The following is a 56,034-nucleotide window of genomic DNA, read 5'->3' as shown; positions in this document are numbered from 1 at the left end:
GCAGGCAGTCCGCCTCGTCCTGCTCGGCGGGGAGGTAGCCGTAGCCCTTCTTGGTCACCGCGTGCACGATCACCGGCGCGTTGAAGCCCTTGGCGCGGCGCAGCGCCGACTCCATCGCCTGCTGGTCGTGGCCGTCCACCGGGCCGATGTATTTCAGGCCGAGGTCCTCGAACATCGGCTGCGGGCTGACCGCGTCCTTGATGCCCTTCTTGACCGCGTGCAGCACCTCGAAGACCGGCTTGCCCACCACCGGCGTCTGGCCCAGCGCGTCCTTGACCAGGTCGAGCACCTTCTCGTAGCCCGGGTTCAGCCGCAGCGTGGAGAGGTGGTCGGCCAGGCCGCCGATCGTCGGCGCGTACGACCGGCCGTTGTCGTTGACGACGATGACCAGCCGGTTCTTGGTGGCGGCGATGTTGTTCAGCGCCTCCCAGCACATGCCGCCGGTGAGCGCGCCGTCGCCGACCACGGCCACCACGTGCCGCTCCTCGCCGCGCAGCGCGAACGCCTTGGCCAGGCCGTCCGCGTAGGACAGGGCGGTGGAGGCGTGCGAGTTCTCGATCAGGTCGTGCTCGCTCTCGGCCTGGCTCGGGTAGCCGGTCAGGCCACCGCGCTGGCGCAGCAGGTCGAAGCCGTCCTGGCGACCGGTCACCATCTTGTGCACGTACGACTGGTGGCCGGTGTCGAAGAGAATCTTGTCACGTGGGGAATCGAAGACGCGGTGCATCGCGAGGGTCATCTCGACCACGCCGAGGTTCGGACCGAGGTGGCCGCCGGTCCGCGACACCTTGGCGACGAGGAAGTCACGAATCTCGGCCGCGAGCAGGGTCAGCTGCTCCGGGGTCAGTCGCTTGAGATCACCGGGCTCGGTGATGCTCGCCAGCAGGCCGGCCGGGGTCGAGGGGGAGTCGCTCATGAGGGAGCAGTCTATCGGTGCTCCGCCGTGGCGCACCTTACGCGAACGGCCGATGCCGATCCTCCACACAACCTCCACATCCTCGCAACCGGCCACCCCGGCTGGCCGGCCGTACCGATGGTCGGGCATCCTGGAGGTCACGCAGCGACTGGCGGCACGGGGATGGTTCAACCATCGGGGAGCTCGTTGCGGAGAGTCGACCGCCTGGGCTCCCGCGGGGGTCACGCGTATGTCCGCTCGTCTTCTTCCCGGCGCTCCGGTCGCCGAGTCCGTGCTCGCCGACGTCCGGCAGCGGGTCGCCAAGCTCAAGGAACGCGGCGTGCAGCCGAGCCTCGCCACCATCCTGGTCGGCGATGACGACGCCAGCGCCGGTTACATCCGGATCAAGCAGAAGCAGGCCGCCGAGCTGGGCTTCTCCTCCCCGCACGAGCACCTGAGCGGGAACGTCACGCAGGCCGACCTGCTCCGGGTGATCGCCGGGTTCAACGACGACAAGGACGTGCACGGCGTCCTCATCCAGTACCCGATCCCGGCCCATCTGGACTACGACGCGGCGCTGCAGACCCTCGACCCCGACAAGGACGTCGACGGCATGCACCCGCTCAACATGGGCCGGCTCGCGGTCGGGCTGCCCGGTCCGCTGCCGTGCACCCCGGCCGGCATCGAGGCGCTGCTCGCCTTCCACGGCGTCGAGATCTCCGGCCGCGAGGTCGTGATCCTCGGCCGTGGCGCCACGCTGGGCCGCCCGCTCGCCATGCTGCTCGCCCAGAAACGGCCGACCGCGAACGCGGCGGTCACTGTCGTCCACACCGGCGTGAAGGACTGGCCGCGCTACACCCAGCGCGCCGAGATCCTGATCGCCGCGGCCGGCGTGCCCGGCATCATCCAGCCCGAGCACGTGAAGCCGGGCGCCGTGGTGATCGGCGCAGGGGTCCGCTACGAGGGCCGCCGCCTGCTCCCGGACGTCGACGAGTCCTGCGCCGAGGTGGCCGGAGCGATCACCCCGCGCGTCGGCGGCGTCGGCCCGACCACTGTGGCGATGCTGTTCCGCAATGCCGTAACCGCCGCCGAACGCGCAAACTGACCTTTCGGCGTCCACGCCTTCCCGCCCTCACGTCTCCGCCTTCCCGCCCTCACGTGTCCGCGCCTTCCCGCCCCCCGCTTTCCCGCGATCTTGGCGAGTTCGCCAAAGACGTGGAGACAAAGACGTGGATGAGCAAATCGCCAAGATCCGCTGGGTGGGCGGAGGCGGGCGGGCGGGGGTTACGCCCTGTGCAGCAGGGCTACGCACTCCACGTGCTGGGTCATCGGGAAGCAGTCGAAGGCTCTGATCTCGGCCGGCGCCCAGCCCTCCGCCCGGAAGGTCTTCAGGTCCCGGGCCAGGGCCGCCGGGTCGCAGGCGACGTAGGCGATGGCTCGGGGGCCGGCCGCCGCGACCGCGCGGACGACCTTGGCCCCGGCGCCGGCTCGGGGCGGGTCGAGCACGACCAGGTCGACCGGGGCGGTGACCCGGCGGCGGGACAGCGCCACGTCCACCTTCGCCTCGACGACCTCGACCTCGGGCAGGCCGGCCAGGTTCTTGCGGGCCGCGGCCACGCCTGTCGGTGACGACTCGACCACGGTGGTCCGCGCTCCGGTGCGGACGGCCAGGGCGGCCGCGAACAGGCCGGCGCCGCCGTACAGGTCCCAGGAGACCTCGCCGCGAGCCGGGCGCAACATCGTCAGCACGGCCTCCACCAGCGTGTCCGCGGCGGCCGGGTGGATCTGCCAGAACCCTTCCGGGGGTACGGTCCACGCCCGCCCGCCGGCGATCTCGGTCACCTCGTCCGGACCGGAGAGACGGACCAGCGCGCCACCGGCCGGGGCGTCGCCGAGATCGTCCGTCGCCGGGCCGCCCGGTGCGCCCGCGGGGCCGCCCGGTGCGCCCGCCGGGCGGGCCAGCACCGCGACGTCGCCGCCGGTGGAGGCGACCGCCTGCAGCGCGTCCACCTCCGGCCAGGTCCGGGCCAGCAGGTCGAGCTCCTGGACGGCCGGGTGGGCGATCACACAGCGGTCGATCGGGACGACCTGGTGCGACCGGTGCTGGAGCAGACCGGGGCGGTCCAGGGCGTCGATCGCGTAACGGACCCGGCTGCGCCATCCGAGCAGCCGCGACGGTTCCGGCTCGGTCCGGTCACCGGGTTCTCCGGGACGGCCGGGTGCGGCCGGCAACGGCTCCACCCGTACGAAAATCTTGTCCTGATCTTCCGGGGTGATCCCGGCCAGGCGGGTGAGCTGGTCGCGGACGACGTCGGCCTTCCATCGCAGCTGCGCCTCGCCGGACACATGTTGCAGGTCACAGCCACCGCAGCCGCCCGGGTGAGCGAACGCACAGGGCGGGGTGACCCGGTCCGGCGACGGCTCGTGGATCTCCACGGCGTCGGCCCGCAGGTAACCCCGGTGCAGTTCGGTGATCTCCACGGTGACCCGCTCGCCGGGCAGCGCGTGCCGGACGAAGATCACTCGGCCGTGCGGGCCGCCGAGCCGGGCCACGCAGTGCCCGCCGTGCGCCGGAGCGCCCACGGTCACCTCGACCCGGTCACCCTCGACAAGATCGTCGGTCATCTCGCTGCTCTCGATGCTCTCGCTCATGAGGACTCGTCCGGTCCCGGCCGGTCGGCGGGCGGTTCGCTGCGATTGCGCGGGCCGCGCGCCGGCGCACGGGTCAGGCCGCGGTCCAGGCGGTCCAGGTCACGGTCCTGGCTGGACCGCAGCTGCCAGGGCACGCTGGTGACCATCACGCCGGGCTCGAAGAGCAGCCGGCCCTTGATCCGCAGAGCGCTCTGGTTGTGCAGCAGATTCTCCCACCAGCGGCCGACCACGTATTCCGGAACGAAGACCGTGACCACGTCCCGGGGCGAGGCCCGGCGCACGCTCTTCACGAAGTCGATGATCGGGCGGGTGATCTCCCGGTACGGCGAGTCGACCACGGTGAGCGGCACCGGGATCTGCCGGCGCTCCCACTCCTCCTGGATGTTGCGGGTGTCCTGGTCGTCGACGTTGACGGTGACCGCCGTGATCGAGTCCGGACGGGTGGCCTGCGCGTAGGCGACAGCGCGCAGCGTCGGCTGGTGCACCTTGCTGACCAGCACCACGGCGTGGTTGCGGGACGGCAGGATGGGCCGCTCGTCGGTCGGCTTGAGCTCCTCGGCGACCCGGGTGTAGTGCCGGTGGATGGCCACCATGACGCCGTAGATGACCACCATCGCCGCGATCGCGATCCACGCGCCGAGCAGGAACTTGGTGATCAGCACCACGATCAGGACCGCGCCGGTGAGCACCATGCCGAACGTGTTGATCGCCCGGGACCGGATCATCTGACGCCGGCGTTCCGGATCGCGCTGGGTCCGCAGCAGCCGGTTCCAGTGCCGGATCATGCCGGCCTGGGACAGCGTGAACGACACGAAGACGCCCACGATGTAGAGCTGGATCAGCTTCGTGACCTCGGCGTGGAACGCCACGATCAGCACCATCGCGGCGATCGCCAGGAACGCGATGCCGTTGCTGAAGGCCAGCCGGTCGCCGCGGGTGTGGAACTGGCGCGGCAGGTACCTGTCCTGGGCGAGGATCGAGCCGAGCACCGGGAAGCCGTTGAACGCGGTGTTCGCGGCCAGGAACAGGATCAGCGCGGTCACCGCGCCGACCAGGTAGAGCAGGATCGATCCGCTGCCGAAGACCGTCTCGGCGATCTGGGTGGTGACAGTCTTCTGCACGTAGTCGGTCGGGCCGGAGACGATCTGGAGGCCGGGGTCCTCGACGTACTGCAGGTGGGTGGCGCGGGCCAGCAGGATGATGCCGGAGAGCATCACGATCGCGAGACCGCCGAGCAGCAGCAGCGTGGTCGCGGCGTTCTTGCTCTTCGGCTGCTTGAACGCCGGCACACCGTTGGAGATCGCTTCGACACCGGTCAGCGCGGCGCAGCCCGACGAGAACGTCCGCAACAGCAGGAACGCGAATCCGAAGCTGGTCAGATGATGTTCCTCCGCGGTGATCACCAGGTCGGCGCTCGGCGCCCGCAGATCGTCCCCGAGCACGAAGACCCGGAACAGCCCGGTCAGGATCATGCCGACGATCACGACGATGAACAGGTACGTCGGCACCGCGAACGCGGTGCCGGACTCCCGCAGCCCGCGCAGGTTGAGCGCGCTCAGCACGAGCACCGCGGCGATCGCGATGCCGACCTTGTGCTCCGCGACCCAGGGCACCACCGAACCCAGGTTGGTCACCCCGGACGAGACCGAGACCGCCACCGTGAGGATGTAGTCGACCAGCAGCGCGCTGGCGACGCCGAGACCCGCTTTCGGGCCGAGGTTGACCGTGGCGACCTCGTAGTCGCCACCGCCGGACGGGTACGCGTGCACGTTCTGCCGGTAACTGGCGACCACCGTCACCATCACGACCGCGACCGCGAGCGTCACCCAGGGTGAATAGACGTAGGCGGCGGCGCCGGCGATGGAGAGCGTCAGGAGGATCTCGTCGGGGGCGTACGCCACGCTGGAGAGCGCGTCGCTGGCGAAGACCGGCAGGGCGATCCGCTTGGGCAACAGCGTGTGCTGGAGCTTGTCCGATCGGAACGGCCGGCCGAGGAGCAGCCGCTTGGCTAGAGAGGTGGTACTTGCCACGAGTGCCAAGGGTACGGCCGGACGCTGATCCGCGTACCCCGCCCCGGACACCGGCGGCGAGGGGCACATGGCAGGCTCACACCGAGCCTTTCTCACCGTGGCGAGGGCCGCGCATCCGGCGCCGGGCAACGGCCCCGCGGATCCGGGCCCGATGCCGGGGTGAGAATCGCTCGATGGCCGGCAGTCGATGGGAGGGCACGAACCGTGCACGTGGTGATCATGGGGTGCGGCCGGCTCGGTTCGACGCTGGCCCAGAAGCTCGACGCGCAGGGACACCACATCGCGGTGATCGACCAGAACGCGGACGCGTTCCGGCGTCTCGGCGACGGATTCGGCGGCGTCACGGTCACCGGCATCGGCTTCGACCGGGACGTGCTGCGGGCCGCCGGCATCGAGCGGGCGGACGCGTTCGCGGCCGTCTCCAGCGGCGACAATTCCAACATCATCTCGGCCCGGCTGGCCCGGGAGACGTTCGGGGTGTCCCGGGTGGTGGCCCGGATCTACGACTCCCGGCGGGCGCAGGTCTACGAACGGCTCGGCATCGCCACCATCGCGACGATCCGGTGGGCGGCCGACCGGATGTTCCGGTTCCTGGTGCCCGATGACCGCGTCGAGGTGTTCCGGGACCCGACGAGCGTGGTCAGCATCGTGGAGACCCCGCTGCACCGGGACTGGGTCGGCAAGCAGGTGCGGGCGCTGGAGGAGCGTACCGGCGCCCGGGTCGCCTATCTGATGCGCTTCGGGATGGGCACCCTGGCCCAGCCCTCCACCGTGCTACAGGACGGCGACCAGGTCTTCATGCTGGTCACCGACGAGACCGCGGGATCCGTGCTGGACATCGCGCAGGGCGCCGACAAGGAAGGGCAGTGACCATGCGGATCGCCATCGCCGGGGCCGGCAACGTCGGCCGGTCGATCGCTCAGGAATTGATCGGCAACGGGCACGAGGTGATGCTGATCGAGCGGCAGCCGCGGCAGCTCTGCCCGGAACGGGTCCCGCAGGCCCGCTGGGTGCTCGCCGACGCCTGCGAGATGAGCAGCCTCGAGGAGGCCGACCTCGCCTCCTGCGACGTCGTGGTGGCCGCCACCGGCGACGACAAGGCCAACCTGGTGGTGTCGCTGCTCGCCAAGACCGAGTTCGCGGTCGGCCGGGTGGTCGCCCGGGTGAACCGCGCCGAGAACGAGTGGCTCTTCACCGAGCAGTGGGGCGTGGACGTGGCGGTCAGCAAGCCGCGCCTGATGGCCGCGCTGGTCGAGGAGGCCGTGACGGTCGGCGACCTGGTCCGGCTCATGACGTTCCGGCAGGGCGAGGCGAACCTCGTGGAGATCACGCTGCCCCGCGACGCGCCGTACGAGGGTCACCCCATCCGGGACGTGCCGATGCCCCGGGACGCGGCCCTCGTCGCGATCCTGCGCGGCAAGCGGGTCATGGTGCCGACGCCGGACGACCCGCTGGAGGCCGGCGACGAGCTGATCTTCGTCTGCACCAGCGAGGTGGAGGAGCAGATCCGGGCCGTGGTGCTCGGCGCCGCCGCTTAGACGGCGGCCTCGGTCTCGCGCTTCTGCGCGCTCGTCACCCGGTGGATCGCCCACGCCGTGAAGGCGAAGGTGCCGGCGTAGATCGGCCAGCTCACCAGGATCCGGACGATGCCCAGCGCGTTCGCCTCGTTGATCGCGTAGAGGTAGTACTGGATGCCGGCGCGCACGCAGAGCGACACCACCCAGAGCAGGGTGAGCCACTGGAACGTGCGGAACAGCCGGCCGTTGCCGAACCAGTCCTGGTGGCCCTTGTTCGCCATGATGCCCCAGGCGTAACCGATCAGCGGCTTGCGGAACACCACCGAGAGCAGCAGCACCGCGGCCTGGCCGAACGTGAGCAGGATGCCCGGCAGGTAGAAGTTCTTCGCGTCGCCGGTGCGCCAGGCCAGCCAGGCGCCGATCGCGATGCCGAACAGGCCGTTGACGGCGTGCCGGACCGGCTGCTTGCGGGCCAGCCGGACCGCGCCGATCCCGACCGCCGTGGCGACCGAGCCGACGATCGCCCAGAGCAGCGCCTGGCGTTTCTCCAGGCCGGCCACCGAGTCGCCGAGCAGCACGTTGAGCATCACGAACGCCAGCACCGGCAGGCTCGACTCGATGAGGCCGCGGACACCGCCGAGCTGCTCGGCGATCTGCTCGCTCATCGACGGGAGGGGCTCCTCCTCGTCCTTGCGCTCGGCCTCCGAGGGCACCGGGTGGAGATCGAGCTCCTCGACGATCTCCTCAGCGATCCGCTCCTCGACCGACTCGTGCGCGGCGTGGCGCGGCTCGCTGCCATTCACCGGGGCGCCTCCAGCTCGTAGTACGGGTTGTAGATCACCTTACGGTCGTCCCGGATCGCGATCCGGCCGCGCGCGGTGAGCTGGCGACCCGGCTCGATGCCGGGGATGGACCGGCGACCCAGGAAGACCAGCGTGACCACGTCGCTGCCGTCCCAGAGGTCGGCCTCCAGCGTGGGAAGGTTGGTGCGAGGAGTGTACGCCACCGTCCGCAGCCGGCCGGACACCGAAACGACCTGCCCGCGCCGGCAGGCGCCGGCTGGGACCGCGCCGCACTTGGCGCTGTCCCGCTGCAACTTCTCAGCGTCCAGCTCGGAGTCACTGGCGGTGAGACGGTTGAGAAAACCGCGAAGACCGGTGGTCATGACTCCCACGGTACGTCAGGCGGGCGCGTCGGCTTGACCTTGCTGTGCCATCTCCTTGGGCAGCCGCATCGGCAGCGGCTCACGGACCGGGCGGGGCTCGTCGTCACGGACCACGACGAGGCCGGAGAGCACCTCGCCGAGCACGCCCTCGCGGCCCGGATCGGCGGCCGCGGCGCCCTGGTAGAGCGCGCGGATCATCCAGCGCGGGCCGTCCACACCGACGAAGCGCACGTCGGCCGGGCCCTCCGGGGTGGTGACCCGGGCGCGCAGCTCGGTGCCGTACTTGCCGGCGACCTCCTGCGGCGCGACGCCGTCCGAGGTCATCGCCGCGACGATCTCGGCGCGCACCTCGTCCCAGATGCCCTCGGTCTTGGGCGCGGCGAAGACGCCCAGCTGCAGGGCACTCTCGCCGTCGACGAGCACCACCTGCTCGACGCCACCCTCGGGGTTGGCCTGGACCCGCACCTCGACGCCCTCGATCGCGGGGATCTGCAGGCTGCCCAGGTCGAGCCGCTGCACACCCTCCGGCGCGTGCTTGGCGTCCCAGGGGCCGAACTCGGGCGCCGGTGCCTCCCCGCCCGCGGCCAGGCTGCTCGCCAGCGCCGCGGAGGGCGGCGCGTCGGCCGCACGGACGTGCTTCGCGGCATCGCGCTTACGGGAGAACATCACTGCCACCTTCCGTTTCAGTCCTGCTTCTGGTGCCCGGCCAGCTCCGCGTGGCCGCCGGTCGAGCCGTGCCCGCCGGCGCCCCGCGCGGTGTCGTCGAGGGTGTCCACACGGTGGAACACCGCCCGCTCCACCCGCTGGATCACGAGCTGGGCGATCCGGTCCCCGCGGGAGATCTTGACGGTGTTCGCCCGATCGTGGTTGATCAGGTTCACCTGAATCTCGCCCCGGTAACCGGCGTCGACCGTACCGGGCGCGTTGAGCACCGTCACCCCGAGGCGAGCGGCGAGACCGGAACGAGGGTGGACCAGGCCGACGAAACCGTCCGGCAGGGCGATTGCGAGGCCGGTCCGGACCTTCACCCGGGCGCCCGGGGCGATCTCGGCCTCCTCGGCGGCGACCAGGTCGGCGCCGGCGTCACCGGGATGCGCGTACGCCGGCAGGGGCAGATCGGGGTCGAGCAGGCGAACCTGGACGACGGGGTCAGTCACGTCGAGCCTTCCTGACGGGTCTACCGGGCGCACTTACCCTGCCATCCTGCCGCGCCGGGCATCGGAGGCGCGCCGTACCCTTCGAAGGGTGACACCCGAGTCCCCGGCCCGCACCCTCGCGGCCCATCGCGAACGGCTCAGCCTCCCGTGGTGGGCCTGGCCCGCCGCACTGCTCTCGGGCACCATCCTCGCCGCTGAGCTGACCTTCGGCCTCCCGGACATCCCCTGGTGGCTGCCGTTCGTGGTGCTGGTGCCGCTCAGCGTCCTGCTGCTGCTCCCGCTCAACCGGCTGCGGATCGCTGTCACCCCCACCGAGTTCCAGGTCGACGACGCCCGGCTGCCGGTCGCGGTGATCTCGGACGTGGTCGCGCTGGACGCCGCCGGCAAGCGGGAGGCGCTCGGCGTCGGCGCACATCCGTACGCGTTCGTGGTGCAGCGCCCGTGGATCCCCACGGCCGTGCAGGTCGTCCTCGACGACCCGGCGGACCCCACGCCGTACTGGGTGGTCAGCACCCGCAAGCCGGTCGAGCTCGCGACACTGCTGCTCGAGGTCAGCCGCCGGGAGCGGGCGGAGCGGTCTTCCTGAGGTCGGCACGGACCTTGTCGCCGACCGCGCGGGTGGCCCGCCGGTTCAGGTAACTGGCGACCGCCGCGCCGGTGAGCATCGGGCCCATCGTGGTCAGGTTCCGGCCGAACCGGGTCAGCAGGGTCTTCTGCAGCTCCTTGCGGGCGGCGGTGCCGAGCACCGCTGCCACGCCCACGCCGGGCAGCATCGGGTTCACCCCGCGCTGGCCGGACCAGGACTCGACGAGTTTCATGGCCCGCTCGGGCACCCCGCCGGCGATCGGCTGCCGGTACACGGTGTGCAGCTCCCCGATCAGCTTGATCTCGATCGCGACCACGGCGACCGTCTCCGCGGCCAGCAGCACCGGGGCGGAGAGCAGCGTCGGCGTCGCCACCCACTCGGCCGAGGCGACCCCGCCGCCCGCCGCGCCCACCCCGGCGGTGGCCCGGGCGGCGTTGCGGATCAGGCGCTCGGCGAGCTCCTCGTCGTCCAGGGCGGGGAAGTGCCGGCGCAGCGTCTCCAGGTCGCGCACCGGGATGCGCGGCGCCACGTCGACCACCGCGTCGGTCATCCAGCGCAGCGCGGTCCTGGGGCGGAACAGGCGGCCCACACCGCGGTCGCGCACCTCGCCCACGAGGCGGCCCAGCAGCTGCCGGCGGCCGGCCGGCTCCAGCTCGTCCGAGGTCAGGGCCGCGACGGTGCGGCCCAGCTCGACGTCTGAGCCAGGTTCTGCAAAATTTTCCGTTATTTCGGACTTGTCAGGCGATTCTCGGACAGCGTCGAACTCGGCTCCGGACCCAGCCGCGACTGCGGGCTCGGTCGCACGATCCGCGTGGTTCATCGTCGTCCTTCCCGTCGGGCGTTCCCGGTATGAGTTCCCGGTCACGCCCCAGGGTCAAACCCCGGATCAAACCCCCGTGGCGAACGCCTTGGGCCCGACCGCGTCATACCGCGATCGGGTGCCGGCGGACTTGCGGCGAGTGCGCTCAGGCGCACTCGCGGCAGATCAGCTCCCCGTTGCGCTCCGTCGCCAATTGGCTGCGGTGGTGCACCAGGAAGCAGCGAGAGCAGCGGAACTCGTCGGTCTGCATGGGCAGAACCTTGACGGTGAGCTCCTCGTCGGCCAGGTCGGCGCCGGGCAGCTCGAAGCTCTCCGCCACCTCGACCTCGTCGACGTCCACTGCGCCCGACTGGGAGTCGGCGCGACGGGCCTTGAGCTCCTCGAGGCTGTCCTCGCCGAGGTCGACCTCATCGCGACGCGGGGCGTCGTAGTCGGTGGCCATCGGTTTTCACTCTCCTGTATCGATGTGTCGCTTGTGCGTTTGTAACGCCAAGGACAGGGTTTCGGTTCCCGGTTCCGCTGGACGATTTCTGACACCCGGATCAGGTCCGGCGAGCGCGGAACCTTACCGCTGTTGCGGCAGGCTTGTACGCGCTACGGCGGCACATTGTTCCCGATGTGACTGAGGCGACATCAAAGTAGGGGCACCGGCCTCTGGATCATTGTCGGCGCGCCGGAAGCATTCCCTGTTTCCGCGCGCCTGGCGGACAGACGCTAACCTCTCGACAGGCCCGGCGACCTTACCCGGGCCCGTCGTCCGACCCTGGAGCCAGCCCCATGAGCTTTGCCCGCGTCCGAGCACTCGTCCTCGTCGGCGTGCTCGCCGTGGCAGCGGTGGTCTTCGTCGTTGTCGCGCTGGTGCGCGACAGCCAGGGCGACCTCGCCGACGGCAGCGACTGCCCGGCAGGCGCCCCGCTCGCCGACGTCCTGCTTCCGGACGACCCGGCCGAGGTGACCATCAAGGTCCTCAACGGGACCAGCCGGGCCGGCCTGGCGGAGAGCGTCACCAACGAGTTCAAGAACCGGCGCTTCACCGTCAAGGACCCGGCCAAGAGCAAGACGAAGTTCAAGGAAGTCGCCGAGATCAAGTACGGGCCGGAGACGGTCGGCCGGGCCCAGCTGCTCCGGGCGTACTTCCTGGCGCAGTCCAAGATGACGTACGACCCGAAGCGCAAGGGCGCCGTGATCGACGTCGTCATCGGTGACCAGTTCCAGCAGCTGGCCACGACCACCGAGGTCAACCAGTCGCTGGTCGAGATCGGTGAGCCGACGCTGCCGCCGGGCGCCTGCCTGAAGCCGGCCGCCGAGGCCGCCAAGGACGGGGACTGACCCCGGCCTAGGGACCGCCGGCCGCGTCCAGCTCCACCAGGACGTCGTGCAGCGCACCGAAGAGCGCCGGGGGCGCCGCGACCAGCATCTCGTTGCCGGCCGGCGCACCGGACAGGCCGCCCACGACGAGCCCCGCCTCCTCGGCGATCAGGCCGCCCGCCGCGTGGTCCCACAGGTTCAAGCCTTTCTCGAAGTAGGCGTCCAGACTGCCCTCCGCGGTGAGGCAGAGGTCGAGTGCCGCCGCACCCAGCCGCCGAATGTCACGCACACGGGTGATCAAACGGGCCAGAACGGCGCCCTGGTGCTCGCGCCGGCGGGCGTCGTACCCGAATCCGGTGGCGACCAGCGACTGGTCCAGCGTCGTCCGGGCGGAGCCGGCCAGGCGACGCCCGGCCCGCCACGCCCCGCCGCCGCGGGTGGCCGTCCACTCGTCACCGGTGGCCGCGTTGATCACCACTCCGGCGACCACCGCGCCGCCGACCTCGGCGGCCAGCGAGACGGCGTACTGGGGCAGGCCGTAGAGGTAGTTCACGGTGCCGTCGATCGGGTCCAGGATCCATCGCACCGCGCCGGGCGCGACAGTCGCCGAGTCCCCGTACTCCTCGCCGAGCACGCCGTCTCCGGGGCGCTCGGCCAGCAGCGCCTCGATCACCTGACGCTCGACCGCCTTGTCGGCCGCCGTGACCACGTCGGTGTCGGTGCTCTTGGTCTCCACGTCGCCGATCGCCTCGTCGCGCATCCGGCGGGCCGTGACGGCGCCCTGCCTGGCCACGCGGACCGCGATCGTCAACAACTCGTCCGTCGAAATCTCACTCACGAATGGGTCCTTTCCGCCGTTAGCATTCTCCTGCCGAGCTCTTCCGGGCGCGCAACCGGCGTCTTCGGCGAGGTCGTCGGGCGTCGGCGGCGTGCTGTGGGCGGAGGATCTCGGTCGGCGGCGCTACAATTCACCCCTGCCCACGCTTCACGGACACTCGCCTGCGGGACGGTCCGGGTCCCGGGGGCTCCCAAACCGACCCCAGCAACTCTCGCCCCCGCGTGCTGCGCTGGACCCTGGCCGTGCCCAACCTCATCGCCTCCGGAAGGTCATTCGTGACAGAAGCCCACCAGAACGGTGCCGACGTTCGCTCTCTCACCGAGGCCCTGATCACCCATGCTCAGGGTGCGGGCGGGCAACTCACCTCGGCCCAGGTCGCGCATACCCTCGAGTCAGCCGCGGTGAACCCGGCTCAGGCGAAGAAGATTCTGCGCGGCCTCGTCGACGCCGGCATCACCGTCGTCGTCGACGGCTCCGCCAGCACCCGCCGCAAGGTGTCCGCGGCCCGCTCGGCCACGCCGGCGTCGAAGGCGACCACCGCGAAGACGGCAGCCGTCAAGAAGGCGGCGCCCGCGCCGAAGCAGGCCGCACCGGCCGGTGACGGCGGCACGCCGGCTCCCGCCAAGAAGGCCGCGCCGGTCCGCAAGGCCACCGCGGCCGCCAAGGCCACGCCGGCCAAGAAGACCGCCACCAAGGCCGCTCCGGGTCAGCCCGGCGAGGGCCCCGGCGAAGAGATCGACCCCGAGGAGCTCGCCGCCGAGATCGAGGACGTCGTGGTCGAGGAGCCGGCCGCCATGGTCGCGGCTGCCGCCACCGACGCCGCCAGCTCGGCGACCGACGGCGACTTCGAGTGGGACGACGAGGAGTCCGAGGCGCTCAAACAGGCCCGCCGCGACGCGGAGCTCACCGCTTCCGCCGACTCGGTCCGGGCGTACCTCAAGCAGATCGGCAAGGTCCCGCTGCTCAACGCGGAGCAGGAGGTCGAGCTCGCCAAGCGGATCGAGGCCGGCCTCTACGCCGCCGAGCGGCTGCGCGCCGCCGACGAGGGCGAGGAGTCGCTCGAGCGCAACTTCGAGCGCGACCTCAAGTGGATCAACCGGGACGGCGAGCGGGCGAAGAACCACCTGCTCGAGGCGAACCTCCGGCTCGTGGTGTCGCTCGCCAAGCGCTACACCGGCCGCGGCATGGCCTTCCTCGACCTGATCCAGGAGGGCAACCTCGGCCTGATCCGCGCCGTCGAGAAGTTCGACTACACCAAGGGCTACAAGTTCTCGACGTACGCCACCTGGTGGATCCGGCAGGCCATCACCCGCGCCATGGCCGACCAGGCCCGCACCATCCGCATCCCGGTGCACATGGTCGAGGTCATCAACAAGCTCGGCCGCATCCAGCGCGAGCTGCTCCAGGACCTGGGCCGTGAGCCCACCCCGGAGGAGCTGGCGAAGGAGATGGACATCACGCCGGAGAAGGTGCTGGAGATCCAGCAGTACGCGCGTGAGCCGATCTCGCTGGACCAGACCATCGGCGACGAGGGCGACAGCCAGCTCGGTGACTTCATCGAGGACTCCGAGGCGGTCGTCGCTGTCGACGCGGTCTCGTTCTCGCTGCTGCAGGACCAGCTCCAGCAGGTGCTGCAGACGCTCTCCGAGCGTGAGGCGGGCGTGGTCCGGCTGCGCTTCGGCCTGACCGACGGCCAGCCGCGCACGCTGGACGAGATCGGCCAGGTCTACGGCGTGACCCGGGAGCGGATTCGTCAGATCGAGTCCAAGACGATGTCGAAGTTGCGACACCCGTCCCGGTCCCAGGTCCTCCGGGACTACCTGGACTAGGGCGTTCAGTCAACATTACGTGTCCAAATGGTCACCACCCGTACATCAACGGGTGGTGATCAGACCGTTGTGCAGAAGTGATCGTTGACGTGGCACCCTTGGATCACGGCACACTAGCCAGAACGAACGGTGTGACCTCGGTCCCCCCGGGGCACATCGGGAAGGCTGCAACGGTGCAGGGTGTTGCACGATGAGTGAGCAGTAGCCGAGGAACATGTTCATCGGTGACGAACAGAGGAGGAAGGCGATGACCCCGACCCTCACGCCGCCGGCGGGAAGCCTGGCCGGTCTAGCAGCCGATGAACGGTGCGACCGCTGCAATGCAGCCGGGAAGCTCCGTTTGACCCTGGCAGGCGGTGGCGATCTTGTGTTCTGCGGCCACCACGCCAACCGGTACGCCGAGGACCTGGTGAAGATCGCCGTGCACTATGCGGCCGATCCGGACTTCACCTGGCGCGGAGCCGGAATGATGTCGAACTCCACCAACTAGCAGCAGCGGTCCCCCACAGAGACGCGCAAGAAGGGCACCTCCAGCCAGGAGGTGCCCTTCTCTTGTGCCTAAAACCCGCTGAGCGGCCCGCTGCGGGCCGTAATCCCTCAGAGCGTCTGGATGGTGGCGATCCGCTCCTCGAGCTGCTCGATCGTGGCCTGAGCGCTCGGCGGGCCCCCACAGAGCCGGCGCAGCTCGGCGTGGATCTTGCCGTGCGGCAGGTTGGTCCGGTGGTGATGCGCCGCCACCAGGGTGTTCAGCTGGCGGCGCAGGCTGTTGCGCCGCTCCCCCGCGCTCATCGGGACCACCGGCTCGCGCTGCTCCGGCACCGGCGCCGCGGGCTGGGCCTGCTGCTGCCGTTTCTGCGCCGCGAGCTGCTCCGCCTGCCGCTTGTTCAGCAGGTCGGTCACCTGCTCCGGGGTGAGCAGGCCGGGCAGGCCCAGGTAGTCCAGCTCCTCGGCGGTGCCGCTGCGCGCGCCGGTGCCGAACGACGTCCCGTCGTAGATCACCTGGTCCAGCTCGGCCGTGGCGGAGAGCGCCTCGAACTGCTTGTCCAGATCGCCGAGGGCGTCCTCGGACTTCTGCGCCCGCTCGATCAGCTCGTCGTCGAGGCCGTCCTTCTCCTTCGGCGCCCCGAGGACGTGGTTGCGCTGCTCCTCCATCTCGCTGGCCAGCCCCAGCAGGTGCGGCACGCTCGGCAGGAAGACCGTGGCGGTCTCGCCCTCCACCCGGGAGCGGACGAACCGGCCGATCGCCTGGGCGAAGTAGAGCGGGGTGGAGGCGCTGGTGGCGTAGACGCCGACGGCCAGACGCGGGATGTCGACGCCCTCGGACACCATCCGGACCGCGACCATCCAGCGCTGCTCGGAGGCGGCGAAGGCGGCGATCCGGCCGGAGGCGCCCTCGTCGTCGGAGAGGACGATCGTGGCGGACTCCCCGGTCACGTCGTGCAGCAGCTTCGCGTACGCCCGGGCGGACTGCTGGTCGCTCGCGATCACCAGGCCACCGGCGTCCGGCATGCCGTGCTCGCGCAGCTTGGAGAGCCGGGCGTCGGCCGCCCGCAGCACCTGGGGCATCCAGTCGCCGCGGTGGTCCAGGGCGGTACGCCAGGCCTGCGCCACCAGATCCTTGGTCATCGGCTCACCGAGGCGGGCCGCCAGCTCGTCGCCGGCGTTGGTCCGCCAGCGGGTCTCCCCGGAGTACGCCATGAACAGCACCGGCCGCACGACCCGGTCCTTCAGCGCGTCGCCGTACCCGTAGACCGAGTCGGCCCGGGACCGCTGGATGCCGTCGGGACCCCGCTCGTACGTGACGAACGGGATCGGGTTCTCGTCGGATCGGAACGGGGTTCCGGTGAGCAGCAGGCGGCGCACCGCCGGCTCGAAGGCGTCCTTGACCCCGTCACCCCAGCTCCGCGAATCGCCGGCGTGGTGGATCTCGTCGAGGATCACGAACGTGCGCCGGGTGATGGTGCGCCGCTTGTGCACGGCCGGCGCCATGCCGACCTGCGCGTACGTCACCACGGCCCCGTGGAAGTCGCGGGACGAGTGCACGTCGGCGTTGCGGAACTTCGGGTCGAGCTGGATGCCGACCCGGGCCGCGGCGAGCGCCCACTGGGTCTTCAGGTGCTCGGTCGGGCAGACCACGGTGACCGCGTCGCAGGTGCCGTCGGCGAGCATCTCGGCGGCGATCCGCAGCGCGAACGTGGTCTTGCCGGCGCCGGGCGTCGCGACGGCCATGAAGTCCTCGGACTGCCGGCGCAGGTACGTCACCATCGCCCTGCGCTGCCAGGCACGCAGCGGCGGGAAGATCTCCAGGTTCGGCAGGGGCGGGCTCAAGCTGCGAGGATCCCTTCAGTCACGGAAAAACCCCCGCGATCTGGGGCGCGGAGGCTGCGGACCAGCATAGCCGCGGACGGTTGCCGGGAGGGTGTCGGACGACTGCGACCAAGGGCTCAAAACCGGGGCGCGGCGACCGGCGCGGACCACTTGCGGTAGAGCGCGAGGAGGCGTACCCCGGTCATCAGGCCGGCCGCGCCGACCAGCGGGAGCAAGCCGGTGAAGCCCATCCGGTGCAGGACCGTGACCAGGACCGCGCCGCCCAGCGCGACCACCGCGTAGATCTCGCGCCGGAGCACCACCGGGATCTCCCCGGTGAGCAGGTCACGGGCCACACCACCGCCGATCGCGGTGAGCATGCCGAGCAGGCAGGCGCCGACCGGTGGGACACCGGCGGCGATCGCCTTGAGAGTGCCGGTCGCGGTGAACAGGCCCAGCCCCGCGGCGTCCAGCAGCAGCACGGTGCGCCGGAGCCGGTTCAGCGTGGGGTGGAGCCAGAACGCGGCGAGCGAGGCCACCACCGCGGTCACCGCGTATCGCCAGTCGGCGAACGCCAGCGGCGGAACCGACCCGATGGCCAGGTCCCGCAGGATGCCGCCGCCCAGCGCGGCCACGAAGCCGACGAACGCGACCCCGAACAGATCGAGGCGCTTCGCGACGCCGGCCGTGGCGCCGGAGGCGGCGAACACCGCCACACCGATCAGGTCCGCGACGAGCAGGCCGTATCCGCCCGTCACGCCTCGATCAGACCTTCATGGATTCGTAGATCTCCTTGCACTGCGGGCAGACCGGCGAGCCCGGCTTGGGCGACTTGGTCACCGGAAAGGTCTCGCCGCAGAGCGCCACGACGAGGTTGCCCATGACGGCGCTCTCGGCGATCTTCTCCTTGCGGACGTAGTGGAACATCTCCGGACCGGTGTCGGCGTCCTTGGTCTCCGGACGCTCAAGGATCTGGGTGCTCACGGTTATCTGCCCTTCAGGAATGCGACGCGGGACCAATCCAACGCAGGACCACTTCAACGCCGGACCACTTCAACGTTAGGACCTCAGCCAGCAAGTCTGACACCTCACGCCGGGTCGGTCCAACGACAAGGCGATAACCAGGACCCGTACGGTGATCATGTGACTGACTTCGCGATTCGATACGGCGACCACGTGACCCGGGCTCGCCGCGACGGCCGGCCGGTGGTGGCCCTGGAGAGCACGATCATCTCGCACGGTCTGCCGCACCCCGACAACCTCCGGGTGGCCCGGGAGATCGAGCAGACCGTCCGGGACAACGGCGCCGAGCCGGCCACCATCGGCATGATCGGCGGCGAGATCGTCGTCGGCCTGGACGACGCGCAGGTGGAGCACCTGGCCCTCGCGCAGGACGTGGCGAAGCTCTCGGTTCGTGACCTCGCGATCGCCGCGGCCCGGCGCGCCGACGGCGCCACCACCGTCGCGGCCACCAGCGCGATCGCCGCGGCCGCCGGGATCGGCGTGTTCGCCACCGGCGGCCTGGGCGGCGTGCACCGGGAGGCCAGCGTCACGTTCGACGAGTCGGCCGACCTGACCGCGCTGGCCCGGACCCCGATCGTGGTGGTCTGCGCCGGCGTGAAGTCGATCCTCGACGTGGGCGCCACCCTGGAACGGCTGGAGACCCTCGGCGTCTCGGTGGCCGGTTACCGGACCACGCGGTTCCCCGGCTTCTTCATCACCGACGGCGGCTTCGACGTCGACTGGCAGCTGGACTCCCCCGAGCAGGTCGCGGACTTCATCCGGGCCCGCGACGAGCAGCGGGTCACCGAGGGCGCCCTGGTGCTGGCGAACCCGCTGCCCACCGGCGAGCAGCTCGACCCGGAGCTGCACGACCGGACCCTGGAGTCGGGCCTGCGCCTGCTGTCCGAGCAGAACATCACCGGCAAGGCGGTCACCCCGTTCCTGCTGTCGCACTTCCACTCCAGCACCGAGGGGAAGAGCCTGGCGACGAACATCCGGATCATCCTGCGCAACGCGGCGCTCGCCGCCCAGATCGCGGCCGCCTCGAACAGCGCGTCCGCCGGACCGGTCGGCTTCGCAGCGCCATGATCATCGTCGTCGGGGATCTCGTCACGGACGTCCTCGTCGAACACGACGGTCCGGTGCGGGCCGGTTCGGACACCGACGCGGCGATCCGCGTCGGCGGCGGCGGCCAGGCCGCGAACACCGCGGCCTGGCTGGCCCACGCCGGGCATCCGGTCACCCTTGTCTCCGCCGTCGGTGACGATGCCGCCGGACGGGACCGGGTCGCGGAACTCTCCGGCGCGGGCGTGCGCTGCGCGGTGCAGGTCTGCCCGGGCGCGGCCACCGGCAGCGTCGTCGTCCTGACCAGCGCCGGCGAGCGCACCATGATCACTGATCGGGGCGCGTCGCTGCTGCTCGGCCCGGCGCACGTCACATCGGTCATCGACGACGCCCCGGCCGGCACACACGTGCACCTCTCCGGCTATCCGCTGCTGCACGCCGGGTCCCGGGACGCCGGCCTGGCGGCCTTGGCGGCCGCCGCCCGGCGGGGACTTCCGGTGAGCGTCGACGCGGCCTCGGCGGCCCCGTTGCGGTCGGTGGGCGCCACCGCTTTCCTGGCGTGGGTACGGGGTGTCGCGCTGCTCCTGTGCAACGCGGACGAGGCAGACGTGCTGGCCGGTCCGAGCGTCGCCGATCCGGATCCTTCCGCGCTGCCGGGCGGCCCGGATCCTTCCGCGCTGCGAGGCGCCGGCGCGCAGGCACGGCGTCTGACGGCGCACGTGGCGAACGCGGTGGTGAAGCAGGGGGCGGCCGGGTCGGTGTGGGCCGGGCGGGACGGGTCGGTCTTCGCCGGGCGGGCCCGGGCCGTACCCATGAAGGATCCGACCGGCGCGGGTGACGCCTTCGCCGCCGGCCTGCTCGCGGCATGGTGTTCCGGTGCGGCGCCTGCGGCGGCGCTCGCCGCCGGCGCCGAACTCGGTGCCCGCGCGGTCTCCGTGCTGGGAGCGCGCCCCTAACCGGGCTTGCGATCCTCCACGATCTCGGCATCGATGACGGTCGGTTCCGGGGCCTGCCGCTGTTCGGCCTCGGCGGCCGCGATCAGCGCCCGGCGGTAGTCCTCCCGCGCCGCCGCATCCGCCGCCCGCTCGGCCTTCGATTTCGGCGGGCGATCGTTCGCGATCAGCACGGCGGCCCAGGGCAGGAAGACCATCCCGGCCGCACAGAGGACCAGCCAGAGCGCCAGCAACGGCACTCGCAGACTGATCAGGACGCCACCGAGGATCAGGCAGAGCGCCCGGATCCCCATCATCGTGACGTAGCGGATCTCCCGGCTTCGGAGCTGGTCGCCCTGGCTGCGAGCGGCATCGGTGATCAACACCGGTTGCTTTTTCACGCGCGGACTCCGATCGACTCCGCCATCCTCCCACCGCCCGGGCGATTCCGGCCAGCCGGCCTGCGATTCAGGAGCCCTTCGCCGCTTTCGCCTCGGCCTTGACCTGCTTCTTGTACGCCCGGACCTTCCCGAGCGACTCGTCGTCGACGATGTCCGCGACCGACCGGTACGCGTCCGCGTCGCCGTAGCCACCCGCCGCCTCCCGCCAGCCGTCCGGCTGCACGCCGCACTGCTTGCCGAGCAGAGCCACGAAGATCTGCGCCTTCTGCTTGCCGAACCCGGGCAGCGCGAAGATCCGCTGGTACAGCTCGGCGCCGGTCTCGGCACCGGCCCAGAGGTTCGCCGCCTCGCCGTCGTACCGGTCCACCAGCACCCGGCAGACCTCCTGCACCCGGGTGGCCATCGCCTTCGGGAACCGGTGCAGCGCGGGTGGCTCCGCGAAGACCGCCAGCAGCGCCTCCGGATCGAACTCGGCGAGCTCGGTCGCGGTCGGCACGTGCCCGAGCCGCTGGGCCAGCACGTGCGGCGAGGTGAACGCCTTCTCCATGGTGATCTGCTGGTCGAGGGTCAGACCGATCAGCACGGCGAGCGGGTCGCGGTCCAGAAGCGCGTTGGCCTCGGCGTCGATGGGCAGCGAGAATGACATGCGCTCATCTTCCTACCTCACCGATGCCTCGGGGCAGCGGTCCCCCGGGACGGGCTCACGCATCCGCCACCGGAGAGGGTGGAGCGCTGCCGGGCGTGCCCTATATCGAGCGAAGTACCGGGTTGCCCCGGAGGCCGATGTCGTACCCCGGCGATATGGTCGCCGCACTCCAGCGGACAGCACGAGGGCGGGTGGGTCGGACAGCATGGCGGGGGATGGGATGACGACGCCGGCTGATCGCTGGCTCTACCACTTCACACACATCGACAACCTTCCTTCGATGTCCGCGGTGGGCCATGTCAGCTGCGACGTCAGCGCACGCACCGGGCTGATGACAGTCGAGGTCGGTGCCACCGACATCAAGGAGCGGCGACGGCGCCGGGCCGTCCCGATCGCTCCCGGCGGCTGCGTGGGTGACTACGTGCCGTTCTACTTCGCGCCCCGCTCACCCATGCTCTACCGCATCGCGTGCGACCATCGTGACAGCGTTCCCGGCCGCTACCAGGGCGGCGACCGCCCGCTGGTGTACCTGGTCACGTCGATCGGCGCCGTGCTCGGCGCTCACCTCGACTGGGTGGCGACCGACGGCAACGCCGCCACCGCCACCACCGAGTTCACCTCGGACCTGGCCTCGCTGGAGGCCGCGGTGGACTGGCCGCTGATGGAATCGGAGCGGTGGAACAGCACCGAGGACGATCCGGACCGGCAACGCCGGCGGCTGGCCGAGTTCCTGGTGCACCGACGCGTACCGCTGTCGTTGATCCGCTGGGTGGCAACCTACGATGAAAGGCACAAAGAGCAGGTCAAAGAGATGATGTCCGGCAACCCGCTCACCGAGCGGATCATCGTCAGGCCGGGTTGGTACTACGGGTTCGAGCGGGGGTGATGAAGATGATCGAGGAAGGCCACGGCAACCTCCTCACCGCGGAGGTCGAGGCGCTCGTGAACACCGTGAACACGGTCGGTGTGATGGGGAAAGGCATCGCGCTGCAGTTCAAGAGGGCGTTCCCCGCCAACTTCCGCGCCTATCGGGCTGCCTGTGCGCGCGGAGAGGTCCGGCTGGGCCGGATCTGGACCTTCGACACCGGAGTGCTCGGGCCGAGGCGTTACATCCTCAACTTCCCCACCAAGGACCACTGGCGCAATGCCTCACGCGTCGCCGACATCGTCGCCGGGCTGGACGCGCTGGTCGACGAGGTCCAGGCGAACCGCATCACATCCCTGGCCATTCCGGCCCTGGGTTGCGGCAACGGCGGGCTCGACTGGAACGAGGTTCGCCCATTGATCGAGGCGGCAGGCGCGCGGATGCCGGGTGTGCGCGTGGTGGTCTTCGCTCCGGAAGGTGCTCCACGCCCGGAATCGATGCCGAATGCGACGCCTCGACCGGCTTTGACCACGAACCGAGCCCTGCTTCTGACCGCTATCGCGCGATACCTCGACCGCGCGGCCACTCATGAGATGCGCGAAGGCATCAGCGAACTGGAGATCCAGAAGCTGGCGTATTTCCTCCAGCTTCTCGGCCGGCCGCTCCGGCTCGACTTCGTCAGAGGCCGGTACGGCCCGTACTCCGTGGGTCTCAGCCGGGTTCTGGACACCCTCGAGGGTCATTACCTCAGCGGAATCGGCGACCGATCAGCAGCGGTTTCCGACCTGTCGCCGGTGAATCTGACGCCTGGCAGCGCGGCGGCGGCGGAAACCGTGCTCGATGATCACCCGCAGGACCGCGACGTTCTGGCGAAGCTGGCGTCGCTGGTCGACGGATTCGAGACCCCCTACAGCCTCGAACTGCTTGCGACGGTGCACTACGCCGCGAATCTCGGTACGGCGACGTCGGATGCGACGGTCCTGGCTGAGCGGGTGAACAGGTGGAGCATCCGCAAGGCGCGGATGTTCACCGATCGCCACCTCCGGCTCGCCGCCGAGCACCTCGAGCAGCACGCCCTTCTTCCCTCCTCACCGAGACGGGATGCCACCGTGTCCTGATCGCATCCCGTCACCTAATCGGCGAAGGAGGCGGCGTCGGCCTCCAGCCGGCGGGCCACCTCGGCGGCCAGTTCCTGGACGAGACGCACCTGCTCGTCGCCGAAGTCGCGGGGCCGCACGTCCAGGCCGCAGACTCCGCCGACCACCGCGCCACCGGCTGAGATCACCGGGGCGCCGATGTAGGACCGGAGGCCCTCGACCGTGACCAGCGGGTTGTTCCGGTACGCCGGGTCTGCGGTGAAGTCGTTGACGCAGTGTGCCGACTGGTTGCGCAGCATCGGGACGCAGAACGCCCACTCGATCGGGGTGCCACCGACCTCGGCGATCCACTCGGGCATCGGCCCGCGTCCGGCGAGGAAGACCTGCGCGTCGCTCAGCATGCAGGTGACCACGGCGAACGGCATGTCCAGCTCGACGGCGACCCGCTCCAGCAGCTCGGCCAGATAATCCCTGGGCATCTCCCGGTCCACCCCGAGCCGGGCCACCTCGCGCAGCCGGGCGGCGTCGTGCAGCTCGGGATAGTGCGTGGAGGTCACGACGGCACCGTGCGGGCCAGGGCCTCGTACGTGATGATTCGGACCTTGAGGGAGCGCCCCGCCACCCGGCTGAGCTCTCCCACCTCCATCACGTGCTCGGCGACCCGGCGCAGGTCGGCCGGAGAGGTGACCGGCCGGCGCATGCCGAGCGCCTGCACCGCCAGGCCCCACAGGCCCTCGGCCATCTGCGGGCCGATCAGGTCCGCCAGGGCCTTGACGGCGTCCTGCTCGGTCGGCATGTCGTGGCCGTAGTTCTCGATGCGAGCCATCGCCGGGCACCTCTCGCTGACAGTCTCGTGGTTCAGAAGAGTTCGATGAGCGGTTCGGCAGCGGACTGGACCTCCTGACCGGTCTGCTGGGCGTGCGTGGTCCGCTGACGCGACATCACGTGTTTGGCCCGCAAGCTCTCCACGCTGATGGCGCCGGCTCTCAACTCCTCCTCGGTGAGGTCGCCGCGCGCGTACGCGCTCACCTCGGCGGCCTGCCGGGAGACGTCGGAGACCGCCTCAGCCACATGTTCCAGCATCTGGCGGCTGATGTCCTGGAACTGGACGTGACCGACAGCGCCGGTGGTCTCCGAGATCAACGCGTCGGAGCTGCGCTGCACCTGGCTCGCCGCGCTGATGGTGTCCTTGAGGATGCCGGTCACCATCTCCGACATCTCGCGCTGCGCGTTGGCGATGCCACCGAGACGGCGGGTCATCGCCGTCTCCTCGGTGTGCGCCGGGATCTGCTCGTCGCGGTCGAAGTGGCTGTCGTCGGAGAGCACCGCGTCGAGCTTGGCGGTCAGGTCGGCGATGCTGCTGCCGATGCCGTGCGCGGCCTCGGACGATCGATGGGCCAGCTTGCGGACCTCGTCGGCGACGACCGAGAAGCCCTCGCCGGCCTCGCCGGCCCGGACCGCCTCGATCATGGCGTTGAGCGCGAGGATGTTCGTCGCCCGGCTCACCTCTTCGATCTGGGTGACGTGCTGGTTCAGCTCCCGCATCTGGTCCACCAGATTCCGGATCTGGAAGTCGCGGTGCAGGAAGTACGAGACGAGACGGCCGACCAGCTGGTCGTTGGAGGAGCTGACCTGGTTGAGCTCGGTCTCGGTGCGGGACAGCGTGCCGGCCAGCTGCGCGACGTCGCCGGACATCACCTCGGCCAGGGAGTCGACCTTCACCAGCTGTTCGACGATCGCCTGCGCCGCCTCCCCGGTCTGGTCGATGACGTCACGCACGTGAGCGTCGACCACCTCGCAGTACGCCGGGATCGGCTCCAGTGCCTCGGCCACGACGTCCCCGCGCACACCCTGCTGCACCGGCTCGGCCGGAGCGGAGGTGAGCTTGCGGAGAAGGCTTGGCATGCGGGATTACCTCCATTGCGAAAAGACCACCACAGCGAGAAGAACGGGACGATCAGGCGCCGGGCAGAACCTGCTTGATCACGCCGAGCAGCTGGTCCGGTCCGACCGGCTTCACCAGCCAGCCGGTGGCGCCGGCGTTCTTCGCCTCGGTCCGCTTCGACTGCTCGGACTCGGTGGTCAGCATGAGGATCGGGGTGAAACGCATGCCGGGGGCCTTGCGCGCCTCGCGGGCGAAGGTGATCCCGTCCATCTGCGGCATGTTGACGTCGCTGATGATCAGGTTCGGCTTGACGCCCTTGCCGAGCTTGTCGAGCGCCTCCTTGCCGTGTCCGGCGGTCTCCACGGTGTAGCCGGCCTTGGTCAGGATCGACTTGAGGCTCATCAGCATGGTCGCGGAGTCGTCGACGAGCATCACGGTGGTCATGGTGGTTCGCTCCCCTTGTTACTGGCTGTGCCGCTGCCCGCGTTGAGCAGTGGCAGCACCTGCGCCGCCAGGAAGGCGTCTTTCGGTGCTGCGGAAATCTTCGGTTTGAAAAGCAGCAGGGCCTGGAGCGCGCCGGTGTGCAGATGGTTGCATCGGCTCAGGCTGACCCGGGGCCGTTTGGCGGCGCGCAGCCAGCCGGCCAGTTGCTCCACCTCGTCGACGGTGACCACGCCGACGAGGGTCGCGCTGTCGTCATGCAACTCGAGCGGCAAGGCCGAGCACCTCCTTCATGTTGAGCACCAGCAGCACCAGGCCGTCGCCGAGCAGTGCGGTGCCGGAGAACTCGTCGGCGTACGCGAGCAGGCCCTCCATCGGTTTCAGGATCACGTCCACCTCCCGGTGGAACTGCTCGACGAGCAGGCCCACCCGCTGGCCGTTGACGCTGACCACGAGGATCGCCCGGTCGGCGTCCGGGTTCGCGGTCCACGGCATGTCCAGGGCCCGGGCCAGATCCAGCACCGGCACCACTTCGCCGCGCATCACGACCACGTCCTGGTGCAGCACCCGGCCCATCTCGGCGGCCGGCATGCGTACCGTCTCGACCACCAGGTCGACCGGGATGCCGAACCGCTGCCCGGCCACGCTGACCACCATCACCTGGGTCACGGCCATCGAGAGCGGCAGCCGCAGCCGGGTCGACGTGCCCTGACCGAGCTTCGACCGCATCGTCACGGTGCCGCCGAGCTTCTCCACGCTGGCGCGTACCGCGTCCATCCCGACTCCCCGCCCGGAGAGATCCGAAACCTGATCCGCGGTGGAGAATCCCGGGCGGAACACCAGGTCGACGGCCTCGGTGTCGCTCAGCGACTCCAGCTCCTCCTCGCTGATCAGACCCTTTTCGTACGCCTTGCGCTTGACGCGTGCCGGGTCGACGCCACGGCCGTCGTCGGAGACCTCGACGATCACCGCGTCGCCGTCGGCCACGGCCGCGAGGGTGAGCCGCGCGGCCGGGCTCTTGCCGGCCGCGGTCCGCTCGTCGGACGGCTCGATGCCGTGGTCCAGGCTGTTGCGGACCAGGTGCACCAGCGGGTCACCGAGAGCCTCGATGACGTCCTTGTCGGCCATCGTGTCCTCGCCCTCGGTGACCAGCTCGATGGTCTTGCCGAGCCGGCGGCTGAGGTCGCGGACCAGGCGCGGGAACCGGCCGAAGGCCACCGAGAGCGGCAGCATGCGGACGTCCATCACCGCGGACTGGAGCTCTTCGGCGATCCGGTGCAGGCCCGCGTACTGGTCCTTGATCCGCCGGCTGAGCACCCGGCTGCCGAACTCCTCCTCGGCCGAGTCGGCCAGGAAGGTGAGCCCGTTCTTGGCGACGTTCAGCTCCCCGACCAGCTCCATCAGCCGGTCCACCTTCTCCTGGTCGACCTTGAGCACCCGGGTGCCGACCTGGCCGCCGGGGTCGTCGGCCCGGCCCGCCGGCTCGGCGGCCGGTGCGGCGGCGGCCACCGGCGCGGGCGCGGCCCCGGCAGCCGGCAGGACGCCGACCGGCGCCGGCGCCGCTTCGGCGAGGAGACGTTCCACCGCTTCGCTCACGCTTGCGCGGTCGGCGTCGGTCAGATCTTCGGGTACGCCCAGAGCCCGCGCCGCCGCCGTGACCGCCCACGCCACGGACCGCAACTGGACGCCCTCGACCGGATTGATCTCCAAGGTCCGCAGGGCCGCCGCGAGCACCGCCCGGGCGTCCGCGGCCACCTCGGAGTCGATCACCCGGGTGACAGCGATGGTGACCTTCTCCTCGACCTTCAGCGGCGGCTCGCCGCTGAGGTGCCGGGTGATCGCGCCGCCGTCCAGCTCGACGATCTGCACCTGGTCCGGCACGTACCGGAACAGGTATTCCAGCTCGCCGATGCCGGCCCGGGTGGCGAGCACGAAGGAGAGCAGGCAGACGTACTCGTCGTACTCCTCCGGCGCGGGCCACTGCTCGGGCTGCACGATCCCGAGCTTGTCCAGGCCGGGCACCTGGCGTACCAGATGGATCGGGTCCTCGGCGCGGAAGAAGCAGTCCGTGTCCGGGGTGTAGCGGACGAACCGCATGGTCGAGGCGGTGGTCTCCAGCCAGGCCGCGGTCTCGGTGAGCCACTCGGCGTCGAACCACGCGAGCCACTCCGGCGCCGCGTCGATCACGGCGATGCCGGCGGCCGCTGTCGCGGCGGTGTGCGCGACCGGCTCACCGCCGAGCGGCGCGCGCAGCTTGGTGATCAGCCCGGCCGCGTCGGTGCCGGCGCTTGCGGGCAGCCGCTCGTGCGTCGTGACGTGCGCGAGCCAGCCGCGGATCAGGTCGAACGCGGCGAGCAGGTCGTCGGTCATGCCCGAGTCAAGGGCGAGACGGCCGCCGCGTACCGCGTCCAGCAGGTCCTCGGCCGCGTGGGTGAGCCGGGTCAGCTCGGGGAAGTCGAACAGGCCGGACGAGCCCTTGAAGGTGTGCGCCGCGCGGAACACCTCGTTGACCAGCTCGGCGTCGCCGGGATCACGCTCCAGGTGGAGCAGGCCTTCGTCGACCGAGGCGAGCAGGTCGTTCGCCTCGGCCAGGAACTGTGCGAGCAGCGGGTTCATGCCGGCGTGCCCCTCCCGGCCGTGAGCATGGTGGCGATCCGGATCAGCCGTTCCCCGGCGACCGGTTTGACCAGGTACAGGTTGGCGCCGGCCGCGTACGCCCGGTCGGCGTCGCCGGGCCGGTCCTCGGTGCTGATCATGAGCACCGGCGACGCGGTGCCGACCGTCTCCGAGCGCAGCGTCTCGACGCAGGTGTAGCCGTTCATCTTCGGCATGTTCACGTCGACCACGAACAGGTCGAACGCCGTACCCATGGCGGCCTCGACCGCCTCCAGGCCGTTCGCCGCCTCGTCCACGTGGAAGCCGGCTTCGAGAAGCAGGCTGCTGTGATAGAGCCGCACCGTGGCGGCATCGTCGACGACGAGCACCCGGGGCGGCGCCTCGGTATCGGTCATCACTTCGCTCCGGTCGGTCGCTGGTAGACGATGCCCTCCGCCAGGCGGGTGGGTGTGAAGATCGGCGAGATCCGGCTCATCGACTCGGAATGGCCGAGGAAGAGGTAGCCGCCGGGGCGCATCGCCCCATACAGGTTCTCGGCTGCCCGGCGGCTGGAGAGCTCGTCGAAGTAGATCAGCACGTTGCGGCAGAAGACCACGTCGAAATCCCGGAAGGCACGCATCGAGAAGGTGTCGCAGACGTTCACCCGGTGCAGCGTCACCGCGCTGCGGATGCCCTCGTCGACCTGGTAGCGCCCGCCGCCGACCGAGGTGAAGTACTTGTTCATCCAGGCCTTCGGCACCCGTTGCACCGAACGCTCGCCGTAACTCGCGTGCGCCGCCTTGGCGAGCACCTCGCTGTCGATGTCGGCGCCGTGGATCTCCACGTCGACGTGGTCGATCTGGTCCCACTCCTCCAGCAGGCGCAGCGCGATCGAGTACGGCTCCTCGCCGGTCGAGCAGGGCAACGAGAGGATCTTCACCGGCCCGACGATCCGGTTCACCCCGCCCCGGTCGCGCAGCACGTTCGGCAGCACCGTGCTGAGCATCGCGTCGAACTGGTAGTCCTCGCGCAGGAAGTACGTCTCGTTGACGGTCAGCTGGTTGATCAGGTCCTGGAGCATCCCGGAGTTCTCGTTCACCCGCAGCGCCGCGAACCAGCCGGTGAACGTGTCGTACGGCGACTCCCGTACGCAGGTCTCGATCCGCTTGTCCACGAAGTACCGCTTCGCCGGGGTGAAGTGGATCCCGGTGCGTTTGTAGAAGTACTCGGTGAACCGGGTGAAGTCGGCGTCGGAGAGGCCGGCTCCGGTGGCAGGCGCGCTCGCCATCACGCCGTCCCGGTCAGACGGGGCAGGGCCGCCTGAACGGTGAATCGCAGGAACGGGTCGTCCGGGAAGCGGTGCACGGCCTCCTCCAGCACGGCGGCGTGCTCGGCGCCGGCCACCGGCAGCAGCGCGTCGATCGCGGCGGTCACCACGTTCGGATGCGGGTCCTCGCTGATCATCTGAACCAGCCAGGCGGCCGTGTCCGGATGGTTGAGGTCGGCCAGCACCATGGCGGTCATCACCCGGACGTCGTGATCGGGCGCGGCGAGCAGGCTGGGCAGCAGCGCCGGCATCGACCGTGGCATGGCGGCCAGCGCCTCCGCCACCGCCGTGCGCAGTGCCGCGTCGTCGCTGGCCAGATGCACGGCGAGGTTACCGGCCACGGTCTCGGTGTCGTGCGCGGAGAGGGTGGTCAGGATCGCGTCGCGGACGTTGGTCTCGGTCTCCACCGCGACCCGGGCGAGCAGCGCGGGCACCGCTTCCTCGTCGCCCTCCAGACCCAGCGCGGCTTCCCGCCGGCAGTCCGGGTCCGGGTCGTCCAGCTGAGCTCGCAGCGCCTCCGCCGAGGGTCTCTCCGGCGCGACCTCCTCGACCGGTTCCGGGGCCTTCTTGCGGACGAGTCCCATCGTGATCACCCTTTCTCGGCGTTCAGCGGACCCAGTCGGCCAACTGGTCGGCGATCTCGTACGAGGGCAGCACGGCCGTGGCCCCGCCGCGCCGGGCGAGCTCGCCGGGCATTCCCCAGACCACCGCTGTCTCCTCGGACTCGGCGATGGTCCTGCCACCGCCCTCCTTGACCGCGGCCATCTCGGTGGCGCCGTCGTCGCCCATCCCGGTCAGCAGGGCGCACACCAGCCGCTCCGGGTCGATGTAGCGCCGGGCCGAGCCGACCAGCCGGTCCACGCTCGGATGCCAGCGGTACTCGGCGGCAGCCGGCACGCTCTTGACGATCAGGTTGTCGGTACGCCGGGCCACCACCACGTCGGCGTTGCCCCGGCCGATGTAGATGTTGCCGCGCTGCAGGTTCATGATCCGGTCCACCTCGTGCACCCGCAGGGCGCAGATCTCGTCCAGGCGCCGGGCCAGCGCCGCGGTGAACGACGCCGGGATGTGCTGCGCCACCACCACCGGGGCGCCGAGCGTGCCGGGCAGCTTCGGCAGCAGCTCGGAGAGGAGCGCCGGCCCACCGGTGGACGAGCCGATCAGCAGCAGGTCGACGGTGCCGACCTTGCCCAGCGCGCGGCGTTCCGGCGGTGCGCCGGACGCCTGCCGGGTCTGTGCGCGGATCCGCGCGGTCAGCCCGCCGGCCCGCTTGAGGCGGGCCTTCGCCGCTGCCCGGACCTTGGCCACCAGTTCGCCGCCGACGTCCTCGATGTTGAGCGAGACCGTGCCGCCGGGCTTCGGGACGTAATCCACCGCGCCCAGTTCCAGCGCCTCCAGCGTGACCAGGGCGTTGTGCTCGGTGAGCGAGGAGACCATGACGACCGGGGTGGGCTGCTGCTCCATGATCTTCGCGAGGCAGGTGAGGCCGTCCATCTCCGGCATGTTGATGTCGAGCGTCACCACGTCCGGCTGCATCCGGCCCAGCTGTTCCAGCGCGTCCACGCCGTTGCGCGCGGTGTGCACCTCGAACTCGCCGGTGTCGGTGAGTATCCCCTTGAGCGCCCGCCTCATCAGCGCGGAGTCGTCGACGACCAGGACGGAGGTGGATGGCACGGCAGGCTCCGATCAGACGCCGACGAGCGCCTCGTCGACGATCGCCTCGCACAGCTCGGCGGCCTGATCGGCCTGCTCGGCCGCGAGCAGCTGGTCCACCTGGACGAGCAGGAGCATCCGCTGCTGGTCCGGCAGGTTCGCCACCCGCGAGACCACCCGGGCCTGCTCCGCCGACAACTCCGGCGCCGGTTCCAGCACGTTGCGCCCGACCCGGGCCACCTCGGCGACCGAGTCGACGATGAACCCGGTGCGGACCCCACCGATGATCAGCACGACGATGCGCTGCCGCTCGTCCCGCTCGGTGCGGCCCAGGCCGAGCCTGGTCCGCAGGTCGACCACCGGGAGAACGGTTCCGCGCAGATTGACCAGACCTTCGACGAAATCAAACGACTTGGGTACGCGGATCAGCGCCTCGGGCACTCGAATGATCTCCTGCACCGCGTCGACGTCGACCGCGTACTCCTCGTCGTCGAGGCGGAACACCACGAACAGTTCCTCGTCCCCGCGCCCGTCGTCGGCGGTCCTGTCCTCGTCCACAGCCATCTCCTGGTCGTCGTCGCGGTAGTCGGCGATCTCGTTGCGTACCTCCGGCGAGTCGAACATCCGGTTCACGCTGAGCACCGAGACCAGCCGCTTGCCGTCCTCCAGGCGGCACACCGACTCCACCTCGGACTTGCGCCCGTCGCCGGCCACCACGCCTGGCAGCGGCGCGACCAGCTGGTGCGGCACCCGGAGCACCTCGCGCACGGTGTCCATCACCACGCCCACGACGCCGCCGTCGATCGAGACCACGACGATCCGGTTCTGCGGGGCGAGAGGGGTGACCGGCAGGCCGAAGACCCGCCGCATGCTCACCACCGGCAACAGCCGGCCGCGCAGGTCGATCACGCCGAGGACCCGGCTGCCGGCGTTCGGCACGTGGCTCACCGACTCGGGCGCCTGCACGATCTCCTGCACCTGGTCGATCGGGAGCGCGTACTCCTGGCCCTCCACCGCGAAGCTGACCAGCTCCAGGGTGTCGTCCGAGTCGGCGTCGGCGTCCGCCTCGGACGGTATCCGCGCCGTCGCCGGGTTGTCCCGGCCGGTCCGCTCGGAGAGCCGGGAGAACTGGCTGCCGATCAGCTGGTCCACGTCGAGCACGGTGGTCATGTCGCCGTCGTCCGACTTGATCACACCGACCAGCACGTCGGAGTTGACCGTCGCCTGCACCGACTCGGCCGGCTCCATGGCCTGCGGGTCGATGCTGATGACGCTCGCCACCCGGTCGACCACGAAGCCGAGCGGCACACCGCTGTCCACCACGATCACCCGGGTGGTCTCGTCGTGCGGCGCCTGTTCCATGGCGCAGCACTTGCGCAGGTTCACCACCGGCAGGACCCGGCCCCGCAGGTTCGCCAGCCCTTCCAGCGACGGCGGGCCGAGCGGAACCTTCACCAGCGCGGGCATCCGGATGATCTCCTGAACCCGGCGCATCGGGAAGGCGTACCGCTCCCCCAGCATGTCGAACGTGACGTAATCGGCGTCGTCGTCGAATTCGTCGGGGGTGAGATCCTCGTCGGTGTCCATGTGGCTGACCTCCCCTTCCCGGCGTCAGCCGGCGTTCTGGAGCTCGTCGGCGAGCGCGGCGATCTCCTCCACCGCGGCGGCGAGCTCCTCGGCGCCCTGTGCCTGTTCCCGGGCTGCGGTGGAGGACTGGGCGGCCAGCTGCTCGGCCTCGTTCGCGGCCGAGGCGATCTGCTCCAGGCCAGTCTTGACCTCGCCCAGCACGCCGACGATCTGCTGCGCCGATTCACGGACCTCGTCGTTGCCCCCGCGTACCTGCTGCATGTCCCGCTCGATCTCCTCGAGCCGGGCGGTGGTGGCCTTCGCCGCCTCCACCTCGGCGAGCGAGAGACGGCTGGTCTCCTCCAGGTCGGCGCGCACCTCGACGATCCGGTCCTGCACCGACTTGACCAGGTCCTTGATCCGGTCGGCGTTGTCGGCCGAGTCGCGGGCCAGGTTCCGGATGTCGGTGGAGACGACAGCGAAACCCTTGCCGAACTCGCCGGCCCGGGCCGACTCGACCGAGCCGTTGACCGCGAGCATGTTGGTCTGGATCGAGACGTTGGCGATCGCATCCACGATCTTGTCGATGCGACGGGAGATCTGCTCCAGCTCGGTTACCTTGCGGACGTTGTCGATGCCTTCCCGGGCAGCGGTGCCGATCGCCTCGATCATCGAGTCGACCGCCTGCTTGTTGCCGGCGAGCATCTCGAGGATCACGTCCGACCGCTCCACCGCCGATCCGCCGCGGTCGGCCGACAGCTGCGCGCCCCGCTCGATCTGGCTGACCGCCTCCGAGGTCTGCTGGCCCTTCTCCGCCGCGGTGCGCGCGCCCGTGTTGATCTCGTTGATCGCCACGTTGATCTGCCCGGCCGCGCGGGTGATCTCCTCGACCGCGGCCGAGAGCTCCTCGGCCGCGGAGGCCACCTCCTCGGCGCTCTTCGCGATGTCGGTGCTGCTGCGCAGCGTCTCCGACACCTCGGACAGCGACTCGGCCGCCTGCTCGCTCTGCCGCAACGCCTGGGTCTGCTGGCCGACCGTCTGCAGGGACTCCTCACAGGCAGCGGACTGCTGCTCGGCCGCGGCCGCGATCTCCTCCGAGCGTTGCTTGGCGCCGCTGGCAGCCACCTTGGCCTGCTGGGCCGAGGCGGCCATCTCGACCGCGCCGGCCATGATCGTGCCCATGTCGGCACGGATGGTCTCCAGCTGCGACGTGATGGTCTTGCCCTTCTCCACCTCGCCGCGCGCCGCCTCGGCGGAGGTCTGCACCGCTCCGGCGATCTCGGTGACGCTGTTGCGCACCTCGTCGATCAGGTCGCGGATCTGGCGGGCACTGCGTTCGCTGGTCTCGGCCAGTGTCCGGACCTCGTCGGCGACCACCGCGAAACCCTTGCCGTGCTGCCGGGCCCGGGCCGCCTCGATCGCGGCGTTGAGCGCCAGCAGGTTGGTCTGATCGGCGATGTGCGCGACGGTCTTGACGATCTCGCCGATCTCGTCGGCCTGTTTCTCCAGCTCGGTGATGGTGACCACCGAGGAGGTCTGCCGGGCGGAGGCGCTGTCGACGTTCGCGAGCAGATTGCTGATCCCGTTCCGGGTCTCGTTCAGCAGGTTCTGCAACGCCTGGCTCAGCTCGGCCACCTGACGGGTGGTCTGCTCCTGGCGGCCGACCCGTTCCTCAACCTGGTTCATCGCGGCCAGGCTCTGCTGGGTCGCGCCGGACGCCTCCTCGGCGCCCGCGGCGATCTGCTGCATCGACTCGGTCAGCTGGCGGGAGGCCTCGGCCGCCTGGGCGTTCTGGGCGGAGATCTCCGCAGTCGCGGTGGCGATCCGCTCGGCGGCCTGCTGCTGTTTCGCCACCGAACGGGCCTGCCGCCGGTTGGCGTCCGGATCCGCGCCCCGGGCGGCGGGCCGGGCCGAAGCGGGCCCAGCGGCCGGCCGGGCGCGGGCCGCGTCAGTGGCGCGCCCGGAAGAGGTGCTGGTGAGGGGCATGGGTGACTCCCATCTGAGTACGGTCGATCCGGCGCAAGCAGAGTGCGGAACGAGTCGCCGTGATCGGGAGCACGCCGTCCGGTCAGTGCCGGAGCAATCAGTCGGCGGCCCCTCCGACCAGGAAAATCCTGGCACTGGCGGAGGCCGTAACACGGCAATATCTACGCAGTTCATTGGGGCTGCGGGCGGGCCCGGTTTGCGGCCCGGCTCAGCGGGCACTCCGGCCCCATGAGCGACTCTCGAAGCGACACCGAAGCGGAGATCACCGGCAGCGATTACGCCCCTGACGCGCTTCACGAGCCCAGCACGTACCGGCCGGAGAAGGGTTCCGACGGCGATCCGGACCTGTCCAGCACCTACGACGCGGGCACCGACACCGAGCAGCTCCGCGACGGCGGTCCGCCGCCCGCCGGTGGCGGCATCATGACCACGACCGGGGGCACCGCCGGGCCGGCCAGTTTCCCGAGCCACCCGCGCACCGGCCCCGGCGTCGCCAACACGACGACCGGTGACGCCACCACCGGCGCGCTGCGCACCGAACCGGACGAGTACACCAGCGACGCGGCGGGCTGAGCCGGTCGGTTACCGTCATCCGGCCGCCGCGACCCCGCGGCGGCCGGGACGACGGGGAGTTCGATGCGCGCACTGGTGCAGACGGTCAGCCGGGCGAGCGTGACAGTCGGCGACGAGGTCGTCGGCGAGATCAAGGACGGCCTGCTCGTCCTGGTCGGCGTGACGCACGACGACACCCCGGCGACAGCGGCCGAACTGGCCCGCAAGACGTGGGAGCTGCGCATCCTCGACGGGGACCGGTCCGCCTCGGACGAGAACGCGCCGGTGCTGGTGGTCAGCCAGTTCACCCTCTACGGCGACGCGCGCAAGGGCCGCCGGCCGACCTGGAACGCGGCCGCGCCGGCCGAGGTGGCCGAACCCCTGATCACCGCGTTCGCCGACGCGCTGCGCGCCCGGGGAGCGACAGTCGCCACCGGCCGCTTCCGGGCGCACATGCTGGTCGAGAGTGTGAATGTCGGACCGCGCACGGTCCTGCTCGAACTCTGAGGTCCAGAAAACTCTGAGGTCTAGAACAGGCCGCGGCGCTGCGCGGACTGGCGCAGCCACTGGTCCAGCCGGCTCGTCCAGTCCACCTGGTCGGCGGTGGCGTAGTCGACGTCGAAGCTGCCGAACGAGTCGCGCCCCTCGGTGAAGAGGCCGCCACGCTTGTCCAGCTCCAGCACCACCTGCAGTTTCTGCGGCGTCGGCAGGAACGTCAGCTCGAGCTGGTTGATGCCGCTCGCGTACGCCGACGGCGGGTAGAACTCGATCTCCTGGTAGAACGGCAGCTGCTGGTCCACACCGTAGACCCGGCCCTTCTCCACATCGGCCCGGCTGAACCGGAAACCGAGACGCAGCAGCGCCTCCAGGATGCGCTCCTCGGCCGGCAGCGGGTGCACGGCCACGGCGTCCAGATCGGACTTGTCGACGGCGCGGGCCACCTCCAGCTCGGTGGTCAGGCCCATCGTCATGCCGTGCAGGTGCTGCCCGTACACCTCGGTGATCGGGGTCTGCCAGGGGACGTCGAAACGGAACGGGACGTCGTGCCGGGCACCCGGCTCCAGCCGGAACGAGCCGGTCAGCCGCTGGCGGTGGAACTCCTGGTCGGACTGGTACTCACTGTCGCCGCTCTCCACCTCGACCCGGGTGATCAGCCCGATCGCGAGGTACTCCACGTCGACCGCGTGGTCGCCGCCGACCACGTGAACGGTGCCCTCGAGGGAACCGCCGGGGTAGGTGTTCGGGTTCGCCAGCACGGTGTCGACCGAAGGCCCACCGACACCCAGCGCCTGCATCATGCGTTTGAAGACCACGGTGATCACCCTTTCTCGGTGCAAGAACAGTATCGGCGCCCGGCAAGCTCCGCTTGTCGGCTTCTCGACGTCAGGGTTCTCCCTGATTCATGCCACCTGGAGGCTGGCCTCACCTCCGCTTAACGCGCCACCGGCGAAGCTTGCTCTCACCGGTACGGAAAGCGGCTGGTACGCACGAGACGTTAATCGCGGGGAGGGGACTCAAGTGGTCCTGGAGATGAAGGCGTCGGAGCAGGTCATGGTCGAGGAGACCGACGGGGTCGAGGCACTGGCGGACCTGGACGCGACGGACGAGCGCGGTGTCTCCGCGGACCTGGTCCGGGCTTACCTCAACGGCATCGGCCGCACACGGCTGCTCACCGCCGTCGAGGAGGTCACCCTCTCGAAGCGCATCGAGGCCGGGCTCTACGCGGAGGAGAAGCTCTCCGCCGCCCCCGCCGACCTGGCGCCCCTGCTCGCGATCATCGCCGCCGAGGGCAAGGCCGCGAAGAACCACCTGCTCGAGGCGAACCTGCGGCTCGTGGTGAGCATCGCGAAGCGCTACACCGGCCGTGGCATGGCCTTCCTCGACCTGATCCAGGAGGGCAACCTCGGCCTGATCCGCGCGGTCGAGAAGTTCGACTACACCAAGGGCTACAAGTTCTCGACGTACGCCACCTGGTGGATCCGGCAGGCCATCACCCGCGCCATGGCCGACCAGGCCCGCACCATCCGCATCCCGGTGCACATGGTCGAGCAGGTCAACCGCATGGTGCGCTGCCGCCGCGACCTGGCCGTCTCGCTCGGCCGGGAGCCGAGCATCGCCGAGATCGCCACCGCGATGGACGTGCCGGAGTTCCAGGTCATCGAGCTGATCTCGTACGACCGGGAGCCGGTCAGCCTGGACCAGGCGGTCGGCGACGACGGCGAGAGCGCGCTCGGTGACTTCGTCGCCGCGGTCGACCCGAACCAGCCCGGTGAGGGCGTGGCACAGGGCGAGCTGCGCAGCGAGGTGGAGATCGTGCTCGCCACCCTCTCCGAGCGGGAGTCGGCGGTGATCCGGCTGCGCTTCGGCCTGGACGACGGCCGGCAGCGCACGCTGGACGAGGTGGGCCGCGAGTTCGGCCTGAGCCGCGAGCGCATCCGCCAGATCGAGAAGGTGACGATGCTCAAGCTGCGTGACCCGGAGCGGGCCTCCCGCCTCGAGGCGTACGCGTCCTGACGTTTCCGGCACCACGGGGCCCGTCCGGTCCGCTTCGGGGGAAGCGGCGGGGCGGGCCCTTTCCCGTGCGGTGATGTGGTGGGCGCCGGACCAGCGCGCGGGCCGGTCGCAGCTGGGAAGGTGCTCCGTGGCCGCTGGCGTCCGTAGCCTGGCCGGCGCACCACGCCCACCTGGCCACGATCGACCTCGCCGCGATCGATATGGACACGACGGACGTCGACCTTCCTGCGGACGGCACACTGGTGTTCTTCGCGGTGCCGGAGATCGGCTCGGACGAGGGGCGGGTCGTCTACGTGCCGGCCGGCGAGGAGTGCACGGAGGCCGAGCCGCCCGACGACTTCGCGACCCACCTGCTGCTGGCCGAGTTCTTCCTGGACCGCGGCGACGTCGGCGACGACTTCGGAACCGACTACACCACGGTGTTCTACGTGTGCTCCCGGGAGGACCTCGCCGCGCGCAGGTTCGAGGCCGTGGAGATGGTGTCCGACTTCCTCGGGTGACCTCGGGCCTCAAGCGCTGCGCAACCGCCGGGGGCCGGTGTCCGGGCGGACGCCGGCGTCGCCGAACTCGGCGGCCGCGTGCAGCACCGAGTAACCGTCCGGCCGGGCCAGCACCGGGTTCAGCGTGAGCGAGCGCACCCGGGGGTGTTCGTCGGCGATCCGCCCGACCCGCAGCAGCAGGTCGATCAGGCCGGCCCGGTCGACGGGCGTCGAGCCGCGGTAACCGTGCAGCAGCGGCGCCGCGCGCGGCTCGTCGACGAGCGCCTCGGCGGCGCGGTCGGTGAGCGGGGCGGCCCGCCAGGCGAGGTCGCCGAGCAGTTCGCTGGCCACGCCGCCCAGGCCGAACCCGACGACCGGGCCGAACGCCGGGTCCTCGACCACTTCGATCCGGCAGGCCACGCCGGGCGGCACCATCGTCTGCACGAGCACGTCCGGTCCGAAGGCGGCGGACAGCTCGCGGTACGCCACCCGTACGTCGTCCTCGTCCCCCAGCGCGAGGCGCACCGCGCCGAGGTCGATCCGATGGCGCAACCCACCGCCGGCCGCCTTGAGCGCGACCGGGTATCCCAGCTCGTCCGCCGCCAGGACGGCCTCGTCGGCGGACCGTGACACGGTGGACGGGACGACCGGTATCCCGTAGGCGTTCAGCAGTCCGGTGGAGTCGCCGGCCGTCTCGGCCGCCACGGGGTCCACACCGGACAGCGCCGGCATCACCCCCGGCGGGCGCCGCAGCCAGTCGGCATAGTTGACCACCCGGGCCAGCGCCCGCACCGCCTCCTCCACCGACGGATAGGTCGGCACCCGCGGCGGGACCTGGCCGAACACCATCGTCGCGACGGTCGGTTTCTCCCCGGCGAGCGCGACGCTCGCCAGGGCCGCGGCGAAGTCGGCGTCCTCGTCGGCGTGCTGCCCGGGCACGGGCGGGGCGAAGACCACGACGAGCGCGTCCACCCCCGGGTCGACGGCCGCGTCGGCGAGCGCGTCGGCCAGATCGTGCGCGGTGGCGAGCGGGCTGACGTCACGGGGATAGCCCTCGGCCACTGTCAGACCGGCGGCGCGGCAGGCCACCACCGCGAGCTGGGCGAGCGCCGAGGAGTTGCCGACCACCGCGACCCGGCGGCCGGACGGCAGCGGCTGGTGGGCCAGGATCATGCCGACGTCGAAAAGTTCCTGAACGGTGTCCACGCGAATGACGCCAGAACGCGCGAAGAGGGCAGTCACCGCGTTCGCGTCCGGTCCCGGCGCATCACCCGCCAGCCCCGGCGGCCGGGTCGCCGACGCCACCGCCACCACCGGCTTCACCCGGCTCATCCGGCGGGCCAGCCGGGCGAACTTGCGCGGATTGCCGAACGTCTCCAGATAAAGCAGGACCACGTCGGTGCCCGGATCGTCCCGCCAGAACTGCAGCAGGTCGTTGCCGGAGACGTCGGCCCGGTTGCCGGCCGACACGAAGCTGGACAGACCCAGGCCGCGCCGGTCCGCCTCGGCCAGCAGCGCCACGCCCAGCGCGCCGCTCTGCGCGAAGAAGCCGACCCGGCCGGCCTTCGGCAGCCGCGGCGAGAGCGTGGCGTTCAGCCGGACACCGGGGTCGGTGTTGGCGATCCCGAAACTGCTCGGGCCGATCACCCGCAGACCGGCGGCGCGCGCCTCCTCCACCAGGCGGCGCTGCTGGGCGGCGCCCTCCGGGCCGGTCTCGCCGAAACCCGCCGAGACCACCACCACGCCGCCCGCGCCGGCGCGAGCCGCGTCCGTCCCGGCCTCCGGAACCGCCTCCGCCGGCACGGCGATCAGGGCAAGGTCGATCGGGACACCGGCAAGCGCGGCGCTCGGGTACGCGGGGAGCCCGGCCACCCGGTCAGCGGTGCGATGCACGGGGACGATCGCGCCGGAGTACCCGCCGTCCCGCAGATTGCCCAGCATCGCGGCGCCGATGCCCTGCCCGCTGGCGCTCGCGCCGTAGATGGCGATGCCCCTCGGCGCGAGCAGCCGCGCGATCGAGCGGGCCTCGGTGAGGTGCTCGCGGGACTCCTGCACCTCGCGGGACTTCTCGGTCGGCGCGATCGGGAAGTCCAGGTGGACCACGCCGTCCGCGTACTGGCGCTGCACCTGGAAACCGGAGTCGCCGAAGACCCGCAGCATGCCGCCGTTCTCCGGCAGGACCTCGGCGACGAACCGGGTCAACCCGTTCTCCCGCGCCGCCTCGGCCAGGTGCTCCAGCAGCACCGAGCCGATGCCGCGGCCCTGGAGCGCGTCCTCGACCACGAACGCGACCTCGGCGTCCGGCGAGTCGGGGCCGAGCCGCTCGTACCGGCCGACAGCGGTGATCCGGCCGTCGGCGTCGACGGTCACGAACGCCTCCCGGTCGCGGTGGTCGACGTTGACGAAGCGTTGCAGGTCGCGTTCCGGGATGCGCGGGTACGGCGAGAAGTAGCGCAGGTAACGGGTGCGGTCGCTCATCCGCGAGTGGAAGTCCACGATGGCCGGAGCGTCCTCCGGGCGGATCTGCCGCAGGTGCGCGGTCGAACCGTCGGCCAGCAGGACGTCCGCGCTTCGGTGGACGGCGGAGTTCTCCACGTCGTCAGTCCCTGGGGTCGTGGGGGTCCAGGCCGTGCAGGGGGAAGACAGCGGTCCGCGTCGCCTGGATCGCCCGGTCCACCGGGTCGGTGGTCCCCGGCGACCATTGTTCCAGCACCGGCGGCACGCCGTCGGACATCGTCTCCGGTACCGGCACACCGGGGCAGCGCCGGGCGGCGAACTCGCGCCAGCCCGCCGGCGTCCGCGTCCGCGGGTCGATCGGCTCACCGCTGGCCACCGCGAGCAGATGCGTCCAGGCCCGCGGGACGACCTCGACGAGCGCGTACCCGCCGCCGCCGGTCGCCACCCAGCGGCCGTCGCAGAGCTCGTCGGCGAGCGCGCGGATCGCCACGTACGCGGCGCGCTGGCCGTCCACCGACAGCTTCAGGTCGGCCAGCGGGTCGAGGACGTGCGCGTCGGCGCCGCACTGGCTGATGATGATCTCCGGGGCGAACGCGCGGACCACCGACGGCACGACCGCGTGGAAGGCGCGCAGCCAGCCGGCGTCACCGGTGCCCGGCGGCAGCGGCACGTTCACCGCGGTGCCCTCGGCGTCCGGCCCGCCGATCTCGTCGGCGAACCCGGTGCCCGGGAAGAGCGCGAGCGGCGTCTCGTGCAGGCTCACCGTGAGCACCCGCGGATCGTTGTAGAACGCCACCTGCACGCCGTCGCCGTGGTGCACGTCGACATCGACGTACGCGATCCGCTGGGCGCCGTGATCGAGCAGCCAGGCGATCGCCACGGCCGGGTCGTTGTAGACACAGAAGCCGGCGGCCCGGGCCGGCAACGCGTGGTGCAGGCCACCCGAGACGTTCACCGCGCGCCGGGCCGCGCCGGTCCAGACCGCCTCGGCCGCCGCGATGGACGCGCCGCAGATGCGCGCCGACGCGTCGTGCATGCCGTCGAAGACCGGGTTGTCCGGGGTGTTCAGGCCCCAGCCGGTGAAGAATGGATCGATCGGGGCGAGGCGCACGGCGTCCAGATAGTCCGCCCGGTGCACGCGCGTGAGATCGGTCTCACTTGCCGGCCGGGGCGTGACCATCCGGACGTTCGGACGGTCCAGCACGCCGAGTTCCCGGGCCAGCGCCATGGTCAGTTCGACCCGTACCGGATTGAGCGGATGGTCCCCCATGTCGTAGTCGAGCAGGGCACTGTCCCAAACGACCGCCGTCGTCTCGTCCGCCATGTGGACATGGTCCCATGACCGATGTCCCCCGGTCGGGGACGACGTGTCGTTAGCACACCTGTTCCGCGGTCGGGTAGGGTCACCGGGCACTTGCTCGGGGCGGATGTCAACCCCCCGCCGCGCGGTATTATCGCTGCTGGGAGGACCGCATCGTGAACGATCTCGTCGATACCACCGAGATGTACCTGCGCACCATCCTCGAACTCGAGGAAGAAGGTGTGCCCGCACTCCGAGCCCGCATCGCCGAACGCCTGCATCAGAGCGGTCCCACGGTCAGCCAGACCGTCGCCCGGATGGAACGAGACGGTCTGCTGACCGTCGAGGGTGACCGTCACCTGGTTCTGACCGACGCGGGCCGCGCCAACGCCGTCGCCGTCATGCGCAAGCACCGGCTGGCGGAGCTTCTGCTCGTCAACGTCATCGGCATGCCCTACGAGGAGGCCCACGAGGAGGCCTGCCGCTGGGAGCACGTGATGAGCGACTCCGTGGAGAAACGCGTCTACGAGCTGCTCAACAAGCCGACCCGCTCGCCGTACGGGAACCCGATTCCCGGGCTGGAGGAGCTGGGCGCGCCCGACGAGAGCCAGCTGGACGAGGTGCTCAGCCACGGCGAGCGCAACCTGGCCTTCCCGGGCCTGACCGGCAGCGTCGTGGTCCGGCGGATCTGCGAGAGCGTGCAGACCAACGCGGACGTCCTGCGGCAGCTGCACGCCGCCGGCATCGATCCGGGTACGACGGTGACCGTCGCCCAGGAACGGGACGGCGTCACCATCGACAAGTCCGGCGACAAGATCCGCCTGCCGCGTGAGGTGGCGTCCCGGGTGTTCGTCGCGGCGCGCTGAGGCTGTCCGGCCTTTTTCGGGGCCGGCCTTTTTCGGGGCCGGCCGTGCTCGGGGCTGGCCGTGTTCGGCGGAGAAGCGCCCAGCCCTTCGGGGCCGGGCGCCTATCCGTCGGTGGTGTTCATCGCCTGGGCGAGGGCGAAGAGCTTGCCGTTCATGGCCTTCACGGTCGCCGCGTCGGCGCCCTTCTCGAAGGTGAACTTCAGCGTCTGCAACTGTTTCGCCTCGCTCAGCCAGCCGATCTCCACGGTCGGCCCGTGGCCGTCCTTGGCCTTGCCGGTGAGCCGATAGGCGGCCTTGCCCAGTTTCTTGAGCTTGGTCGCCTTCTCCGGCATCCGCTCCTCGAGGAAGATCTCGGCGTCCGCCTTCGTCGTCTCGACGACGGAGAGTGACAGGTCTGGCCACTCCTTGTCGATGTTCTGCACCACGCAGGTGGACGTCTCGTCGACCTGGTCGGAGGCGGCCACCGAGAAGGTGACGCCGATCTTCTCCGCGATGAAGTCCCAGTCCCAGAGGATGCAGGCGCCACCGGCGGAAGCGGCGGGAGGCGCCACGATCTGCACCGGGGGCAGTGAGGCCGCGGCGGGTTTCTCGTCGCGCGGACCGCACCCGGAGACGACGAGCAGCACGGCGACGGCCGGCACGGCGAAACGCGTACGCACTGAGATCCTCCCGAGTCCGCGCACACCTTATTGGGCGCGGGGCGGGAGCGGAAGGGCCGGGTTCGCGATCACTGTCCGTTCAACTTGACGGCCACTGTCAAGTGGCGCAGGATGGGCGCATGGACGCCCTCGCCGAGCAGCTGCTCCGCCTCGTCGACGTGCGCCTGCTCGACCCGCTGGAGATCCTGCTGGAGGACGACGCGATTCCCGGCGGGCTGCGGACCGTGCTGCGCCACCGGGCAGCCGCGTGGGCCGACACCATCGAGCACAGCGACGACGCGACAGCCGTTCGCACGCTCGCCCGGCTCATCGCGACGCTCTATCCGGAGGAGCACGCGTTCGCCCCACCGGCCGACTGGTGGCGCACACCGCTCGGCCAGGCCGTCGTCCGCCGGGTCGGCCATCCGTACGTGGAGTCGGTGTCCTACGCGACGGCCGGCGCCATGCTGGGGATCAGCCGGCAGGGGGTTCATGATCTGGTACGCCGTGGCCGCCTGCCCCGGCATCCGGACGGCGGTGTTCCGGTCAGCGCCGTCCGCGACCGCCTGCTGAACACGCCTCCGCCGTCACCTGATCCGCCCCCGATCGACTCGCCCGCGATCGACCCGCCTCCGATCGACCCGTCACCCACCGATCCGCCACCGACCGATCCGCCGCCGCTCTGAGGGCGCGGCCCGGCACCGCTTCACAGGCACTGGGAGCCTCAATGATCAACGACCGCCTCATCGACGCGGGCGAGCTGCCCATCGCCGTCCGCGACTTCGGTGGCGACCAGCCGCCGCTGCTGCTCCTGCACGGCGCCGGCGCCAACCTCGCGCACATGACCACGCTGGCCCGCGCGCTGCGGCCCCGGAACCGGGTGATCACCGTCGACCTGCGTGGCCACGGCCGCTCCGGCGACGGGCCGTGGACCTGGGACGCCGCGCTCGGCGACCTGGCCGCCGTGTGCGTACAGATGGAGCTCGACCGGCCCGCGGTGGCCGGGCACTCCCTCGGCGGGATGCTCGCCGCCCTCTGGGCCCAGCGGCATCCGGAGACGCCCGGCGTGGTGAGCCTCGACGGCAACCCGCCGCCCACCGCCCCGGCGCACCTGCCCGGCATCCCGGAGGAGAAGGCGCTCGGCGAGCTGGCCCGGCTGCACGCCGTCTTCGACGCCGTCGAGGCCGCGGCCGGCCAGGTCATCCCCGCCGGCCAGCTGCCCGACCTGGTGGAGCGCCAGCAGATGGCGGCCCGCGACATGGGCGCCAACGAGAAGGTGTGGATCGAGGGCTTCCGGCGCAACCTGGTGCATGTGGACGGTGAGACCTCGATCCGCCCGTCCGCGCAGGCGACGGCCGAGCTGCGGGCGCTGATGAACTCGCTGGACCTGGGCCCGGTGTACGCGGCGACCACCTGCCCCGAACTGGTCGTGCTGCCCACCCGCAGCCTGCCCGAACAGGAGCCGTTCGCCGAGCTGTACGCGGCGCACCGCCGGTTCCTGGTGGAGCAGGCGCGGTCGGTGCCGCACCTGCGTTACCTGTCGCTCGCCGACGCCTCGCACGCCATGGTGATCGAGCAGCCGACCGTGCTCGCCTCAGTCATCAGCGACTTCCTGGCCGAGCATCGCTGATCGATTCCGGTCGCCGGCGGCAGTCGCGTCGCCGGCGACCGCGTCGCGTTCGCAGGCCTTGCCGGTCCCGGGGCTCGCGCGGCCACGGCGGGCACTTCCGGATCTACTCGAAATCGGACAGTGACATCGAGACGATATTGATCGCTGCGATGGCCAGGCCGATCAGCGCCGGCCAGAGCACCGCCCCGGTGAAGGCGCCGACCGCGCTGTCCCGCCGGGACTGCCGCTGGTGCCACTGACCGAGCAGGATCACTGAGAGCAGACCCGCGCCGAAGAGCGCCCAGGCGACGGCGGCGTTACGCACTAACGGCATCGCCAGCAGCACGGCCAGCCAGACCACGAGTGATTGCCCGAGGCCGCCGGCTACCGCATCGCTTTTCCGCACGTGGTCGCCTACTTCCCCGGCTTCTTGGTGGCCGCCTTCTGGGTCGCGGTCGTCGCAGTGGCGGGCTTCGCGGTGGCGGGTCCGGCGGTGGCGGGCTTCGCGGTGGCGGGCTTGGCGGCGGGCCACGGGCTCGGGGTGTGCGGCTGCGACATGGCATGCAGTCTGCCGCAGTCGATCAACTCGCAGCGATAGACCGTACGGTCCACCGCTCGGACGACGAGCGGCGGGTCCGAGCCCGCCCCCGACGGCAGGATGCCTCCCACCCGGTTGCGGGTGGGAGGCATCCGTCAGTTGTCTCAGCTGCAGCCGGAGGTCGAGCCGCAGCCCTCGCAGACGTAGCAGGAACCGGCGCGGCGCATCTTCGTGCCGCAGGTGAAGCAGAGCGGCGCGTCGGCCGCGTGGCCGGTGACCACCTCGAGCAGCTCGGTGGACGAGCCCACCTGGTGCGCCGGAGCCGGCGTGGCCTTCGACTCGGCGACCTCCGCCACGGTGACCGCGGACGAGGCGACCGGGGTGGAGGCGACCGGCGCGGCCGGAGCCGGCGCGGCCGGAGCCGGAGCGGACGCGGCCATGCCGGCCAGGTCCACCGTGCCGGCCTCGGCGGCCGCCTCGGCCTGCGCCTGGGCGGTGCGCTCCTTCGCGGTGAAGATGCCGAGCTCCGCGCGGGTGTCGTACGGCAGGAAGTCCAGCGCCAGGCGACGGAAGATGTAGTCCATCACCGAGGAGGCCATCCGCACGTCCGGGTCGTCGGTCATGCCGGCCGGCTCGAAGCGCATGTTGGTGAACTTCGCGACGTACGTCTCCAGCGGGACGCCGTACTGCAGGCCTATCGAGATGGCGACCGAGAAGGCGTCCATCACGCCGGCCAGCGTGGAGCCCTGCTTCGACATCTTGAGGAAGACCTCACCGAGGCCGTCGTCCGGGTAGGAGGACGCGGTCAGGTAGCCCTCGGCGCCGGCGACCGAGAAGGACACCGTCTCCGACGGGCGCTTCTTCGGCAGGCGCTTGCGGACCGGCCGGTACTCGATGACCTTCTCGACGACCTTCTCGACCGCCTTGGGCTCCTCGGCCGCGGCGGGCGCGGTGGCCTTGGCGCCCTTGCCGGCCGAGAGCGGCTGGCCGACCTTGCAGTTGTCGCGGTAGATCGCGAGCGCCTTGAGGCCGAGCTTCCAGCCCTGGTAGTGGATCTCCTCGATCTCCTCGACGGTCGCCGTCTCCGGCATGTTGACCGTCTTCGAGATCGCGCCGGAGATGAACGGCTGCACGGCCGCCATCATCCGGACGTGGCCGATCGGAGCGATCGCCCGCTCGCCCATGGCGCAGTCGAAGACCGCGTAGTGCTCCGGCTTGAGGCCGGGCGCGTCGACGACGTTGCCGTGGTCGGAGATGTGCTCGACGATCGCCTCGACCTGCTCCTCGGGGTAGCCGAGGGTGCGCAGCGCGCGCGGGACGGTCTGGTTGACGATCTGCATCGAACCGCCGCCGACCAGCTTCTTGAACTTGACCAGGGCCAGGTCGGGCTCGATGCCGGTGGTGTCGCAGTCCATCATCAGGCCGATGGTGCCGGTCGGGGCGAGCACCGACGCCTGGGCGTTGCGCCAGCCGTTCTTCTCACCGATCTTGTTGCCGTTCTTCCACTGCTTGGTGGCCTCACGGACGATCTCGGTGGCGACCGCGCCGGAGGGGCGGATCTCGTCGTTGGCGGCGGCGTGCTTGCGCATGACGCGCTGGTGGGCGTCGGCGTTACGGGCGTAGCCGTCGTAGGCGCCGACGATGCCGGCCAGCTCGGCCGAGCGGCGGTACGCCGTGCCGGTCATCAGCGAGGTGATCGCGGCGGCCACGCCACGGCCGGCCTCCGAGTCGTACGGCAGGCCGGACGCCATCAGCAGGGCGCCGATGTTCGCGTACCCGATGCCGAGCTGGCGGTAGGCGCGGGTGGTGACCCCGATCTTCTCGGTCGGGAAGTCCGCGAAGCAGATCGAGATGTCCATCGCGGTGATGATGAACTCGACGCTCTTGACGAACTTCTCCACCTCGAAGCCGCCGTCGGAGCGGAGGAACTTCATCAGGTTGAGCGAGGCGAGGTTGCAGGACGAGTCGTCCAGCGACATGTACTCCGAGCAGGGGTTGGACGCGGTGATGCGGCCGGTCTCGGGGTTCGTGTGCCAGTCGTTGATGGTGTCGTCGTACTGCAGGCCGGGGTCGGCGCACTCCCACGCGGCCTTGGCGATGTCGCGGAAGAGCTTCTTGGCGTCGATGGTCTCGATGACCTCGCCGTTGAGCCGGCCGCGCAGGCCGAACTCGGTGCCCTCCTCGTACGCCCGCATGAACTCGTCGCTGACCCGCACCGAGTTGTTGGCGTTCTGGTACTGCACGCTGACGATGTCGGCGCCGCCCAGGTCCATGTCGAAGCCGGCGTCCCGCAGCGCGCGGATCTTGTCTTCCTCGCGCGCCTTGGTCTGGACGAACTCCTCGATGTCCGGGTGGTCCACGTCGAGGATGACCATCTTCGCGGCACGCCGGGTGGCGCCGCCGGACTTGATGGTGCCCGCGCTGGCGTCCGCGCCACGCATGAAGCTGACCGGGCCGCTCGCGGTGCCGCCGGAGGAGAGGAGCTCCTTGGAGGAGCGGATCCGGGAGAGGTTGACGCCGGAGCCGGAGCCACCCTTGAAGATCAGACCCTCTTCCTTGTACCAGTCGAGGATCGAGTCCATCGAGTCGTCGACGGAGAGGATGAAGCACGCGCTGACCTGCTGCGGCGACTTGGTGCCGACGTTGAACCAGACCGGCGAGTTGAAGCTGAAGACCTGGTGCAGCAGCATCCAGGTGAGCTCGTGGCCGAAGACCTCGGCGTCGGCCGGCGACGCGAAGTAGCCGTGCTCCTCGCCCGCCTTGCGGTAGGTGCTCACCACGCGGTCGATCAGCTGGCGGAGCGAGACCTCGCGCTCCGGCGTGCCGACCGCTCCGCGGAAGTACTTGGTCGTGACGATGTTCGCGGCGTTCACGCTCCAGAACGCCGGGAACTCCACGCCGCGCTGCTCGAAGTTGATCGAGCCGTCACGCCAGTTGGTCATGACGACGTCGCGGCGTTCCCACTCCACCTCGTCGTACGGGTGAACGCCCTCCGTCGTCCACACCCGCTCCACATGCAGCCCCCTGGTCGCCGCGCCCGCGCCGTTCGTCCGGCTGCGCTGGCGACCTGCTGTGATGCCGTCTCCGGCCATAAGGATGTGCTCCCCCTCGTAGTACCCGCGGAAAGGTGTAGCTGAATGTCGGCCGTGATCAGCCGTTGAGCTTTGGCGCCCGCGTGCCGGACCGCGGCGCGACGGCGTGTCGCGTCCCGGGTTCCCTGACGGCGGGTGCTTCGCGAAGCGCGGCGATCTCTTTCTCGAATTCGTCCAGAGAATCGAACGCCTTGTAGACACTCGCGAACCGGAGATAGGCCACCTGATCGAGCTCACGCAGCGGCGTGAGGATCGCCAGGCCCACCTCGTGGCTGGGGATCTCGGCGGCGCCCCGGGCCCGGACGGTCTCCTCGACGCGCTGCGCGAGCAGCGCGATCGAGTCCTCGTCGACGGGACGGCCCTGACAGGCCTTCCGGACGCCGCTCATGATCTTGGTCCGGCTGAAGGGCTCGGTGACGCCACTGCGCTTCACCACCGCGAGAACCGCCTCCTCGACCGTGGTGAACCGCTTGCCGCACTCGGGGCACGACCGGCGGCGACGGATCAGTTGACCGTCGTCGGCCTCACGCGAGTCGACCACGCGTGAGTCGGCGTGCCGGCAATACGGGCAGCGCACCGCGAACCCCCTCCGGATTCCCCCCGAACCGGCTCGCGGACACGCAGAAGCACAGCTTCGCCTTGGTCGGAACCGATGCGAGGCTGTGGACGGCATGTGGATAACCGGGGAGAGGGAAACCCAACCTGTGGATGACTTACATCCGTGTAACCACTAGATGTTGGGGTCAACGCTATGCCCCGGCGGACGGCGGCGCAAGTTCAGCCGCATGCCGACGCGCCGGGTTTTTCAAGCTCACCACCAGGGGTGATGCCACGATCACTCGGCGCAGCGGGCGGGGGTGACGCGACGCGCCGGAGATCCGGACACCCCACTCGTCCGGTGACCACGAAGGGACAGCGAACGGCGCTGGTCAGCCCTGCGACGCGGTAGTGAACAACACGACACTCGCCAGCACCGCGAGAAGGAGATAGACACCGAGCAGAACGGCGCGGCCACGCCGGGTGAGTCGCACGGGCGGCGCCGCGTGTCGCATCCCACTGGAAACCATGACGACCCCTCTCTCGGACACCCGTTCGATAGAACGCCCGTACGACGGTCTATCAGAACACGCGTACGGAAGTCGAGTCCTCGGGCGCGACACGCCGGAGAAAGATCGTACAGATGTTTGAATATGTCGCATGTCCCTATTACGGTTTGCCGTCAAGAGGGGTCAGCCGGGCAGACGTCATCCCCACAGCGTGGGTCCGGCTCCGCGACGCACCACGTGCCGGATGGCACTGGCCGACAGGGAGGGCGGACGTGTCGACCGACGACCGCACGAAGCAAACACCCGGGCAGCAGTCCGTCAAGAGGGCCGAGGCCGCCGCCCCGGCCAGCATCCGCCGCCGCTCACCGAACCGGGCCCGCAGCGGTGACGCGCCCCAGCTGCGCTCGGTCACCCCGGTCGGGCACGCCCCCGAGGTCGTCGCCCCGGACCTGACCGCACGGCAGCGCCGCATCCTGGAGTTCATCCGCGACTGGGTGGAGCGCTACGGGTACCCGCCGAGCGTGCGGGAGATCGGCGAGGCCGTCGGCCTGGTCTCCCCGTCCAGCGTGGCCTACCAGCTGAAGGCCCTGGAGACCAAGGGTTATCTGCGCCGCGACCCGAACCGGCCGCGCGCCGTGGACGTCCGCATGCCCGGCGAGATGGTCGACGACGAGGCGCTGCGCGCCGCCCGGCCGCAGCCGGCCTACGTGCCCCTGGTGGGCCGGATCGCCGCCGGTGGCCCGATCCTCGCCGAGCAGACGGTGGAGGACTTCTTCCCGCTGCCGCGCGAGCTCGTCGGTGAAGGCGACGTGTTCATGCTCGAGGTCAAGGGTGACTCGATGATCGACGCGGCGATCTGCAACGGCGACTGGGTGGTGGTCCGCCAGCAGCCCACCGCCGAGGCCGGCGACATCGTGGCCGCGATGATCGACGGTGAGGCCACCGTGAAGAGCTACCGCCAGCGCGACGGGCACGTCTGGCTGATGCCGGCGAACCCGGCGTTCGACCCGATCCCCGGTGACGACGCCACCATCATGGGCCGGGTCGTGGCCGTCCTGCGCCGCGTCTGAGCCGAGAACGGCGAGAAGGCCGGCCCCGGTGAGGGCCGGCCTTCTCCGTGCTTCCTGACGCCTTACGGCGGTGCGCCGCCGTGCTTACTGGTGCCCTGCGGCGGTGCGTCGCCGTGCTTCTTGCCGCCCTGCGGCGGTGCGTCGCCGTGCTCGCGCGTCAGCGGTGGTAGTCCGGGTCGTCCGGGCGACCGCCACCGCCGTAGACGCCGCCACCACCGCCGCCGCGACCGGGCGGCGGCTTCGGGCCGCGGCTCGGCGGCGGCTGCTGCGGACCCCGCGGAGCGCCCTGCTGCGGGCCACGCGGCGGAACCTGCTGGGGACCACGCGGGCCACCACCCTGCTGCGGGCCACGCGGACCAGCGCCACCCTGCTGCGGACCACGCGCGCCGCCACCCGGCTGCGGACCGCGCGGCGGAACAGGCTGCGGACCACGCGGGCCGGCGCCCCCCGGCTGCGGACCGCGCGGCGGAACAGGCTGCGGGCTACGCGGGCCACCACCCTGCTGCGGACCACGCGGGCCGGCGCCACCCGGCTGCGGACCACGCGCGCCGCCACCCGGCTGCGGGCCACGCGGCGGAACAGGCTGCGGACCACGCGGGCCGGCGCCACCCGGCTGCGGACCGCGCGGCGGAACCTGCTGGGGACCACGCGGGGCGGCGCCCCCCTTCTGCGGCCCCCCCTGCTGCGGACCACGCGGCGGCTGCGGGCCGGCCGGCCGGCCGTACTGCCCGCCACCACCGGCGGCTGCTCCGGCCGGCGCGCCCGCCGGAGCACCGCCGTAGACGCCGGTGCCACCCCGCTGCGGGCCCGGGGCGCCCGGCGGCGGACCGGCCTGGGCGCCGCCGTAGACCGGGCCGGCTCCCCCGCCGGGACGCCCGTACGCCGGGGTCCGCTGGGGCAGTCCGCCGACCCCGATCAGCTCGGTCTCCGGGTCGTCGGTGTTCAGGCCGCCGGGCAGGTCGTCGGCCTCGGCGGCCGCGATCGCCTGCGGGGACTTGCGGAACCGCACGATGCCGAAGACACCGGCCGCCACCAGGAGAAGGCCGAGTCCGCCGACACCGGCGACCAGGTAGGTCAGATTGTCCAGATCGGTGTACCACGCGGCGCCGGTGGTGTCCTGACCGGACTTCTTCGAGATCGCGGCGACCTCGGTGGCCGGCGTGTACTCCCGGATGTTGTTGGCGGTCTTCTGGTCGCCGTTCATGTCCGAGACGGTGACGAAGGACTTGCCGTCCGGGCTGTACGAGATCGCCTCACCGAACGGCTCGTTCGGCAGGCCGGTGGTCCGTGGCTCCTTCTTCAGGGCCGCCACCACGTCACCGTTCTCCACGTCCCACTCGAGCGCGTCGGTGTAGGTGCGCAGCGCGACCTTGGCGCCGCCCGGGGCCACCGCGCCACCGGTGATCGTCTTGTTGCCGATCCGGGCCAGCGCGTTGCCGGCCGTCTCGGTGGCGTTGACCTTCAGGTCGGCCACTTTCGTCATCGGCACACCGTCGGTGCTTTTCGCCACCAGGGCGGCGGACGGCTTGTAGACCCCGGCCGTCGCGCCGATCTCCTTGGTGATCACCATCGGCACGCCGTCGCCGTCGATCAGCAGCGCCTCGGCGTCGTGGTTGTCACCGTCCGGGTAGGTCATCCGGTACAGCGTCGGCTTCTTCTCGCCGTCGGCCGCCATCTTCCAGACCGCGACCGCCTTGCGGGGGTCCGCGCCCTCGGTCCGCACCGCGTTGTCACCGATGTCGGCGATCCAGATCGTCTTGCCGTCCGCCGACAGGACCATGTCCTCCGGGTCCAGCGGACCGGCGCCGCTGTACTCCTGCTCCTTGGTGACGACGCACTTCTTGTTGAGGAAGAAGATCTTGCGCTTGGCTTCCTCGGTGGTGCCGTCGTCGATCACGACGTAACCGGTGTCCGTCGCGACCAGACCGGAGATCTCGTCCAGCCGCTTGTCGACGATCTTGCAGAGTTTCTTGCCGGGTGTCGCCTTGGCACTCACCGTCGGCGCGGGTGTCGGGTCCTCGGCGGACGCGCTGGAGGAACCGACCATCACGAAGCCCATGGCCACGATGATCGAGAAGACGAGACGCCGCATCCGAACAGTGTCGCACGCGGCGTCGTCCCCCGGTATTACGTGTGGATCAACGCTGGTGAGAGCGATCTCGAAGGTCTCCCCTCAGAGCCGGAAAGCCTCCAGCTCAGCGGCGATCTCCTCGCTCACCCGGACCCGGAGCTCGGTCCCGTCGTCCAGGTGTCGGGACTGCAGCACCTGACCGGACCGGTGCACCCTGGCCACCAGGTCACCCCGGTCGTAGGGCACCAGGACCATCATGTCGACGGCGGGGCGGGGCAGCCGCTCGGCGATGGCCGCATGCAGCTCGTCGATGCCCGCTCCGGACCGCGCCGACACGAAGACGGCGTCCGGCCATGTCCGTTTGAGTCGCAGGATCGTCTCTTCGTCGGCGGCGTCGACCTTGTTGACCGCCAGCAGCTCGGGAATCCGGTCGGCGCCGACCTCGCTCAGCACCTCACGGACCGCGCTGACCTGACCCTCGGGGTCCGGGTGGGCGCCGTCCACGACGTGCACCACCAGGTCGGCCTGGGCCACCTCCTCCAGCGTGGAGCGGAACGCCTCCACGATCTGGTGCGGCAGGTGCCGGACGAAACCGACAGTGTCGGACAGCGTGAAGACACGGCCGTCCTCCGCGGCGGTCCGCCGGGTCGTCGGGTCCAGCGTGGCGAAGAGCGCGTCCTCCACCAGCACGCCGGCCTGGGTCAGCCGGTTCAGCAGGCTGGACTTGCCGGCGTTGGTGTAACCGGCGATCGCCACGGCCGGGACACCACTCGCGGAACGGCGGGACCGCTTGGTCTCCCGTACCGTCTTCATGGCTTTGATCTCACGCCGCAGTTTGGCGATCCGGGTGTTGATCCGGCGGCGGTCGGTCTCCAGCTTGGTCTCACCGGGACCACGCGTGCCGACACCGCCCCCGCCCGCGCCGCCACCGGCGCCGCCGCCCTGACGGGAAAGCGAGTCACCCCAGCCGCGCAGTCGCGGCAGGAGGTACTGCAGCTGGGCCAGCTCGACCTGGGCCTTGCCCTCGCGGCTCTTCGCGTGCTGGGCGAAGATGTCGAGGATCAGCGCCGTACGGTCGACGACCTTGATCTTGACTTGTTGTTCGAGGTTACGCAGCTGGGACGGGGAGAGCTCGCCGTCACAGATGACCGTGTCGGCGCCGGTGCTGAGCACCACGTCGCGCAGCTCGTCGACCTTGCCGCGACCGATGAACGTGGCCGCGTCGGGTTGCTTACGTCTCTGGATCAAACCCTCGAGCACCTGGGATCCGGCGGTCTCGGCCAGCGCGGCGAGCTCGGTCAGCGAGTTCTCCGCGTCGGCGACACTGCCCTCGGTCCAGACGCCGACCAGCACCACTCTTTCGAGTCGCAACTGGCGGTACTCGACCTCGGTGATGTCGGTCAGCTCCGTGGAGAGACCCGCCACACGCCGCAGCGAATGACGCTCTTCCAGCTCGAGCTCACCGGTGGTCAGGTCGGGCTCGTCCAGCACGGGTGCCTGGTAGGTGTTTCGCAAAAGTGACCTCCTCCGGCCCGATCGTGGCACGTCGCGCCGCTGGGCGCATCCACATAACCGACCCGGACGCTCTGACAGTCGAAATCCAACTCTCTGGTAACCACCGCAACGGTGCACGCTATTCCGCAAGAGCGACAATGCGGAGACTCACCCACCAACGTCGGAGGGAACACCGTGGTGACCACCCGCCTGCCGAGCGCAGGATTCTCGATCACGATTCGCATCGCCGTAACCGCGGACGCCTCGTCCATCGGCCGGCTCACCACCTGTGTGGGTGAAGCCGGGGCGATCGTGACGGCGCTGGACGTGGTGGATTCCGACGCCACCCACGTGATCGTCGACCTGACCTGCGACACCGCCGACGCGGCGCACGCCGACCAGGTCGTCAAGCAGCTCGAGGACCAGGACGGCGTCGACGTCCGCAAGGTCTCCGACCGGACCTTCCTGCTGCACCTCGGCGGTAAGATCGAGGTCAACTCCAAGGTCGCTCTGCGTAACCGGGACGAGCTGTCCCGGGCGTACACGCCGGGCGTGGCGCGCGTCTGCATGGCGATCGCCGAGAACCCGGCCGACGCGCGCCGGCTCACCATCAAGCGCAACACCGTGGCAGTGGTCAGCGACGGCTCCGCGGTGCTCGGGCTCGGCAACATCGGGCCGGCCGCCGCGATGCCGGTCATGGAGGGCAAGGCCGCCCTGTTCAAGCGGTTCGGCGGCGTGGACGCCTGGCCGGTGGTGCTCGACACCCAGGACACCGACGAGATCGTGGCGATCGTGAAGGCGATCGCTCCGGCGTACGGCGGGATCAACCTGGAGGACATCGCGGCGCCGCGGTGCTTCGAGATCGAGGCCCGGCTGCGGGAGCTGCTGGACATCCCGGTCTTCCACGACGACCAGCACGGCACAGCGATCTGCGTGCTGGCGGCGCTGACCAACGCGCTGCGAGTGGTCGGCAAGCGCCTCGAGGACGTCCGGGTCGTCGTCTCCGGCGCGGGCGCGGCCGGCACGGCCATCATGAAGCTGCTGCTGCGCCAGGGCGTGGGCGACATCATCGCGTACGACCGGAAGGGCGCCCTGCACCGCGGGATGCCCGACATGTCGGAGACGTGGCAGTGGCTGGCCGACCACACCAACAAGAGCAACTACTCCGGTGACCTGCCCGGCGCGATCGTCGGCGCGGACGTCTTCATCGGCGTCAGCGCCCCCAACCTGCTGACCGGCGAGGACATCGCCAAGATGGCCGACAAGTCGATCGTGTTCGCGCTCGCCAACCCGGACCCCGAGGTCGACCCGCGCGAGGCCCGCAAGCACGCCGCGATCGTGGCGACCGGCCGCTCCGACCAGCCCAACCAGATCAACAACGTGCTGGCGTTCCCCGGCGTGTTCCGCGGCATGCTCGACGTGAGCGCCGAGGAGTTCACCGAGGAGATGGCGCTCGCGGCGGCCCGGGCGATCGCCGACGTGGTGGGCGAGGACAAGCTGAACCCCACCGTGATCATCCCGAGCGTCTTCGACAACCGGGTGACGCCGGCCGTGGCGGCGGCGATCCGGGCCGTGGTGCGCGGGGTGCCGGCGCCGTCGAACCCGGCCGCGACCCCGGACTCGGAGCTCGACAAGGCCCCGGACGGCGCCTTCTAGCCCCGTACTTCGCACATGCTTTGGAGTGAACGGCCGTCACTCTGATCAAGATCGATGTGTTGGTCGGGTATGGGTGTAGCAGGTGCTCCT

The 56,034-nt window shown here is 70.7% G+C and carries 57 protein-coding genes and 1 riboswitch (1 of these 58 only partly in view); of the genes, 20 read left to right on the top strand and 37 right to left on the bottom strand.

Going from position 1 to position 56,034, the window contains the following annotated elements:
* A protein-coding gene (dxs, locus tag AB0F72_RS00285) for a 1-deoxy-D-xylulose-5-phosphate synthase (protein ID WP_360422681.1) crosses the window boundary here: on the bottom strand, positions 1–913 show its 5' portion. Its footprint begins 1,013 nt before the window's first position; 913 of the gene's 1,926 nt are visible here — the first part of the coding sequence; the start codon lies at positions 911–913; the stop codon falls past the left edge of the window.
* 134 nt (positions 914–1,047) lie between these two features.
* A riboswitch (ZMP/ZTP riboswitch) is annotated at positions 1,048–1,130 on the top strand.
* Between the two features lie 12 nt (positions 1,131–1,142).
* Here dxs and AB0F72_RS00280 point away from each other — a divergent pair.
* Complete coding sequence (locus AB0F72_RS00280; RefSeq protein WP_360422678.1) at positions 1,143–1,997, top strand: bifunctional 5,10-methylenetetrahydrofolate dehydrogenase/5,10-methenyltetrahydrofolate cyclohydrolase; 855 nt, start codon at positions 1,143–1,145, stop codon at positions 1,995–1,997.
* A gap of 179 nt (positions 1,998–2,176) precedes the next feature.
* Here AB0F72_RS00280 and AB0F72_RS00275 read toward each other — a convergent pair whose 3' ends face one another.
* Together AB0F72_RS00275 and AB0F72_RS00270 are read right to left on the bottom strand one after the other, a co-directional pair.
* Entirely contained in the window at positions 2,177–3,517 is a 1,341-nt protein-coding gene (locus tag AB0F72_RS00275) for a TRAM domain-containing protein (RefSeq protein ID WP_360423779.1), read from the bottom strand.
* A 23-nt stretch (positions 3,518–3,540) separates the two neighbouring features.
* On the bottom strand, positions 3,541–5,574 hold the full coding sequence (locus AB0F72_RS00270) for an APC family permease (protein ID WP_360422675.1): 2,034 nt from the start codon (positions 5,572–5,574) through the stop codon (positions 3,541–3,543).
* 204 nt (positions 5,575–5,778) lie between these two features.
* Between AB0F72_RS00270 and AB0F72_RS00265 the strand changes: the two genes are divergently transcribed.
* Together AB0F72_RS00265 and AB0F72_RS00260 are read left to right on the top strand one after the other, a co-directional pair.
* Positions 5,779–6,444 (top strand): TrkA family potassium uptake protein, encoded by a 666-nt coding sequence (locus tag AB0F72_RS00265; protein ID WP_360422672.1) that lies wholly within the window; start codon positions 5,779–5,781, stop codon positions 6,442–6,444.
* A complete protein-coding gene (locus tag AB0F72_RS00260; protein ID WP_360422670.1) occupies positions 6,441–7,112 on the top strand; it encodes a TrkA family potassium uptake protein in 672 nt (223 codons plus the stop codon). The genes AB0F72_RS00265 and AB0F72_RS00260 overlap by 4 nt, the downstream gene beginning before the upstream one ends.
* Here the strand turns inward: AB0F72_RS00260 and AB0F72_RS00255 are convergent.
* The 4 genes from AB0F72_RS00255 to dut are packed head-to-tail and all read right to left on the bottom strand — an operon-like array spanning position 7,109 to position 9,413.
* On the bottom strand, positions 7,109–7,894 hold the full coding sequence (locus AB0F72_RS00255; protein ID WP_360422667.1) for a DUF3159 domain-containing protein: 786 nt from the start codon (positions 7,892–7,894) through the stop codon (positions 7,109–7,111). The genes AB0F72_RS00260 and AB0F72_RS00255 overlap by 4 nt on opposite strands.
* Positions 7,891–8,256 carry an OB-fold nucleic acid binding domain-containing protein gene (locus AB0F72_RS00250; RefSeq protein WP_360422664.1) on the bottom strand — a complete coding sequence of 122 codons (366 nt, stop codon included), beginning with the start codon at positions 8,254–8,256 and terminating at the stop codon, positions 7,891–7,893. The genes AB0F72_RS00255 and AB0F72_RS00250 overlap by 4 nt, the downstream gene beginning before the upstream one ends.
* Before the next feature lie 15 nt (positions 8,257–8,271).
* Positions 8,272–8,922: a DUF3710 domain-containing protein gene (locus AB0F72_RS00245; protein WP_360422661.1), complete on the bottom strand. Its 651-nt coding sequence runs from the start codon at positions 8,920–8,922 to the stop codon at positions 8,272–8,274.
* A 17-nt stretch (positions 8,923–8,939) separates the two neighbouring features.
* A complete protein-coding gene (dut, locus tag AB0F72_RS00240) occupies positions 8,940–9,413 on the bottom strand; it encodes a dUTP diphosphatase (RefSeq protein WP_360422658.1) in 474 nt (157 codons plus the stop codon).
* Positions 9,414–9,501: 88 nt separating this feature from the next.
* Between dut and AB0F72_RS00235 the strand changes: the two genes are divergently transcribed.
* On the top strand, positions 9,502–9,999 hold the full coding sequence (locus AB0F72_RS00235) for a DUF3093 domain-containing protein (RefSeq protein ID WP_360422656.1): 498 nt from the start codon (positions 9,502–9,504) through the stop codon (positions 9,997–9,999).
* On the opposite strand, the gene AB0F72_RS00230 is transcribed toward AB0F72_RS00235, so the two are convergent.
* Both AB0F72_RS00230 and AB0F72_RS00225 read right to left on the bottom strand, forming a co-directional pair.
* Positions 9,965–10,819, bottom strand: a complete 855-nt coding sequence (locus tag AB0F72_RS00230) for a hypothetical protein (RefSeq protein ID WP_360422653.1) — start codon at positions 10,817–10,819, stop codon at positions 9,965–9,967. The genes AB0F72_RS00235 and AB0F72_RS00230 overlap by 35 nt on opposite strands.
* 145 nt (positions 10,820–10,964) lie before the next feature.
* Positions 10,965–11,261, bottom strand: a complete 297-nt coding sequence (locus AB0F72_RS00225) for a DUF4193 domain-containing protein (RefSeq protein ID WP_014446959.1) — start codon at positions 11,259–11,261, stop codon at positions 10,965–10,967.
* A 335-nt stretch (positions 11,262–11,596) separates the two neighbouring features.
* Here AB0F72_RS00225 and AB0F72_RS00220 point away from each other — a divergent pair, with 335 nt between their 5' ends.
* Positions 11,597–12,148 (top strand): LytR C-terminal domain-containing protein, encoded by a 552-nt coding sequence (locus AB0F72_RS00220; RefSeq protein WP_360422648.1) that lies wholly within the window; start codon positions 11,597–11,599, stop codon positions 12,146–12,148.
* Positions 12,149–12,155: 7 nt separating this feature from the next.
* Here AB0F72_RS00220 and AB0F72_RS00215 read toward each other — a convergent pair whose 3' ends face one another.
* On the bottom strand, positions 12,156–12,965 hold the full coding sequence (locus AB0F72_RS00215; protein ID WP_360422645.1) for an inositol monophosphatase family protein: 810 nt from the start codon (positions 12,963–12,965) through the stop codon (positions 12,156–12,158).
* Between the two features lie 275 nt (positions 12,966–13,240).
* Here AB0F72_RS00215 and AB0F72_RS00210 point away from each other — a divergent pair, with 275 nt between their 5' ends.
* The gene (locus tag AB0F72_RS00210) at positions 13,241–14,794 is read left to right on the top strand and encodes an RNA polymerase sigma factor (protein ID WP_360422642.1); all 1,554 of its coding nucleotides are present in this window, start codon (positions 13,241–13,243) and stop codon (positions 14,792–14,794) included.
* A 247-nt stretch (positions 14,795–15,041) separates the two neighbouring features.
* Positions 15,042–15,284, top strand: a complete 243-nt coding sequence (locus AB0F72_RS00205; protein WP_360422639.1) for a hypothetical protein — start codon at positions 15,042–15,044, stop codon at positions 15,282–15,284.
* A gap of 107 nt (positions 15,285–15,391) precedes the next feature.
* On the opposite strand, the gene AB0F72_RS00200 is transcribed toward AB0F72_RS00205, so the two are convergent.
* The 3 genes from AB0F72_RS00200 to AB0F72_RS00190 all read right to left on the bottom strand — a co-directional run bounded on the left by AB0F72_RS00200 (position 15,392) and on the right by AB0F72_RS00190 (position 18,091).
* Positions 15,392–17,122, bottom strand: coding sequence for a DEAD/DEAH box helicase (locus tag AB0F72_RS00200; protein ID WP_360422637.1), 1,731 nt, complete (start codon positions 17,120–17,122; stop codon positions 15,392–15,394).
* Positions 17,123–17,238: 116 nt separating this feature from the next.
* Positions 17,239–17,859, bottom strand: a complete 621-nt coding sequence (locus AB0F72_RS00195; RefSeq protein WP_360422634.1) for a trimeric intracellular cation channel family protein — start codon at positions 17,857–17,859, stop codon at positions 17,239–17,241.
* Between the two features lie 7 nt (positions 17,860–17,866).
* Positions 17,867–18,091 (bottom strand): DUF3039 domain-containing protein, encoded by a 225-nt coding sequence (locus AB0F72_RS00190; protein ID WP_041831555.1) that lies wholly within the window; start codon positions 18,089–18,091, stop codon positions 17,867–17,869.
* A gap of 153 nt (positions 18,092–18,244) precedes the next feature.
* Here AB0F72_RS00190 and AB0F72_RS00185 point away from each other — a divergent pair, with 153 nt between their 5' ends.
* Positions 18,245–19,192 (top strand): pseudouridine-5'-phosphate glycosidase, encoded by a 948-nt coding sequence (locus tag AB0F72_RS00185; protein WP_360422631.1) that lies wholly within the window; start codon positions 18,245–18,247, stop codon positions 19,190–19,192.
* Complete coding sequence (locus tag AB0F72_RS00180; protein ID WP_360422628.1) at positions 19,189–20,124, top strand: PfkB family carbohydrate kinase; 936 nt, start codon at positions 19,189–19,191, stop codon at positions 20,122–20,124. Before AB0F72_RS00185 ends, AB0F72_RS00180 begins: the two co-directional genes overlap by 4 nt.
* Here AB0F72_RS00180 and AB0F72_RS00175 read toward each other — a convergent pair.
* Together AB0F72_RS00175 and AB0F72_RS00170 are read right to left on the bottom strand one after the other, a co-directional pair.
* Positions 20,121–20,501, bottom strand: a complete 381-nt coding sequence (locus AB0F72_RS00175; protein WP_360422625.1) for a DUF3099 domain-containing protein — start codon at positions 20,499–20,501, stop codon at positions 20,121–20,123. The genes AB0F72_RS00180 and AB0F72_RS00175 overlap by 4 nt on opposite strands.
* A gap of 67 nt (positions 20,502–20,568) precedes the next feature.
* On the bottom strand, positions 20,569–21,147 hold the full coding sequence (locus tag AB0F72_RS00170) for an HhH-GPD-type base excision DNA repair protein (RefSeq protein WP_360422622.1): 579 nt from the start codon (positions 21,145–21,147) through the stop codon (positions 20,569–20,571).
* A gap of 220 nt (positions 21,148–21,367) precedes the next feature.
* Here AB0F72_RS00170 and AB0F72_RS00165 point away from each other — a divergent pair, with 220 nt between their 5' ends.
* On the top strand, positions 21,368–22,033 hold the full coding sequence (locus tag AB0F72_RS00165) for a DUF4433 domain-containing protein (protein ID WP_360422619.1): 666 nt from the start codon (positions 21,368–21,370) through the stop codon (positions 22,031–22,033).
* Entirely contained in the window at positions 22,033–23,130 is a 1,098-nt protein-coding gene (locus AB0F72_RS00160) for a macro domain-containing protein (protein ID WP_360422616.1), read from the top strand. The genes AB0F72_RS00165 and AB0F72_RS00160 overlap by 1 nt, the downstream gene beginning before the upstream one ends.
* Before the next feature lie 14 nt (positions 23,131–23,144).
* Here the strand turns inward: AB0F72_RS00160 and AB0F72_RS00155 are convergent, their stop codons facing one another.
* From AB0F72_RS00155 to AB0F72_RS00100, 12 genes are read right to left on the bottom strand one after another with little or no spacing between them, the layout of a single operon-like run.
* Entirely contained in the window at positions 23,145–23,666 is a 522-nt protein-coding gene (locus AB0F72_RS00155; protein WP_360422613.1) for a GAF domain-containing protein, read from the bottom strand.
* A complete protein-coding gene (locus AB0F72_RS00150; protein WP_360422611.1) occupies positions 23,663–23,935 on the bottom strand; it encodes a hypothetical protein in 273 nt (90 codons plus the stop codon). Before AB0F72_RS00150 ends, AB0F72_RS00155 begins: the two co-directional genes overlap by 4 nt.
* A gap of 32 nt (positions 23,936–23,967) precedes the next feature.
* Positions 23,968–25,014, bottom strand: coding sequence for a methyl-accepting chemotaxis protein (locus AB0F72_RS00145; RefSeq protein WP_360422609.1), 1,047 nt, complete (start codon positions 25,012–25,014; stop codon positions 23,968–23,970).
* Positions 25,015–25,066: 52 nt separating this feature from the next.
* Positions 25,067–25,438: a response regulator gene (locus AB0F72_RS00140; protein ID WP_360422606.1), complete on the bottom strand. Its 372-nt coding sequence runs from the start codon at positions 25,436–25,438 to the stop codon at positions 25,067–25,069.
* The gene (locus tag AB0F72_RS00135; RefSeq protein ID WP_360422603.1) at positions 25,435–25,710 is read right to left on the bottom strand and encodes a hypothetical protein; all 276 of its coding nucleotides are present in this window, start codon (positions 25,708–25,710) and stop codon (positions 25,435–25,437) included. The genes AB0F72_RS00140 and AB0F72_RS00135 overlap by 4 nt, the downstream gene beginning before the upstream one ends.
* The gene (locus AB0F72_RS00130; RefSeq protein ID WP_360422600.1) at positions 25,691–28,051 is read right to left on the bottom strand and encodes a chemotaxis protein CheA; all 2,361 of its coding nucleotides are present in this window, start codon (positions 28,049–28,051) and stop codon (positions 25,691–25,693) included. Before AB0F72_RS00130 ends, AB0F72_RS00135 begins: the two co-directional genes overlap by 20 nt.
* Positions 28,048–28,446, bottom strand: coding sequence for a response regulator (locus AB0F72_RS00125; RefSeq protein ID WP_360422597.1), 399 nt, complete (start codon positions 28,444–28,446; stop codon positions 28,048–28,050). The genes AB0F72_RS00130 and AB0F72_RS00125 overlap by 4 nt, the downstream gene beginning before the upstream one ends.
* Positions 28,446–29,318 carry a protein-glutamate O-methyltransferase CheR gene (locus AB0F72_RS00120; RefSeq protein ID WP_360422594.1) on the bottom strand — a complete coding sequence of 291 codons (873 nt, stop codon included), beginning with the start codon at positions 29,316–29,318 and terminating at the stop codon, positions 28,446–28,448. The genes AB0F72_RS00125 and AB0F72_RS00120 overlap by 1 nt, the downstream gene beginning before the upstream one ends.
* On the bottom strand, positions 29,318–29,941 hold the full coding sequence (locus AB0F72_RS00115) for a HEAT repeat domain-containing protein (RefSeq protein ID WP_360422591.1): 624 nt from the start codon (positions 29,939–29,941) through the stop codon (positions 29,318–29,320). The genes AB0F72_RS00120 and AB0F72_RS00115 overlap by 1 nt, the downstream gene beginning before the upstream one ends.
* 22 nt (positions 29,942–29,963) lie before the next feature.
* Positions 29,964–31,031, bottom strand: a complete 1,068-nt coding sequence (gene cheB, locus AB0F72_RS00110; protein WP_360422588.1) for a chemotaxis-specific protein-glutamate methyltransferase CheB — start codon at positions 31,029–31,031, stop codon at positions 29,964–29,966.
* Between the two features lie 12 nt (positions 31,032–31,043).
* A complete protein-coding gene (locus AB0F72_RS00105) occupies positions 31,044–32,597 on the bottom strand; it encodes a chemotaxis protein CheW (protein WP_360422585.1) in 1,554 nt (517 codons plus the stop codon).
* Positions 32,598–32,621: 24 nt separating this feature from the next.
* Positions 32,622–34,562 (bottom strand): methyl-accepting chemotaxis protein, encoded by a 1,941-nt coding sequence (locus AB0F72_RS00100; protein ID WP_360422583.1) that lies wholly within the window; start codon positions 34,560–34,562, stop codon positions 32,622–32,624.
* A 228-nt stretch (positions 34,563–34,790) separates the two neighbouring features.
* On the opposite strand from AB0F72_RS00100, the gene AB0F72_RS00095 reads away from it, so the two are divergent.
* Positions 34,791–35,135, top strand: coding sequence for a hypothetical protein (locus AB0F72_RS00095; protein ID WP_360422581.1), 345 nt, complete (start codon positions 34,791–34,793; stop codon positions 35,133–35,135).
* A 63-nt stretch (positions 35,136–35,198) separates the two neighbouring features.
* Positions 35,199–35,621, top strand: a complete 423-nt coding sequence (gene dtd / locus AB0F72_RS00090) for a D-aminoacyl-tRNA deacylase (RefSeq protein WP_360422578.1) — start codon at positions 35,199–35,201, stop codon at positions 35,619–35,621.
* A 20-nt stretch (positions 35,622–35,641) separates the two neighbouring features.
* Here dtd and AB0F72_RS00085 read toward each other — a convergent pair whose 3' ends face one another.
* The gene (locus AB0F72_RS00085; protein WP_360422575.1) at positions 35,642–36,427 is read right to left on the bottom strand and encodes a sporulation protein; all 786 of its coding nucleotides are present in this window, start codon (positions 36,425–36,427) and stop codon (positions 35,642–35,644) included.
* Between the two features lie 238 nt (positions 36,428–36,665).
* Here AB0F72_RS00085 and sigB point away from each other — a divergent pair, with 238 nt between their 5' ends.
* Together sigB and AB0F72_RS00075 are read left to right on the top strand one after the other, a co-directional pair.
* Positions 36,666–37,628, top strand: coding sequence for an RNA polymerase sigma factor SigB (gene sigB, locus AB0F72_RS00080; RefSeq protein WP_360423775.1), 963 nt, complete (start codon positions 36,666–36,668; stop codon positions 37,626–37,628).
* A gap of 200 nt (positions 37,629–37,828) precedes the next feature.
* Positions 37,829–38,128 (top strand): hypothetical protein, encoded by a 300-nt coding sequence (locus AB0F72_RS00075; protein WP_360422572.1) that lies wholly within the window; start codon positions 37,829–37,831, stop codon positions 38,126–38,128.
* A gap of 9 nt (positions 38,129–38,137) precedes the next feature.
* Here the strand turns inward: AB0F72_RS00075 and AB0F72_RS00070 are convergent, their stop codons facing one another.
* On the bottom strand, positions 38,138–40,702 hold the full coding sequence (locus AB0F72_RS00070) for a GNAT family N-acetyltransferase (RefSeq protein ID WP_360422569.1): 2,565 nt from the start codon (positions 40,700–40,702) through the stop codon (positions 38,138–38,140).
* Between the two features lie 4 nt (positions 40,703–40,706).
* Complete coding sequence (locus AB0F72_RS00065) at positions 40,707–41,888, bottom strand: acetoin utilization protein AcuC (protein WP_360422566.1); 1,182 nt, start codon at positions 41,886–41,888, stop codon at positions 40,707–40,709.
* 149 nt (positions 41,889–42,037) lie between these two features.
* Here AB0F72_RS00065 and AB0F72_RS00060 point away from each other — a divergent pair, with 149 nt between their 5' ends.
* Entirely contained in the window at positions 42,038–42,730 is a 693-nt protein-coding gene (locus AB0F72_RS00060) for a metal-dependent transcriptional regulator (protein ID WP_360423772.1), read from the top strand.
* Positions 42,731–42,831: 101 nt separating this feature from the next.
* On the opposite strand, the gene AB0F72_RS00055 is transcribed toward AB0F72_RS00060, so the two are convergent.
* On the bottom strand, positions 42,832–43,389 hold the full coding sequence (locus AB0F72_RS00055; RefSeq protein ID WP_360422563.1) for a hypothetical protein: 558 nt from the start codon (positions 43,387–43,389) through the stop codon (positions 42,832–42,834).
* A gap of 119 nt (positions 43,390–43,508) precedes the next feature.
* Between AB0F72_RS00055 and AB0F72_RS00050 the strand changes: the two genes are divergently transcribed.
* Positions 43,509–44,054 carry a hypothetical protein gene (locus AB0F72_RS00050; protein WP_360422560.1) on the top strand — a complete coding sequence of 182 codons (546 nt, stop codon included), beginning with the start codon at positions 43,509–43,511 and terminating at the stop codon, positions 44,052–44,054.
* Between the two features lie 41 nt (positions 44,055–44,095).
* Complete coding sequence (locus AB0F72_RS00045; RefSeq protein ID WP_360422557.1) at positions 44,096–44,998, top strand: alpha/beta hydrolase; 903 nt, start codon at positions 44,096–44,098, stop codon at positions 44,996–44,998.
* 103 nt (positions 44,999–45,101) lie between these two features.
* Here AB0F72_RS00045 and AB0F72_RS00040 read toward each other — a convergent pair whose 3' ends face one another.
* The 4 genes from AB0F72_RS00040 to nrdR are packed head-to-tail and all read right to left on the bottom strand — an operon-like array spanning position 45,102 to position 49,184.
* Positions 45,102–45,383, bottom strand: a complete 282-nt coding sequence (locus tag AB0F72_RS00040) for a hypothetical protein (RefSeq protein ID WP_360422554.1) — start codon at positions 45,381–45,383, stop codon at positions 45,102–45,104.
* A gap of 8 nt (positions 45,384–45,391) precedes the next feature.
* Positions 45,392–45,667: a hypothetical protein gene (locus AB0F72_RS00035; RefSeq protein ID WP_360422551.1), complete on the bottom strand. Its 276-nt coding sequence runs from the start codon at positions 45,665–45,667 to the stop codon at positions 45,392–45,394.
* 12 nt (positions 45,668–45,679) lie between these two features.
* A complete protein-coding gene (locus AB0F72_RS00030; protein WP_360422548.1) occupies positions 45,680–48,607 on the bottom strand; it encodes a vitamin B12-dependent ribonucleotide reductase in 2,928 nt (975 codons plus the stop codon).
* A gap of 58 nt (positions 48,608–48,665) precedes the next feature.
* On the bottom strand, positions 48,666–49,184 hold the full coding sequence (gene nrdR / locus AB0F72_RS00025; protein WP_360422545.1) for a transcriptional regulator NrdR: 519 nt from the start codon (positions 49,182–49,184) through the stop codon (positions 48,666–48,668).
* Between the two features lie 819 nt (positions 49,185–50,003).
* Between nrdR and lexA the strand changes: the two genes are divergently transcribed.
* Positions 50,004–50,723, top strand: coding sequence for a transcriptional repressor LexA (gene lexA, locus AB0F72_RS00020; protein ID WP_360423769.1), 720 nt, complete (start codon positions 50,004–50,006; stop codon positions 50,721–50,723).
* Between the two features lie 157 nt (positions 50,724–50,880).
* On the opposite strand, the gene AB0F72_RS00015 is transcribed toward lexA, so the two are convergent.
* On the bottom strand, positions 50,881–52,815 hold the full coding sequence (locus AB0F72_RS00015) for a hypothetical protein (protein ID WP_360422542.1): 1,935 nt from the start codon (positions 52,813–52,815) through the stop codon (positions 50,881–50,883).
* A gap of 81 nt (positions 52,816–52,896) precedes the next feature.
* A complete protein-coding gene (hflX, locus tag AB0F72_RS00010; RefSeq protein ID WP_360422539.1) occupies positions 52,897–54,309 on the bottom strand; it encodes a GTPase HflX in 1,413 nt (470 codons plus the stop codon).
* Between the two features lie 174 nt (positions 54,310–54,483).
* Here hflX and AB0F72_RS00005 point away from each other — a divergent pair, with 174 nt between their 5' ends.
* Positions 54,484–55,944, top strand: coding sequence for an NAD-dependent malic enzyme (locus AB0F72_RS00005; RefSeq protein WP_360422537.1), 1,461 nt, complete (start codon positions 54,484–54,486; stop codon positions 55,942–55,944).
* Positions 55,945–56,034 lie beyond the last annotated feature (90 nt).

The organism is Actinoplanes sp. NPDC023936 (genome assembly GCF_040639325.1).
In the GTDB taxonomy this organism is placed as follows: Bacteria; Actinomycetota; Actinomycetes; order Mycobacteriales; family Micromonosporaceae; genus Actinoplanes.
Note: the sequence above shows the minus strand (reverse complement) of the source record. Positions and strands in the feature narration are given on the sequence as shown.

Coding starts and splice junctions, on each gene's coding strand:
- AB0F72_RS00100 (WP_360422583.1), bottom strand. CDS start 34,562: ATGCCCCTCACCAGCACCTCTTCCGGGCGCGCCACTGACGCGGCCCGC.
- AB0F72_RS00225 (WP_014446959.1), bottom strand. CDS start 11,261: ATGGCCACCGACTACGACGCCCCGCGTCGCGATGAGGTCGACCTCGGC.
- AB0F72_RS00205 (WP_360422639.1), top strand. CDS start 15,042: ATGACCCCGACCCTCACGCCGCCGGCGGGAAGCCTGGCCGGTCTAGCA.
- AB0F72_RS00065 (WP_360422566.1), bottom strand. CDS start 41,888: ATGGCGGACGAGACGACGGCGGTCGTTTGGGACAGTGCCCTGCTCGAC.
- AB0F72_RS00180 (WP_360422628.1), top strand. CDS start 19,189: ATGATCATCGTCGTCGGGGATCTCGTCACGGACGTCCTCGTCGAACAC.
- AB0F72_RS00145 (WP_360422609.1), bottom strand. CDS start 25,014: ATGCCAAGCCTTCTCCGCAAGCTCACCTCCGCTCCGGCCGAGCCGGTG.
- AB0F72_RS00115 (WP_360422591.1), bottom strand. CDS start 29,941: ATGGGACTCGTCCGCAAGAAGGCCCCGGAACCGGTCGAGGAGGTCGCG.
- AB0F72_RS00030 (WP_360422548.1), bottom strand. CDS start 48,607: ATGGCCGGAGACGGCATCACAGCAGGTCGCCAGCGCAGCCGGACGAAC.
- AB0F72_RS00280 (WP_360422678.1), top strand. CDS start 1,143: ATGTCCGCTCGTCTTCTTCCCGGCGCTCCGGTCGCCGAGTCCGTGCTC.
- AB0F72_RS00245 (WP_360422661.1), bottom strand. CDS start 8,922: ATGTTCTCCCGTAAGCGCGATGCCGCGAAGCACGTCCGTGCGGCCGAC.
- AB0F72_RS00130 (WP_360422600.1), bottom strand. CDS start 28,051: ATGAACCCGCTGCTCGCACAGTTCCTGGCCGAGGCGAACGACCTGCTC.
- AB0F72_RS00250 (WP_360422664.1), bottom strand. CDS start 8,256: ATGACCACCGGTCTTCGCGGTTTTCTCAACCGTCTCACCGCCAGTGAC.
- AB0F72_RS00125 (WP_360422597.1), bottom strand. CDS start 28,446: ATGACCGATACCGAGGCGCCGCCCCGGGTGCTCGTCGTCGACGATGCC.
- AB0F72_RS00150 (WP_360422611.1), bottom strand. CDS start 23,935: ATGGCTCGCATCGAGAACTACGGCCACGACATGCCGACCGAGCAGGAC.
- AB0F72_RS00035 (WP_360422551.1), bottom strand. CDS start 45,667: ATGCCTCCCACCCGCAACCGGGTGGGAGGCATCCTGCCGTCGGGGGCG.
- AB0F72_RS00275 (WP_360423779.1), bottom strand. CDS start 3,517: ATGACCGACGATCTTGTCGAGGGTGACCGGGTCGAGGTGACCGTGGGC.
- AB0F72_RS00095 (WP_360422581.1), top strand. CDS start 34,791: ATGAGCGACTCTCGAAGCGACACCGAAGCGGAGATCACCGGCAGCGAT.
- dtd (WP_360422578.1), top strand. CDS start 35,199: ATGCGCGCACTGGTGCAGACGGTCAGCCGGGCGAGCGTGACAGTCGGC.
- AB0F72_RS00230 (WP_360422653.1), bottom strand. CDS start 10,819: ATGAACCACGCGGATCGTGCGACCGAGCCCGCAGTCGCGGCTGGGTCC.
- sigB (WP_360423775.1), top strand. CDS start 36,666: ATGGTCGAGGAGACCGACGGGGTCGAGGCACTGGCGGACCTGGACGCG.
- AB0F72_RS00165 (WP_360422619.1), top strand. CDS start 21,368: ATGACGACGCCGGCTGATCGCTGGCTCTACCACTTCACACACATCGAC.
- AB0F72_RS00160 (WP_360422616.1), top strand. CDS start 22,033: ATGAAGATGATCGAGGAAGGCCACGGCAACCTCCTCACCGCGGAGGTC.
- AB0F72_RS00220 (WP_360422648.1), top strand. CDS start 11,597: ATGAGCTTTGCCCGCGTCCGAGCACTCGTCCTCGTCGGCGTGCTCGCC.
- AB0F72_RS00015 (WP_360422542.1), bottom strand. CDS start 52,815: ATGCGGCGTCTCGTCTTCTCGATCATCGTGGCCATGGGCTTCGTGATG.
- AB0F72_RS00045 (WP_360422557.1), top strand. CDS start 44,096: ATGATCAACGACCGCCTCATCGACGCGGGCGAGCTGCCCATCGCCGTC.
- AB0F72_RS00050 (WP_360422560.1), top strand. CDS start 43,509: ATGGACGCCCTCGCCGAGCAGCTGCTCCGCCTCGTCGACGTGCGCCTG.
- AB0F72_RS00105 (WP_360422585.1), bottom strand. CDS start 32,597: ATGGACACCGACGAGGATCTCACCCCCGACGAATTCGACGACGACGCC.
- AB0F72_RS00170 (WP_360422622.1), bottom strand. CDS start 21,147: ATGTCATTCTCGCTGCCCATCGACGCCGAGGCCAACGCGCTTCTGGAC.
- AB0F72_RS00075 (WP_360422572.1), top strand. CDS start 37,829: ATGGACACGACGGACGTCGACCTTCCTGCGGACGGCACACTGGTGTTC.
- AB0F72_RS00120 (WP_360422594.1), bottom strand. CDS start 29,318: ATGGCGAGCGCGCCTGCCACCGGAGCCGGCCTCTCCGACGCCGACTTC.
- AB0F72_RS00140 (WP_360422606.1), bottom strand. CDS start 25,438: ATGACCACCGTGATGCTCGTCGACGACTCCGCGACCATGCTGATGAGC.